Below are 56541 nucleotides of genomic sequence, written 5' to 3' on the forward strand. Positions count from 1 at the left end.
GGATCAGCCGGACCGGCCACGAGTATCCCGTGCAGCCGCCGCCGATCATCGAACCCATGCCCGAGCCGTTCGCCCCCAACGGCTGGACCGGCCCCAACGAGCGCGGAGCGGCCAACACCCACCCGGCGAGCGGGCCCGAGGCGAGCGGTTGCGAGGCGTGTGCCACGGCAAGCGGGGTCGAGACGTGTGGTTTCGAGGCGGGCGGTTCCGAGACAACAGGACCCGAGGCAGATGGGCCCACGGCGGGTGGGTCGCAGGCGGGTGTGTCCACGACGGGTGGCAGCGGTGTGGGGGGACAGGTGATCGGCACGCCGGACCTCTCGGCCGCTGGCCATGACGGGGACAGCGGGATCGGCGGCCAGGTCGGCAGGGGGTTCGGAGGCGGGAGCGGCGGACACGGGCTTGCGGTCAGCGGGTACGGCGCGGGCAGCATCACCGATCCGGCCAACGACGAACTTCCGCACCTGCCGACCTGGAACGACGAACCCGCCTGGTGGGAAGAGCCCGTACAAGATCGAGCAGAACGGGCCGAAGCCGAGACGCCACCTGTTCCGCCATCCGACCCGGCGGACGATATCCCACCCTTCTAGGGCGAAAGTGGATCAAGGGGGCTCGGTGCGCGGCGTCTGGCATGTGTCATGTGATGCTGACGCAATGACTGATCGACGCGAGGTGGTCATCGTCCGCTGGCCAGGTCGGAGCCCTTCGACCGCTGAAGGCGGGCTGGCCGAGTTGCTGGCGGCCTACCATCTGCGGACGGAGGCCGAGAAGGGCGAAGCTGTTACCGATGTGGACGGGTTGCCGGAGCGCTACGAGGCGGAGGTCCTGGACCCACGAGTCGCGTTCGTCGATGATGCGGTGCTGGTGGCGATGAGCGGAGATACCGCCGTGGGCTGCCTGGTGGTGACCGCCCCCGTCGGGAGACGGTCAGAGATCAAGAGGCTTTGGACGGATCCGGCACATCGCGGCCAAGGCATCGGGTCCGGCCTGGTCAGCGCCGCGCTTGCGCATTGCGCGGACAGCGGCGTCCGCACGGTGAGGCTGTCGGTGTGGGAATGGCGGGCAGATGCCGTCACCCTGTACAAGCGGCTCGGTTTCACCGTCACCGAGTCATGGGACGAGCGGGATCAACTGGTGTGCATGGAGCGCACGGTGTGAGTCGTCATGGTTCCTGTGATCAACAGAACGCGGGGGACTCGCGAGTACCGATTCCCTCATAGTGACAACTGGGACCGCCGGTCCGGTTCCGGACGGGCCGCGCCCGCGGTGTCCTGGTGAGCCCGAACGGGACGTACCGGAGGCGGCGTCAGGGCGAGAACCGGTAACGCAGGAGGAGGCCCACACGGCGGATCGGGGGGATCAGTTTCATGATCCGGCAGGCGATCCGATAGTGCGGTGGCAGCCGGTCGATCCAGGGCAGGTCCACGGCGGCCAGTTCGGTGAGCAGGGTGAACCGTGGATCCCAGCTCTCCAGCCGGCGGGGGTCGTCGAGGCCCCAGGTGAGGATGACGCCGGCGGCGCGTAGGGCCCGGTTGAACCGCTGGGCCCGTATGCCGAGCGGGCTCACCGCGTCGAAGAGGAACTGGCCGCGGGGGAAGCGGTCGGCGATCCGATGGACGAGCGCCTCCATGGTGGGGGCCGTCAGGTACATCGTGAGCCCCTCGGCCACGACCAGCGTGGGGCGGTCCCCGGGGATCTCGGCCGTCCATCCCGGGTCGGTCACCGAGGCGCCGATCAGCCGACAGCCGGCGCGTTCGGGATACAGGCGGCGGCGCAGCTCGACGACCTCGGGATAGTCCACATCGAACCACCGGACGTCGGCGGGAGGGGCGACCCGGAAGACCCGGCCGTCGAGGCCGCAGCCCAGATGTACGACGGTGGCGTCGGGGTGGGCGGCGAGGAACTGGGCGGTCCACTCGTCGAGCTGCCTTCCCCGCATGGCGACGCCGGTCGCCTCACCCCGGCTCAGGTGGAAGCGCGTGAAGTCGTACGCGATGCGGCGGACCGTCTCCTCCGCCATCGTGTCCCCGAGGACGGGGTGGTCCGAGCGGCTGTCGAGTGCTCTGCCGTACAGGGTGGCGAGGAGGGTCTGCCGCGCGCCGGTGAAGGCGACCTTCTCGGTGGTCACCCGCGCGTGATACCCGGGACGGGCGCATTGACGCGATCCCGGGCGGGGCGTCCCGGAACCGGTTTCCGAGGGTCGGCGCGACGGGTTGGCGCGACGGGTCCGCGCCCGGGGCCGCGTCCTATTGTTGGCGCATGAGCAAACACTTTGACGTGGTCGTGCTGGGCGCCGGCCCCGGGGGATATGTCGCTGCCATCCGCGCGGCCCAGCTCGGGCTCAAGACGGCTGTGATCGAGGAACGCTACTGGGGCGGCGTCTGCCTCAACGTCGGATGCATCCCGTCCAAGGCGCTGCTGCGCAACGCCGAGCTGGTGCACCTGTTCGCCAACGAGGCGAAGACGTACGGCATCCGCGTGGACGGCCAGGTCGGGTTCGACTACGGGGTGGCCTACGAGCGCAGTCGCAAGGTCGCGGACGGCCGGGTCAAGGGCGTCCACTACCTGATGAAGAAGAACTCGATCACCCAGTTCGAGGGCCGCGGCCACTTCACCGACGCCCACACCCTGCAGGTGGCGTTGAACGACGGCGGTTCGGAGACGGTGACGTTCGGCTCCTGCATCATCGCGGCCGGCGCGACGCCGAGGCTGCTGCCGGGGACGTCCCTGAGCGAGCGGGTCGTGACGTACGAGGAGCAGATCCTCAGCGACAAGCTGCCGGGCAGCATCGTGATCGCCGGAGCGGGGGCGATCGGCGTGGAGTTCGGCTACGTGCTGAACAGCTACGGCGTGGACGTGACGATCGTGGAGTTCTTCGACCGGATGGTCCCGCTCGAGGACGCGGAGGTGTCGGCCGAGCTGGCGCGGCGCTACCGGAGGCTCGGCGTCAACGTCCTCACCTCCACGAGGGTCGAGGGCATCGACGACACCGGCGACAAGGTCCGGGTGACGGTGTCACACGACGGCAGGCAGCAGGTCCTGGAGACCGACAAGGTGCTGCAGGCCATCGGCTTCCAGCCGAACGTCACGGGATACGGCCTGGAGAACACCGGCGTACGGGTGACCGACCGGGGCGCCATCGACGTGGACGGCCGGTGCCGCACCAGCGTCCCGCACATCTTCGCCATCGGCGATGTCACGGCGAAGCTGATGCTGGCGCACGCGGCGGAGGCCATGGGCGTCGTCGCCGCCGAGACGATCGCGAACGCGGAGACCATGGAGCTGGACTACGTCATGATCCCCCGGGCGACGTACTGCCAGCCGCAGATCGCGAGTTTCGGCTGGACCGAGGCGCAGGCGCGCGAGCAGGGCTTCGACGTCAAGGTGGCGAAGTTCCCCTTCAGCGCTAACGGCAAGGCGCACGGCCTCGGTGACACGGTCGGCTTCGTCAAGATCCTCAGTGACGCGCAGTACGGCGAGTTGCTCGGAGCGCACCTGATCGGGCCCGACGTCACGGAGCTCCTGCCGGAGCTGACCCTGGCGCAGCAGTGGGATCTGACCGTCAACGAGGTGGCGCGCAACGTCCACGCGCACCCGACGCTGGGTGAGGCCGTCAAGGAGGCGATCCACGGTCTGGCCGGGCACATGATCAACATGTGAGTCACGGGGCGTCCCGGTCGCGTTCGGCGAGCAGCCGCGCGGTCTCGTCCGACACCTCGGTGGCGAGGACCGCCGACACGACGTCGATCAGGTGGCTGGTGAAGAGCCGGTCGTCCCTTCCCTCGGGGCCGCCCGCGCGCCGGGCCAGCTCGACGTACGCCACCCGGATCGCCATGAAGCGCTGGTGCAGGCGCCGTACGGCGGTCTCGGGGAGCAGCGGGGCGACGAGCCCGCGCCAGCGGTTGACGCTCTGCGCGGGATCGTCCCGGATCCCGCCGAGCGCGGGCAGTTGGGTGCGGTGGACGAGCTGTTCCATGATCCGCAGGTAGGCCCGGCCGCCGTCGGGGTCGGCCAGCTTCGCGGCCAGGGGCCGGACGAGGGCGGCGGCCAACACGCGCCGGGCCGCGCCGTCGGGAAGGTGCTCACCCGACTCGTACGCGTCGAGCAGCCGGTGGCGGTGCGCCTCGATCGCGGGATGGTGCTTGGCGAGGACCGCGCCCAGCAGGCCCTGGCGGTCCCCGAAGTGATACTGCAGGGCCGTCGAGTTGCGCTGCCCGGCGGCGGTGTTGATCTCGCGCAGCGACACGCCCTCGATGCCCCGTTCGGCGAACAGGCGCTCGGCGGCCTCGACCAGGCTCCTGCAGGTGGCCTCCGGGTTGGGCGGCATGGCCCGGTTCCTCCCTTGTCGGCGGATGGATCACTCGTTATCGTAATCAGGCACTTGCCTGAAATGGGGGTCCGATGGCCATCGATTTCACGCTCGCTCCTGAACATGAGGAGATCCGCCGCCGCGTACGGACCTTCGTGCGGGACACGATCGTCCCGGCGACGGAGGGCCTCGACCCGGGCGGGCGGCGCGACGAGTACCTCCGCGTCATCTTCGGGCTGCGCGAGCGGGCGAGAGCCGAGGGGCTGTGGCTGCCGCACATGCCGAAGGAGTGGGGCGGGATGGGGCTCGGCCACGTCGAGCTGGCCATGGTGCAGTCCGAGGCGGCCAAGACCCGGCTCGGGCCGTGGGTGCTCAACTGCGCCGCGCCCGACGAGGGCAACATGCACACCCTGCTGCACTGGGGGAGCGGGGAGCAGAAGGAGCGATATCTGCGGCCGCTGCTCGCCGGCACCGTGATGTCGTGCTTCGCGATGACCGAGCCCGAGGTGGCCGGCTCCGATCCCACGCTCATCCGTACGAACGCCGTCAGGGACGGCGACGAATGGATCATCAACGGGCACAAGTGGTTCATCTCCAACGCGCGCCGGGCGAGCTTCGCCATCCTCATCGCGCGGACCGAGCCCGACGTGCCGGAAGGCGTCCGAGGGGCGACCACGGCCTTCCTCGTGGACCTCCCCCAGGAGGGGTGGCAGGACGTCCGCGAGATCGAGACCATGCACGGCTCGACCGGGCACAGCGAGATCGTCATCACCGACCTGCGGGTGCCCGACGGGCAGATCCTCGGCGGGCGCGGCAACGGCCACAGGCTCGGGCAGTACCGCCTCGGCCCGGCCCGGCTGGCGCACTGCATGCGCTGGATCTCCCAGGCGGAGACGGCGCTGGACATGATGGTGGACCGGGCGGTGAACCGCTACAGCCACGGCTCGACGCTGGCCGAGAAGCAGGGCGTCCAGTGGCTGATCGCCGACTCCGCCATGGAGTTGTACCAGTGCAAGCTCATGGTGCTGCACGCCGCATCGAAGATCGACAAGGGTGAGGACTTCCGCACCGAGGTGTCGATGGCCAAGCACTTCGTGGCGGGCAGTCTGGGCCGCATCATCGACCGGGCGATCCAGGTACACGGCGCGCTCGGCTACTCGACGGACACGCCGCTGGCCCACATGTTCCAGCAGGCGCGCTGGGCCCGCTTCGCGGACGGGGCCGACGAGATCCACCGGATGCGCATCGCCGAGCGGACGATCGCGGCCTACCGCGACACCGGCTCGACCAGCGCCGCGACAGGAGGGCTGCCGCTGTGACGTACCGAACCGAGGGCACGGTCGCTCTGATCACCGGGGGTGCGGGCGGCATCGGCGCCGCGGTGGCCCGCCGGCTGGCGGGGGACGGGGCGAGGCTCGTCCTCGCCGACGTCGACGACGCCGCCGGTACGGCTCTCGCCGCCGAACTCGGCGCGCTGTACACGCACTGCGACGTGTCCCGCCCCGAGGACAACGCGGCCGCGGTGGCGGCCGCGATCGAGCGGTACGGCCGGCTCGACCTCGCCTTCCTCAACGCCGGCGTCGCCTCGGGCTGCGGGCTCGGCGCGGACTTCGACCTGGCGCGCTACCGGAGGGCGATGGGGATCAACCTCGACGGCGTCGTGTTCGGCGTGAACGCCGCGATCCCGGCGCTGGTCGCCTCCGGCGGCGGCACGATCGTGGCGACCGCGAGCATGGCGGGCATCGTGGGCATCCCGCACGACCCCATCTACGCCGCGAACAAGCACGCCGTCGTCGGGTTGGTCCGCTCGCTCGCCGACAACCTCAAGCCGCTCGGCATACGGGTGCAGGCGCTGTGCCCGTCGTTCGCGGACACCGCCATCATCGGGGACAGCCGGTCCATGCTGGAGGAGATGGGATTCCCGATCCTCGACGTGTCCGAGGTCGTGGACACGTTCGTCCGGCTGCTCGACGGCGAGGGGACGGGGGAGTGCTGGTTCGTGATCCCCGGTCGTGAGAGCGAGCCGTTCGGCTTCCGCCGCGCCCCGGGGCCGCGCCTGGCGCGGAAGGACTGATCCCGCCGTGAGTCAGCGCCAGGAGAGCGCGGCCCGGGTGTCCCAGTAGGTCTCCGGGTCCTCGGCCAGCCCGGCGAGCCGCTCGTCGAGCTCCTGGTCCCACTCCACCCCGGTGGCGGTCAGGTTGCTGTGCAGCTGCGCCGTCGAGACCGCACCGCTCAGCACCACCCCTGCCCACGGCCGCGCGAGTACGGCGGCGAGCGCGACCGCGTCCGGCGTGACGCCGCGCTCGCGGGCAGCCTCGGCGAGGGCGGCCGGCGCGGCCCTGGCGGTCAGCCGCCCGTTCGCCACCGCCTCCTTGACGATCACTCCCAGGCCCGCCTCGTGCGCGCGGGCGAGCGCCGCCTCGCAGGAGCGCTCGAACAGGTTCCAGGTGGACTGCACCGTGTCGAAGACCCCGCTCTCGATCGCCCGCGCGATCGTGCCGGCCTGGCGCGGCCCGGTCGTGCTGAGCCCGACCGCGACGTGCTCCGCGCGCAGCGCGTGCAACCGGACGAGCACGTCCTCGTCGTCGAGCACCCCGCTCTCCACGGTCGCGGAGTGGATCTGGTAGAGCGAGAGGTACTCGCCGAGCAGGGCCCGGGTCTGCTCCAGTTGGCGGCGCAGCTGCCCCGCCGACAACTCCTTCACCTCGTGGTACCCGGCGTCCATCCGCCATCCGCCGACGTACGCGTAGCCCCACTTCGAGCCGATGGTCGCGGCTCCCGGGGCGATGCCGCGGTCGCGCAGCCACCCGGCGAGGAACTCCTCGGCCAAGCCGTACGAGCGGGCGGTGTCGAAGTAGCGCACGCCCGCCTCCCAGGCCGCGTCGAGCAGGGCCCAGGCCCGATCCCGCATCGCGGGGACGCTCCGGTCCGCGCCGAGATCCTCGGCCCGGCCGAGCGTGATGTACGCGGGACGGCCGACCGCGGCCAGCCCGAGGCCGAGCGGGGTCACCATCAGGCGGGTACGGCCCAGCGGGCGTAGCGCGCGTGCGTCCATGCGGCACAACATAACGCCGCGCGCAAACGATCACGGCGCGCGGCTCCCTCTGCCGGCGGGCCGTGTCGCCGGTGTTTCGGCAGCGTGGAAGGGGGAAGGAGGCGTCGTCAACCGCAATCCGGATCGGGAGAACGTGGATGGCTCCATGGCACCTTCGTGATTTGAAAGAGGACGACCTGGACCAGGTGGTCAGGGTCTGGGAGGACTCCAAGGACACGTCGGCGGATCCGATAGTGACGCTGTCGGAGGGGATCGGCGCGGTCGGGCGCGGCGCGCCCGGTGTCGTCGCGGTCGTCGGCGCCCAGATCGTCGGGGTGGCCGTCTCCTCGGCGGGCGAGGACCGGGCCTGGGTGCTGAAGCTCGCCATCGCCAGGGAATGGCGGCACCGGGGCATCGGCTCGGCCCTGCTGTCGGCGATCGAGGAACGCCTGGCCCGGCTCGGCGTGCGCCGCATCGGCGCGCTGCTGCCGGAGCACGAGGTGGGGGAGAACGCCTTCATCAACTCCGGGTACGCCCACCGGCCCGACATCAGCTATTTCGAGAAGCAGCTGCCGCTGGCCAGGGCCGAGGTCACGATCCTCGACCAGCTCGGCGGTGCCGTACCGGGGCCGCGCCTGTGGGACCGGATCGCGGGCATGGAGGCGGAGAAGGCGTTGATCGAGCGCCGCCTGGTCATGCCGCTCGAACACCGGGACGTCGCCGCGCACTACGGGCTTGAGCCGCCTCGCGCGGTCATCCTGTTCGGCCCGCCCGGCACCGGCAAGACGACCTTCGCCAGGGCGGTCGCCTCGCGGCTGCGGTGGCCGTTCGTCGAGGTCTTCCCGTACCAGCTGGCCGGGGATCCGCTGGGTGTGGCCGGTGGGCTGCGGCAGCTCTTCTCGCAGGTCGAACATCTGGAGCAGGTGGTCCTGTTCTTCGACGAGGCGGAGGAGATCGCCTCCGAGCGGCGCGATCCGAGCTCGCTCGCCCACCGGGTCACCAACGAGCTGCTCAAGCTCATCCCGGTCTTCCGGCAGCGGGACCGGCGGCTGCTGATCTGCGCGACCAACGCCATCGGCAGCCTCGACTCGGCGTTCCTGCGACCGGGCCGGTTCGACTACCTGATCCCCGTCGGCCCGCCGGACGCGGCCGCGCGCCGGGCCATCTGGGCGCGCTACATCGGCGCGGACCGCCTGGCGCAGGTGGATCTCGACGTGCTGGTGGAGGCGAGCGACCGGTTCACGCCCGCCGACATCGACTACGCGGCGCGTACGGCGGCGCAGACCGCGTTCGAACGGCACCTCGCGCAGGGGTACGACCCGCGGCCCGCCCGGCTCACCGACGACTACCTGGACGCGATCGGGAGCACCCGCGGCACCCTGACGGACGAGGACATCGACGCGTTCGAGCGCGACCTCAGGATCGCGGCTCGGGTATAGCGGCGGGGGCCACCGCAGGGGTCACTGCGGGGAAGAGGCGCGCGGCGTTGTGATGGCAGGCGGCGCGCAGCCAGTCGTCCCCGAGCCCGAGCCCGGCGAGGGCCTCTAGGGCCTCCGCGTACGGATAGGGGATGTTGGGGAAGTCGCTGCCGAACAGGATGCGGTCCTGGAGATCGAGCAGCCGGGGCAGCTCCGCCTTCGGGAACGGCGTGGCCTCCTCGGTGAACCCGGTGAAGGCCATCGTGGTGTCCAGGTGGACGTACGGATGGCGGGCGGCCAGGTCGAGGAACTCGGCGTACTCCGGAAGACCCATGTGAGCGACGATCAGCCGCAGTCGGGGATGCCGGGCGAGCACGGCGCCGATCGGGCCCGGCCCGGTGTGCCGTCCCGGCGCGGGCCCCGAGCCGCAGTGCGCCACGACGGGGACTCCGGACTCCGCGAGCACGCCCCAGACGTCGTCGAGGAGCGGGTCGCGCGGGTCGTACGCCCCCACCTGGAGGTGCGCCTTGAACACCCGGGCGCCCGACTCGATCGCCTCCGTGACGTACCGCGCGGCGCCAGGCTCAGGGAAGAAGGTCGCGGTGCGCAGGCAGTCGGGCGTGCGCCCGGCGAAGCCCGCGGCCCAGCCGTTCAGCCAGGCCGCCATGGACGGCTTGTGCGGATAGAGCATCGAGGTGAAGGCCCGGACGCCGAACGAGCGCAGCCGCTCGACCCGTTCGTCCTCCTCCATCCGGTACGTGATCGGCCAGGGGCGGCCGGTCAGCGGGCCCACGGCGTCGAAGTACGCCCACACCTTGGACAGGACCCGTTCCGGCATGAAGTGCGTGTGCACGTCGATCAGCCCGGGTAGGCCCAGACCCTGCCAGAACGCGGTGACCCGGTGAATCTCCTCCGACTCCGTCATAACGCCTCACGTTAGCTCGAACCGGGACCGGCCCGGTGTCTGCGCACCATGCCCGCCGCGAGGGGAGCCTCGGCGAAGTCCCCGGCGGCGATCCGCGCCGCCACGGTCCGGCGTACGAGCCGGTCGGCCAGGCGCGGCGCGTGCCTGGCCACCATCATCTCGACCCGTCCGCGGGCGGTGGTGGCCACGTCACGGGGCGCGCGGCGCGCCGTCAGCGCGCCGACGACCGCGTCCACCACGCCCTCCACCGGCTCCGGCCTGGACACCGCGTCGAGGGACAGGCCGGCCCGCCGGGTGCTGTCGTGGATCGGGCTGCGCACCATGCTCGGATAGATCGTCGTCACGCCGACGTGCGTTCCGACCTCGAGCCGGAGCGCGTCGGCGTAGGCGGCCAGCGCGCGTTTCGAGACGCCGTACGCGGCGGCGAGCGGCAACGGCAGGACCGCCATCCGGGAGGCGATGAAGACCACCCGCCCCCTCGCGCGTACCAGGTGCGGCATGAGCGCGGCCGTGACCCGCCAGGCGCCGACGAGGTTCAGCCGCAACTGCGCGTCCACTTCCTCGTCGGGAGCGAGTTCGGCCGGCGCCGGGCCGCCGCGGCCGGCGTTGTTGACCAGCGCGTCGACGCCGCCGAGGAGCGCCACGGCCTCCTCCACCGCGGCGTCCACGGACGTCTGGGACGTGATGTCGCAGGTGATGATCGGTACGCCGGAGTCCTCGGGGCGTACGACGTCCAGCCCGACCACGTGCGCGCCCGCGTCGACGAAACGTTCGCTCATGGCCCGGCCGAAGGTGCCGGCCGCCCCGGTGACCAGGATCCTGCGACCGGCCAGGCCACGCCCGGGGGAGGAGCGCCCGGGGGAGGAACGCAGCTCTTTCCTCATGATCCGGAGGTACTCGTCGATGTCGATCCGCATGTGCGGCCTCCGCTCGCCCCATCGGGCCCGGGCGTTGGCGAGTTCGGCGGAGGCGACCTTCGAGGCCGCCTCCGGACCCGGCGGCCGGTACGTCCCGGCGCGGAGGGCGGCCACCAGCCGGCCCTGCGCCTCGACGACCGGCAGCGCCGACCCGGTGGACTGCATCAACCCGACGTAGCTGAGCGACGTGTCGCCGACGGGCAGGACATGGCGGTACAGCAGCAGCCTCGCCGGATCGGCCACCGTGTCCGCGTCGAGGAACGGCACCACCGCGCGGTATCCAGTGCACCAGATGATGTGGTCGACCTCGTCCACCCGGCCGTCGGTGAAGTGGACCCGCGACCCGTCGAGACGGGAGATGCCGTTCCGGGCGAGCACCTTCCCGGCGGCCACGAGCGCGGGTACGGAGTCGCTCAGGGTGGGGTGGTCCTGGAGCAGGCCCTGCCGGGGCGCGGGAAGGCGTGGTCCCGCGGGCTTCCTGTCGGCGACCCTGAGCATCGTCTGCGCGATCACCTGCCGTACCCGCCAGGGCAGCAGGGCGGCCAGGGCGCCGTTGAGCTGGTCGGAGGGGCGGCCGAGCAGCCGCTTGGGCACCACCCAGACCCCTCGCCTGGCCGACAGCAGCACGGCCGAGGCGTGGCCGGTCAGCTCAGCGGTGATGTCCATCGCGGAGTTGCCCGTGCCCACCACGAGCACGCGCTTCCCCGCGAACTCCGCCGGGGTGACATAGCCGTGCGCGTGGGACTGGGTGCCGGTGAACGACCCGTTGTACGGCGGGTCGGGATAGCGCGGCACGTGGTTGTGGCCGTTGGCGACCACGAGATGCTCGACCGTCTCGTGGCCGCGCCCGCCGGGGCCGTCCAGGACCAGCTCCCACCCGTCGCCGGAACGCCGCGCCGACTCGAGCGTCGTACCGAACCGGAACCGGTCGCCCACCCCGAAACGATCGGCGTACGCGAGCAGGTATTCCAGCATCTGGGCCCGGGTCGGATAGTCCGGCCAGTGCGAAGGCATGGGGAAGTCGGAGAACTGCGTGCGCGGCTTGCTCGTGTTGAGGTGGAGCCCTTCGTAGGCGGCGGTGCCGTCGTCCAGCCGCCACAGGCCGCCGAGCGCGTCCGCGCGCTCGATGCCCAGCACGGGGACGCCCGCCTCGATCAGCGCCTTGACCGTGGCTATCCCGGCGGCGCCGCCGCCGACGACGGCGGTCATGCCCGGCTTCCTGGAGTCCATCACGCAGCCTCCGATTAATCCATCGACTGATGGAATATTAGCGGGATGCGGCGTTCGCGCCAGGGGGTGCGTAGAGCAGATCGATCAGCCGATGGGCGTAGGCGCGGAACTCCCGCTTCTCGCGGGCGACGGCCACGGCCCCCGCGCCCGCGGCGGTCAACGCCGCCACGTGTCCGTGCGCCGCCCACACCAGACCGCGCACGGTGACGTGAGGGGTCGGCTCGACGATGAGCCCGCGGGCGGCCGCGTCCAGGAGCGCCTGCTCGATCTCGTGGTAGATCGGCAACGCGTACGCCTCGTCCAGCGGCGCGTGGCGGGTGGGGTCCAGCCAGCGCCGGAGCCACAGGAACGTGGTGTGCGGATGCTCGTCCAGGAAGTCGACGAACGTGTCCACCAGGCCGTGCACGGCGCCGACCAGCTCCGTGGGCGACGCCGAGCGCGAGGCCTCCGCCACCGCGCGGACCGAGGGTTCGAGGGTCGCGCGCTCCAGTTCGAAGACCCGGGCGAAGCACGCCTCGCACAACGACGCCTTGGACGGGAAGTGGTGGTGCACGCTGGAGACGTCGATCCCGACCTGACCGGCGATGTCGCGCATGGAGACGCCGTCGAACCCGCGCACGGCGAAGAGCTCGGTCGCCTTCGACAGGATGCGCTCGGGCGTGGCCGGTGCGGAAAGGTCGCGTGGCGGCCGCCCACGGCGACGCGCGCGGGGCGTGGAGACGTCTTCCTCGCTCGTCTTCATGCCTCAAGTCTGGCCGCGTTCGCGCCGGCCCCGCAATCGATCGCCCGCTGGATTACCGTCGGCCGGTCAGCGGTAGGGCACGGGTCCACAACATCCACCCCAGCACCGCCCAGTACGCGCCGGCGAGCAGACCGCCACCCAGGCTGGACAACGGAATCGTGCACAGCCAGGTCAGCGGCAGCGGTACGGCCAGAGCGAGGGGGAGGCGCCGTCGGCGGCACACGGCCACGGCCACGGCCACGAGACCGGCGAACCACAGCAGGTTCGCCGGGATGGCGACCGCGGCGAAGAAGGAGGCGTCGTGCCCGAGGACGTTGGAGATGGTGCCGACCGCGGCCAGCAGCACCATGCCCGTGACGGCGACCAGCGGCCACCAGCGGGAACCCGCCCATCGGGCGACCGTGAGGACGACGGGGATCTGCAGGATCAGCAGCGCGGCGAGGCAGGCGAGGGTCACGTGCTCGACGCCGACCACCGTCTCCTCACCTGAGGGGGTGTGCACGAGCTGCAGCGTGCCCGCGACGAGGGAGGCGATCGCCGTCCCCACGGCGCACAGGGCGAGCGTCCGGGAGGTCCCCGCCGGATCCTGGGAAGCGGGGGAGTGGGAAGCGGGGGAGCGGGAAGCGGAGGTCGGAGAAGTCATGCCTCCAGCGTGCTCGGACGCGGCGTCGCGCACATCGCCGTCACGGCGCGCGGATCTCATCCTCACGGCGCGAGCCGGCGCGACCTGAGGATGACCCCGGCCACGTCCGGCGGGGGACGTCGCGGGTGACGGCAGCGGCTACGGTGGCCGCGTGGATCCCCTCTCCCGGCTGGCACACGTCCCGGCCCGGCCACCACGGTCGGACTATTGGCTCGCCGCGTTCCTCGGCGTGTGGGCACTGGTGGAGGCGGTCGCTCTGCCCGGCCCCGGCCCTCTCGCGGTACGGGTGCTGTTCGCCCTGGTGGTGTCGGCACCCCTGGTGCTGCGCCGCAGGTTTCCGGTGCCGGTCCTGCTCGCGATCGCGGTCGCGCTGGTGGTCCGGGCGTACTTCGCGACCACGTTCGAGCCCGGGGCCACGCCGTTCCCGGCGCTGCTCGTCGCCACGTTCTCATGCGGCCTGTACGCCCGACCGGCCTGGCTGGCATGGGGCAGTGCCCCGGTCGGGGCGGGCGCGATCGTCGCGGCCACCTATCTCGACTACTACACCGGCGCCCCCGGGCCCGGCGACTACGCCCTGCTGTCGTTCTTCTGCCTCGGGAGCTGGGCCGGGGGGCGGGTCATCCGGATGCGGGTGGCGCAGGCCGAGGAGGCGGCCCGCAGGAAGGACGAGGCCGCCGCCCGGTCCGTCGCCGAGGCCGCCGCCACCGAACGAGCACGCATCGCCAGGGAACTGCACGATGTCGTCGCGCATTCGCTCTCGATCATCGCCATGCAGGCCGGCGCCGCCGAACGCCTCATCCACACCCGTCCCCAGGCCGCCGAGGAGCATGCCCGTACGGTCCGGCGCACGGCCCGCGAAGCATTGATAGAAATGCGTCGTCTGCTCGACGTCCTGCACGAGACGGCCGAGTACCATCCGGTGCCCGGCCTGTCGGATCTCACCACGTTGATCGACGAGGCGCGCGAGTCCGGCACCGGTGTGGAGTTCGTCGAGGTCGGCGAACGCCCCTCGCTCGCACCCGGTTTGGAGCTGTCGATCTACCGCATCGTGCAGGAGGCCCTGACGAACACCCGGCGCCACGGTCGGACGGGACAGGCCCGGGTGACCATCGCCTATTCGGACTCGGACACCACGGTCACCGTGTCCAACCCGGATCCGTCCCGGGGATCGATCCCGTTCCGTGCGGGCAGAGGCCTCACCGGAATGCGCGAGCGCGTCGGGCTGCACGGCGGATCACTCGACATCCTGCGGGACAACGCCGCGTTCACCGTCACCGCGCGGTTCCCTGCCGAGGAGCGCCCGCTGTGACCGGCACGACGATCACCCTGCTGATCGCGGACGATCATCCCCTCGCCAGGAGCGGGCTCGCGGCGATCCTCGCGGAGGAACCGGACATCGAGATCGTCGGGCAGGCGTCCGACGGCGACGAGGCGGTATTCCTCGCCCAGCGGCTCCGCCCGGACGTGGTCTTCATGGACGTGCGCATGCCCGGCGTCAACGGAGTCGAGGCGACCCGGCGCATTCTCGCCACGACCGAACGCACCCGCGTGGTCATGCTGACCACCTTCGACCTCGACGAGCACGTCTACGACGCCCTGCGGGCCGGCGCCGCCGGATTCCTGCTCAAGGACACACCACCAGACCAACTATGCAACGCCGTACGGCGATGCGCGGCGGGCGAGACGATGCTCTCGCCGCCGGTGCTCGCCCGCATGGTCGACAAGCTCGTGGCCCTTCCACCCGCGCGACACGCACCCGACTCCCGTCTGGCCGACCTCACCGAAAGGGAGACCGAGGTGCTCACCCACCTCGCCCGAGGCATGTCGAACGCCGAGGTGGGGCGGGCGCTGTTCCTCAGCGAGGCCACGGTCAAGACCCATGTGGGACGGGTCCTGACCAAGCTGGGCCTGCGGGACCGCGTCCAGGCCGTGGTCTTCGCGTACGAATCCGGACTGGCCACTCCCGGATCGCGCCACTCCGACGCCGATCCGGGATAGCCCGTGTCGGCAGCGGGTACCGCCGTCCGTCACCGAGCGAGGTCGATCTCTGACACGAGGGCGGTGAGGGTGGTGCCGAGAGGGGCGTCGAAGGTCAGGAGGGCGTCGGTGTCGCCTCGGGTCGCACCCCGGTTGATGATCGCGACGGGAATCGCCCGTTTGGCGGCGTGGCGTACGAACCGGTAGCCGGACATAACGGTCAGCGAGGATCCGAGTACCAGCAGCATGCCCGCGCGCTCGACCAGCGCGTAGCAGTCGTCGACGCGAGGTCGCGGCACGTTCTCGCCGAAGAACACCACGTCGGGCTTGAGCACGCCCCCGCAGCCGTGGCAGTCCAGGACACGGAAGGCGTCGATCTCGTCGTCGTCGATCACGGCGTCGCCGTCGGGGTTGATCGCCCCGGCCCGCGCGTGCCATCCGGGATTGGCCTCGCGCAGCCGCTGGTCGAGCGTCTGCCGGGGAGTGCGTCCACCACAGGCGAGACACCGGACGCGGTCGAGGCTGCCGTGGAGTTCGATCACGTGCTCAGCGCCGGAGGACTGGTGCAGGCCGTCGACGTTCTGGGTGATGATCCCGGCGACCAGCCCGCGGCTCTGCAGCCCGGTGATCGCGTGATGGCCGGCATTGGGGGTCGCACGGGCGATGTGCCTCCATCCCACGTGGCTACGCGCCCAATATCGCCTGCGCGCGGCGGCGCTCCCGACGAACGTCTGGTACGTCATCGGCTCGGCTTGCCGCCTGCGGCCGGTTTCTCCGCGGTAGTCCGGGATGCCGGACTCGGTGGACAGGCCGGCTCCGCTCAGGACCACCACGTCCCCGTCCGCGACGAGATCGACCAGCATGCGGAACCGAGGGAAGGCCGACATGCCCGACGAATCGAGCAGCCCACCGGACAGGCCGCCTGAATCTTCGCCTACCGCCCGAGTCATTCGTCCATGGTGCCTGACAGCCGCGCCTGTCCGGGCCCCCGGCCCCCGCCCGTCCGGCGAATTCGGGTGAGGAAGGGGGCGCGGCTTCGGCCATTCCCGATGTCACGCCGGAGGCCGTGATCCCCGTGACTTCTCCCGCCACGGTCACCCCATATCTGATCTCCCTGGGTCACACGGGGGAACAGCAGCCGGACCGGGTACGTACCTACTCGCAGGATCATGCACAATTAGGCACGAGCGCCCTTAGCTCAGCCGGATAGAGCATCGGACTTCTAATCCGACGGTCGGGGGTTCGAATCCCTCAGGGCGCGCTCATCATCCCACCCTTGACCTGCGGAAACGCAGAGTTCAAGGCCCCTCTGGGGCAGGAACCCACCCTCTACGTGCTCGTGGCGTGCTCGCGTGCACCAACCGTGCACACATCATGATCGGGAACCGACAGGTGCCGAGATGCCGGCGGTCGTCGGTTCCTATCGAACTCCTCATTCTTGGCGTGAAGCTATCCCAAGGTCGAGGAGTCCGTTATGCGAGTAGTCCTGTCGCTGAGCAGGCGCGCGGGCACATGTTGAATCCGAGGGTACGAGCAACGGCTATCAGCCTCGATCCATCGCGTGCATTCTGATCACGGATGTTCACGGGTGTCGGGCGGGTTCGGGGTGGTCTTTCAGGTGCGGGCAGCACGGTGCGCCGGGTGGCCGTCCGGTGCGGGTTCTCCGATGTCTTTCGGGTCGTGGGCGGGCAGGGCGGTCGCGCGGGTCAGCTGAGCATGCGCTGCCCGGTCGCTGTCCACAGGTCGGTGAAGTCGTCGGCCCAGCGCCGGCGTTCGGGCAGGTGGAGGGTGCGGCGGCGGGGGCCGGTGGCGATCCGGGCGGGGATGTTGATCAGGTGGCGGCGGATGGTGCCGGTGCGCGCTTTGGCATGGAAGGTGGAGGCGAGGTGGCCGGCGGCGTTCGCGGTGCATGGGTTCGGCCCGGGCCAGGACGAACGGGCTGTCGGTGAAGATGACGTGGTGGCGCCAGACGCTGAACAGTTCGGGCTGCCCCTCGGGCACACTCTTCGGGTTCAGGCGCTTGACCCGGCGCACGACCAGTCGGGCGGTGGCGTGGAATGCGCGCACGCCGCCGAACAGACGCGACAGGCCACCGTGGCGCAGCACGTCCAGGTCGTCGAGGCTGTCCGCCCCGGCCACCATCCCGCCCACGATCGACAGCGCCTTCACGTCGGCGGCCGTCCCGGCGCCGTTGGCCACGCCGACGAGTTTCACCTTCTCTCGGAGCTGCGGGCCTCTTCGTAGTCCGGCTCCGGCATCGGACCCTTCTTCTTTCCGACAGCAGGCAAGGTAATCAGCAGCACAACTGCTCCGAGGAGTGTGATGACCGCGATCCAGCCCGCGCCTACGTGCATGGCATGGATGAACGCATTATCGGCAGCCTGAGCAAGAGCGGGCCGGTGGATAGCGGTGGCGACGTGGCGGGCCTGTTCGGCGGAAACTCGCGCCTGATCCTGCACCGGACCGGGCGCACCCTCCAGCGAAGGTTCGATCGCACGTCGGTACATGATCGACATGATCGTGCCGCCTACTGCGATTCCGATCACACTGCCGGTTTGTCGCACGGTGTTGGTGACGGCCGATCCTGCACCGGCCTGTTCCAACGGCAGGTTGCTGATCAATGCGGCCGTAACGGGGCCGATCACCATGCCGATCGAGAGACCCTGTATCAACAACAGGATCTCGATCCAGACGAGTGGAGTTTGGAGTCCGAGGAACCCGTACCCGCCCATGGTCAGCGCAGCCACGGTCAGCGCCGGCACGGTGACAGGTCGTAGCGACAGGTGGCGAACCAGGCGCGAGGCAAGGGGCGCCCCCGCGAGTGCGCCGAATGCGGTCGGGATATTGGCCAATCCCGCCTTCATCGGCGAAAATCCGAGCGCGCCTTGCAGGTAGAACGCGTTATAGAAGGTGATGGCGGCCACAGCAAAGAGCAGCAATCCGAGCGCCACATTGCCGCCACCGAATGTGCGTTGCGCGAGCAGTCGCGGATCAAAGCTGGGCACCTTGACGCGCAGTTCGACGAGTACGAAAACGGCCAGCAGAACCAGACCGACAACGATCGGCGCCCAGACGTCGGTACGACTCCACACAGCCACCTGCCCCGCCCGGATCAGCCCGTAGGCCAACGCCACGAGCCCACTGATCGACAGCAACATTCCAGCGGGGTCCAGTGGTCGCCGAGTGGGGCTGCGGAAATTCGGAACCAGCATGGCGAGCCCGAGCAACGCCAATGCCGCGACCGGGACATTGATCAGAAAGACCGAGCCCCACCAGAAATGATCGAGCAGGAACCCCGCCAGTACCGGGCCGGCAGCCATTCCTACACCGGCCGACGTCGAGAAAATGCCGATCGCGGCAGCCCGCGCGGGGCCAGTAAAGGTCCACATAAGGATGGCCAAGTTGGCGGGCGTGATCAGCGCGCTGCCCACCCCCATCGCAGCTCGAGCTGCAATCAGCTGGCCCGCATCGCTTGCGTACGCCGCCCACAGCGAGGACCCGGCGAAGATCACCAACCCACTGGAAAACACAGTCCGGTGACCGAACCGATCGCCCAATGCGCCTGCAGTGAACATCAATGTGGCGAAGGCCAGAGTGTACGAACCGGTCGCCCATTGCAGCTGACCGGGATTGGCGCCCAGTCCACGGACCGGGTCTGCAAGGGTCTCCAGCGTAGTACTCAGGACGGTATTGTCCAGCCAAATCAGCAGCGAACACAACATAAGAACGGCAAGAATCAACTGCTGCCTGAACTTCGGCAACATTGGAGGCGCGGTCATGAACACCTTCGGATATCGATCGGCGGGAATCTGAACGACTGGACCATAAGCAAACTCCACGACGCTGTCAAGCTTAGAATTTCTTGCCAAGACTGTTGCGGCCGAACGGACTATATGCCCTCTGCCGGATTTGCGGACTGAACAATTCTGTGCCCTCTGGTGGATTTGCGAGTTGAAGGATTTCATGACTTCTGGAGAGTTGCGACTGAGCGGATTTCGTGCCCTCAAGTGAGCTGTCGCACCGCGTCCTGCGACCCCAGCTCGGTGCCCACGCCAAACCGCAGCTCCTGCCCGCCCAGGACTGCCGGAACACTGGCACTTACCTGACGCTTTACCGAGCACCATTTCTGCGTCACTCACTCGAGAAACTTCCGCGACGGCCCGATGTTTCGTGAGCCTGACCGGCAGATGGTGAGGAACGAAGCGTCAGAGCATGGATTGGGACGTCTCCGTCGTCGTGGTGACGACAAGGCAGATCAGATGTCGAACTCGCCGTCGCGTACGCCGCCGATGAAGGCACTCCACTCGCTCGGGGTGAAGGTCAGGACGGGGCCGTTGCGGTCCTTACTGTCCCGGACCGCGCCTCGTCGGGGTGTTGACGGGCTCGTGGTCGAGGTGCCAGCTCTCGCGGCACTGGGCCATGCGTAGTTGGCGGTTCCGCTTGGCACACGGCGGGCACTTGCTTTCGAGGGTGGCCCCGCACGGCACGTCGATCGTTTCGACCTTGCCCGTGTAGGTGTCGAGCCGCCGGAGGGCGATGGGGCGGATGCAGACGCCGTATTGCTTGGCGATCTCTTCGACGACCTCGCGGGCGAGTGGTTGGGCCATCCGCACTGCCCGAGGTGTCGCCCTGTCCGTCGTGTTGGTCATCGGTCACCGCCGCACGAGTCGAAGTCGTCGAGCGAGCCGAGGGAGTAGGCGGACTTGGAACCGTCGGCCGGGCCAAGAAGGTTGATCGAGTCGGGACCGTCGATCGAGCCGATGGAGTCGAAGCCGTCGAGCAGGATGGACGCCCTTTCGCCGCACTCACGGCACTCGACCACGCCCCGGACTGGGGACAGCCAGAGCGCGTTGGTGGTGCCGCAGGCCGCGCAGGTCAGTTCGTCAAGGCGGCGGCGCAGCGCGCCGCCGCTGTGCGTCCCCGCGCTCGCCCGCCGTCCGGGCATGCGGGCCGCCCGCCGTTACGCCACCGCCGGGCACCAAAACGTTGTGCCGCACAGGGCGCCGGACCGCCATCCGGACCGCAGGTCAGTCCCGGCTCGATTTGAGATAGCCGGTCAGATAGGTCAACGACGCGGCGATGTCCTCACCGAGGCCGTGCGGCCGGCGCAGCTCGTCGACGAAGATGGCGATGTCGGCGAGCCGCCACCAGAGAGGATAGAGAGCGAGGCCGGCCGGTGTGACGGTCCGGCCGGTGGCCCGGCTGTAGCGAGCGAGTACGTCGTCGCCGTCGCCGTCCAAGTCTTCGCCGAGCATGCGGGCGAGGGCGGGGGTGAGCATCCACAGGTCCCGTTCCGGCGGAGCTATCTGTACAGTGCCCCAGTCGATGAGCCGGAGTCCGGCCGGGGTACGCATGACGTTCCCGGGGTGCGGTTCGCCGTGCGTGACCACCCACAGCGCAACGGTGTTTCGTACCTGGTCGACCCGCCGGTCGAAGTCGGCGAGCAATCGTTGGACTTGCCCGGCATGGACGGACAGCAGCTTGCGGGCCGGCTCGGCATAAGGCCCGCGGGTCCACTCCCGATCGAGGTCCTGCAGCGCCTCCTCCAGCTTGTCCCGACCGGGCAGCACCAGGTCAGCCCGTGATGCGGTGTCCGCCACGATCGGGGTTGCCTCGTGCAGCTCGGCCAGAAGGTCGATTACCTCGACGCGGTCCTCGGGCTGGTACGCGCCGAAGTGCCCGGCGGCGCCCGCCACCATTGGAAACACCGACAGGGCGTACCGCGAGGTTAGCCGCCAGACCGCAGCGTCGGTCGCGGTCGGGATCGGCGCGAGGGCGAAGTCGAGCCCCGCGTCCCGGCGCAGTGCCAGGGCGGCACCGAGCGACTGGCCGAGCCGGTCGAACGCGCCATCACGAGCAACATCCTCGACGCCGAGGTCATCGACCTTGATGAACCACGCCGTCCCACGCTGGTCCACCACGGACCAGTGGTAGCTGCCTGCGCCCACTGGGAGGTACTCAACCGAGTGGGGCTCAATGCCCCAGCCCTCGGTCAGTGCCGCCATCAGTTCGGACTCTGCCAGACCCGCCGGTCTGTCCCTCATACGCCGGTATCCTGCCTCACTTGCCGCAGAGCTGCAGATCATTTTTAGGGAGGGCTCCTGAGGCCTTCTGACGGCGATACGGTTGCTCTCTCCTCGTCGCTTATGCCTCCGGCGAGGGCCTCGGCTCCACTCCGATAGGCCGTCCTCCTCGCCGCCCAAGTGTCCTGGCCGTTCCCGCTGAGTCAAGGGCGCCTACGGCGTCGCTTCGCGATCAGCTTCGCTGACCCTTGCCACGGCGGTCCCGTCCTGGGGATCGGCAGCTACGAGGAGGACGGGGGCGGATCAGGGGCCGGAACGCGCGCATGGCCTACCGCCGCAGGTCGTGTGCCTGATCGTCGTGCAATGAGACAGGGTGACGAGGGGTCGACCACGGTCACTGGACGATGTTGACCCGCCGACATGGCAGTCATTCGCTCTCCAGATCCACGCCGCCCATCTGCACGAGTAGGCCGTTCTGGGAGCCACCTTGGGAGCCACCCGAACGAACGATCATGAACTGAGCCGAACGAGCTTGTACCGCCCGAGTCCCGATGAACAGTGGGGCGAACGGCTCTGAACGGCCCTGGAGATCGTTTGGGGACCTACGGATCAGAAGGCTGGGCCGCATGTCCCGGCGCGGGATATATGCGGGATGATCTCCGCCGCTAGAGAGACTCGTATCGCAACGCCGCAGGTCTCGGGCGTTGGCGTCAGGAAAGAGATCATCCACTTCTGATCCGGCGGTCGGGGTTCGAATCCCTCAGGGCGCGCTGTCCACGAGCACCAGTAAATGGCCTCTGGCCAGCGGCGATGCTGGTCAGAGGCTCGTGTCCGGTGGCGTACGGCTGCGCCCGAGCGCTTGCGGGTGATCGTGCCAAATACGTGCGCAACTTTCCGACGCCTCGAGGAGTTCCTCAAGCGCAAGCGCACGGTCGAGGAGTTTCCGGGCCCCGGCTCGTGGCCGCCTCCGGATTGTCGGTGCCCGTTGATAACTATGGCCCGTTACGTTGACCGACTGACGACTATGGAGCTCCCCCATGGCTACGGCCGCCTTGAGAGACGAGAGCGCCACCAGCAGGTGCTCAGTCGAGATCGCCCTTCCCGCTCGGCTCGACGCGAGCCCGGCACGCGAGTTCGTCCGCCTCGTGGCCCGGGCCGGAGGCTGACATGGGCGTCCTCGACAACTTTCCCAAGTCCCAGGGCTACCTGATCAACTACCACATTGAGGGGCTGCCGCGTGAGCTGGTCGCCCTGTACGACGCGGGCAGCCGGCCTGGCGCCGACGAGGCCGGGCGCAGGGCGTTCGGCATGTGGGCGCAACTGCGGCTCAGCCTGGGCGACAAGGGCGGCCACGAGTACCCCGAAGAGGTGCTCCGGCTGGTGCATGAGGTGGCCGATGGCGACATCCCCTGGACGTTCGAGGACACGCGCGTCCTGTGGGAGATCGCCGACGCGCTGTCGAGTTGCGGTCACACCGGGCACGCCGAGCTGTACCGGATTCCGCTGGCCGCCATCGCGGCGCTTGGATACTCCGAGCGCCGTCAGATCCTTGGTGACGCGCCGCCGTGGCACCCCGCCCACCGCAGCCCGGGCCGGGCCGCGTTACGCAAGGACCTGAAGCGCGTCCTGACCGAGCCTCCAGAGCACGGGCCGGCTGGGGTCGTGCGCAGCCTGGTCTGGGACGGCGACCCCATCGCCCGTGCCATGGCAGGGAAGTACGCCGCCCGGCTGGCTGACCCCGCCGTGCTGCCCTTGCTGAAACACTGGACCAAGGCCAAGGCCCACAGGCCCAGCGAACCCTGGCTCGCCAAGGTCCGTACGCTGCTCACTGACGACGGTGTGGCAGTGCTGCGCGAGATCCTCTCCCGCGTGGCCACCCATCGCGAGAGCCGCGAGCCCGGCGGCAGGGTCTTCCTCGCCCGCCATACCACCCTCCCGTTGCGCGGCATGTTGTGGACCTGTGAGGTGATCGACGCGCCCTGGGTGTCTACGCTGCTCGGCGACGTCGCCATCAACTGCGGCATCGGGCGCAACGGCACCGGCGGCGCTGCCGTCTGCCGCAACGAGAGACTGGCTAACGCCGCACTGAACGTGCTGGCCAAGCGGGGCGGCCTCGACACGGTGGGCGTGCTCGCGCGCGTACGAGCCAAGCTGCGCAGACCGGCCCTGCTGGCGAAGGCGTGCGATGCCCTCGACGCGGTGGCCGTACAAGAGGGGCTGAGCCATGAACAGCTCGTCGACCGGACGGTCCCGGCCTTCGGGCTGGGCCCCGACGGGGTCCGGGAGGAGCAGGTCGGCGACTGCGTCGTCCGGCTCGACGTCGACGGGCCGGCGCTGCGGTTCGTCAACGCGTCCGGGCGCGTCGTCAAGTCGGTGCCCCAGTCCATCCGCAAGGATCCCGTGGTCGCCGATCTGAAGGCCACGCTGAAAGACCTCAAACGCACGCAGGCCGCCGAGCGGCTGCGCCTGGAGCAGATGCTCATCGTCGAACGCGAGCTGTCCTGGCAGGAGGCCGAGCAGTACTTCTTCGATCATCCGGTCACCGGCCCCTACACCCGCGCCCTCATCTGGCGGCTCCCCGACGGTTTCGCCGGGCTGCCGGTCAGGAGCGGTGGCGGCTGGGCACTGGCCGGCGCGAGCGGCAGATCCGTGCGTCCGGGCGCCGACACGCCCGTCCGGTTGTGGCACCCAATCCAGGAGAGCGCCGAGGGGGTGCGCGGCTGGCGCGACCACCTACTGCAGCGGGGGATCAGGCAGCCGTTCAAGCAGACGTTCCGCGAGGTCTACCTGCTCACCCCGGCCGAGGAGCGCACCCGCACCCACTCCGACCGTTTCAAGGGCCACTTCGTGCGCTACGGGCAGGCCAAGGCGCTGCTGGAGCAGCGCGGCTGGAGCGGGCTGTCGATCGGTCACTGGGACTACGAATGCGGTGGCGACATCGGGGCGGCCGTCAAGACGCTCGCCGGCTGGCAGGCGAGCTGGAGCATGCGGGTCGCCTCCGACCCCCAGCAGGACGCCTGGGGCACGGCCTCCTGCGCCGCCACCGACGCGATCCGGTTCCGCCACGCGGATCTTCCCGGCGACGCGCCGCTCACCGAAGTGCCGCCGCTGGTGTTGTCGGAACTGCTGCGCGACGCCGACCTCGCCGTGGGGGTCGGGTCCCTGGGGCTCGACCAGCAGGCGGCGGCCGGGCACGACGGCTACTGGCAGTCGTACGGGTTCGGCGAACTGAGCGAGACCGCTCGCACGCGGCATGACGCGCTGGCCCGGCTGCTGCCCCGGCTGAAAATCGCCGACCGAGTGGAGCTGACCGACCGGTTCCTGCGCGTGCGCGGGCAACTGCGCACCTACCGGATTCATCTGGGGTCGGGCAACATCCTTATGGAGCCGAACGACGCCTACCTGTGCATCGTCCCCGGCCGCGACCGCTCCGCCTCATCGGTGTTCCTGCCGTTCGAGGAGGACGGCGGAATGTTGTCGGTCATCGTGTCGAAGGCGTTCCTGCTGGCAGACGACACCAGCATCAGTGATCCCAGCATCACCCGTCAGCTCGTCGCTACCTAAAGCCTGTATGGAGTTGAGATCACAGGGATTGCCTGCGCCGACGGGCGGGCGCGCGACCGGGGTGCACTTGGCCCAGGAGCACAAGTGTCCGGCGGCGGGGGCGACCTTCTTCAACGGCAAGCTCGTCGAACGTCCCGACGATCCAAGGGATGTCCTCCTCACCGCTGTCGGGGTGCAGGCGTGGTACATGTCCAGGTCACTACAGCGGAGCGCGCGCACCTCACCCCATCGCAGGCTCGCGAAAATGGCCGGTAGGACCAGGGCCGACTATCCGAAATATGCTAAGCGCTCCATCTGGAATCGGTTGCCCAGTAAATGCTGATTATGGTTGCCGATCGAATGGGCGGGGTCTATTTTGATCACGATCATGTACCCCCCCACCCAAGGAGCGGTCTCAGCATGTCCGCAAACGAAAAGGACGATCAGAGCAGCACGTTCAACCGCCGCGCGCTGGCGGGAGGCTTAGCCGCCACCGGCATAGGTGCGCTGTCGCTATGGGCTGCCGAACCGGCCGCGGCCAACACCGATCCGTCCGTGTTCAGCGTAGATGTCAAGGACTACGGCGCCAAGGGCGACGGCACCACTGACGACTCCGACGCCATCAAGGCCGCCGTCACCGCCGCGATCGCCGGCCGGACCAACGGCGTGGTGAAGAAGGAGATCTACTTCCCGCCGGGCACGTACAAAGTGACCAAGAAAGACACCCTGATGTGGTCACCCACCAGCGGAAATGCCGACCAGATCTTCGGCCTGCGCTTCCGTGGCGCCGGCCCGCGGGTGACCACCATCAACTTCGCCACCACCTTCACCGCCAACAGCGACCCTCGCGAGAACAACCTGATCACGGCCGCCGTCCGGCTGCGGTACACCTATTTCCAGGACATGGCCTTCCAGTCCAACAACGCCAACAACCGCTTCGCGTATTACTGGTCGGTCGACACCATCGACAGCACCTCTCAGTATCCCGAGTACGGCAACGGCCAGAACCAGTACTTCGTCTACCAGAACGTTGAATGGAAGGGTCCCTGGGACCGGGTCATCGGCATCGACGGCGATCACGAGGCCAACAACAACAGCGAGCACCACTTCATCATGTGCTCGACCGACACCGCCTCCGTCTACACCGACGCCTTCCTGCACTGCGGAATCTCCAGTCCGTCCAGCCGGAACCAGCAGAATCAGTTCCTCAACTACTTCATGCTTTCCTGCAACTTCGCGCTCGCCGGCGGCGACTTCTTCCGCTTTGACCGGGGCGGCTCCATCAACGTGCTCGGCGGCTCCTGGTCGATGGTCGGTTCCAACAACGCCCGGTACTTCTACATGCCGCTCGCTAACGGGGAGATCAGCGCGACCCGGCTGAACGTCAGCGGCGTGCGCTTCGAACCCAAGAGTGCCAACCACAAGATCATCGACTGTAACTGGAACAACGGCTCGGTAACCTTCACCTCCTGCTCCGACATGGCCGCCCTCCAGGTCTCGACAGCCGCCAACTACAACCTGCACCGGTACGCCGCCACCTCCAACCGGCTGCCGATCGCCCGTTACCAGGACTGCACACTGGCCGGCTACCACCTGGTGGACGCCGACGGCTCCTCCCTGACGAACGGCAAGATGATCTACGAGGGTTGCCGTTTCTATCACACGACCACCGCCGTCAGCACCACCTCCGGCTCGGCCTTCCTCCGGTACGCGAGCGCCCCCGCCCGTTACGCCTTCCGCGACTCCTGGGCCACCGCCGACGTCGCCGGCTGACACCCGGGCGGACCAGCAAGGTCCATCTCGCCGCCGACCAGAAGTGCCGTCCGCCGGCGTTCGTCCTGACCGCGGGGCAGGCCGCGGACAGTCCGCAGTTCGTCCCCGTACTGGAGAAAGTACGGGTCGGAGGGCCTGTCGGCCATCCCCGCACCCGGCCCGGCGCGGTTGCCGCCGACAAGGCCTACTCGTCCTGCGGCAATCGCGCCTACCTGCGGCATCGCGGCGCGAAGGCGGAGGCCGGCGAGGTAGCTGTCAGGGGCCTTGCCGTAGCGGGTGGTGATGCCTCGGCCAGGCCTTCAGCTTGTTGATCAGACGCTCGACGGTGTTCCGCTCGTTGTAGAGGTCGGCGGACGGGCCAGTCGCCCTTGCTGCCCTTCTTCCGGCTGGCGGCCTGGTCCTTCTTCTTCGGGATGACCGCCTGAATACGCGCCCTAGTGGAGGCGCAGGGTTGCCGCCTCGATTTCCATGATCTCGGCGAGGCCGGCCATGAAGGCCGCGATGACGGCGAGCTGATCATTAGTGAAGGAGGAGGTCAGGTCGGCAACGCGGTGGTGGATGCCGGTGAACATCTCGCCCAGGTCGCGGTCCCGGTCGGGATCGGAGACAGGGTGGACCAGGGTGCGGCGTCCATCGGAGGGGTCGGGGCGACGGACGACGAGGCCCGCACGCTCCAGTCGTCGCAGGATCTGGGCGATGGCGGCTGAGGACATGCCGGTGTGCTGGGCAAGCCGCGTGGGGTTGGCCGGCCCCGTGCGCAGCAGCAGCTCGAGGCAGCGCCAGTCGGTCACGTTGATGCCGAGCCGCTCGGCGATGGCCGAGTGGAAGAGCACCACGCCCGTGCCGAGCCGGCCGCCCAGCTGGCGTCCGAGCTGTGCGCGTATCTGCTCGGCGTCTTGGCCTGGTCGCACAGCCACGAGCTCCTCCTTCGCCGCATGTGCGCAGATTTTCCCACACTCGAAAGCTTGACTCGGATCGCAAATTACCTATTAATTTTAGCTAAAACTCTTAGGTAAAGGAGCGGTTCATGCCCACCGAACCATTACGGATCTTGATCGCAGGCGGCGGCATCGGCGGGCTCTGCCTCGCCCAGGGCCTGCGCCAGGCAGGCGCCGACGTCGCCGTATTCGAGCGCGCGCCCACTGCCGCCGGCTTCCGGGAAGGCTACCGACTGCACATCAGCCCGGAAGGCAGCCACGCGCTGCACACCTGCCTGCCCGCAGACCTGTTCGCCGCCGTCGCGGCAACCTCGGGCCGACCGCCCCGAGCCATGAGTTTCCTGACCGAACGACTCGGCGAGCTACTTTCGGTCGAAGTCCTCGCCGACGATACCGAGCCCGACCCGGTGGCCGCGCACCGCTCGGTCAACCGCTACACGTTGCGGCGGATCCTGCTCCAGAAACTGGACGACATCGTGCGCTTCGGCAAGGAGTGCATCGGCTACGAGCGGCACGGCGACAACGCCGTCACCGTTCGCTTCGCGGACGGATCCACCGCCGAAGGCAACCTGCTCATCGGCGCGGAAGGCGGCCACTCGGCGATCCGCGCCCAGTTCCTGCCGCACGCCGAACGGGTAGAGACCGGCATGGTCTCCATCGGCGGGCGCCTGCCGCTCACCACCGAGACCCGACGGCTGCTCCCGCGCCATCTCGACCGCGGGCCCATCTCCGTGCTCGCTCCCCGCGGCCTCAGCATGTTCATCGCCACTCACCAGGCCGTCATCGCCGAGGCCTACCGGCATCTGGCACCACCCGACGCAGGCGACTGCGTGGTCTGGGGCTTCACCGGACCGAGTGACCGCATGCCTGTCGCCGGCCGCTCCGGGGAGGAACTGCGCCGTCTGGTTATCGACCACCTCCGCGGATGGGACCCGCGACTGCGCCGCCTGATAGAGCACTCCGACTCCGGCTCCATCAACGCGATCAGCATCCGCACCGCCGTACCCGTCAAGGCCTGGCCGCCGAGCAACGTCACCGTGATGGGAGACGCCATCCACAGCATGCCGCCCTCGCTCGGCGTGGGCGCCAACATCGCTCTTCGTGACGCCGAGATACTCACTCAGAAGCTGTCCGCGGTCTACTGTGGCGAGCTCCCACTCCTCCAAGCCGTCGGCGCATATGAGAACGAGATGCGCCAGTACGGCTTCGCCGCGGTACGGGCCTCCAACCGCGCCCTCAAACAGTCGGCGACCACGGGCGCCTTCTCCTTCGCCGCGACCAAGGCCGCACTGCGGATCCTGAACGCCCTGCCGCCGGTGAAGAAACGGGTATTCCAATAGACGCGAACAACACGATCGAGGCCTTCGTGCCACCGGGCTGTGTCGGCCACGCCGACCAGTGTTCGCTGAACGCGCCGATTGGGAACAAATCCCGATCGGCGCGTCGAGGACTGCGGGCGGCGGTGTCAGCCGAGGTGCCGGGCGAAGAACCGTAGCGTGCTGTCCAGTTCGAATGCCGGGATCTCCCCGTGCCTGCCGGGATTGCCGTGCAGCGTCTTCTCGGTTGAGGCCAAGGCGTCGAACAGCGCCAGGCCCTGAGCCCGCGGCACCCGCTCATCGTCCCACTGCAGCAGGAACTCCACCGATCCCGGCGATGATCCACAGGCGCTCGACCGCATGATGGAAGGCTTGCGCTTTGAAATCCGCGGTCCAGAAGTTCACGAAGATTCCGTGGAGCCGGAGGAGAGCATTAGTCCGGCATTGGCGCTGATCGGACGGGTCACCGGAACGGGCATGGTCGCCGACTGGCTCGAGGCGTTGCACTCTCGTGTCAGATCCTCCTCTTCCCGATGGCTTTAGGATGAGATCCGGAGTCGTCGCAGACGATGCACATGCCAGGTTACAGCTCCGCTTAATCTACTAGAATGGAGCAGCTACATGATCTACGACGTAATTGGCATGCTGTATCAGACCCTGCCTTTGACTCTCGGCGGATTGATATTTGTGGCGCTCCACCTGGTCCTACGCCGCACGCGGGCGGGCTCCCATTGTCTGCTGTTACCGGCCGTGGCTTGGTTCCTGGCCGCGCTTGACGAGTGGTACATGAACACCTACCAACCGCAAATGAATATCCGTATCGATATGCTGCCCTTCCTGGCGCTGATGGCTGTCACTACGCCGGTCGGCATTCTGCTGGCGGCTCTAGGGAAGCGTTCAACGCGTTGATCGACGGATGGTGCGTGCCGTCGCCAGTTGCAGGGACCACGCATGCCTACTGACCTGCATTGAACTATCCTGAAACCGTGATCTGCCGAGCTTTTGGTTCGCGGATTCATGAGTTCATGGGTGGGCTTCGGACTTGCTCCTCTTATGGGACGTCACTCCCAGGAGCCTGGTGCGTTCACGATGAGATCTTCAGGGCGTGGGAGCGTGGCCGGCTCGTCTTCGATGGAGTAGACCTCACGACACGAAAGATGGCCTTCTTCGACGAGGAGCAAGACGCCGTCACCGCGCCCTCGTACGTCGGCGGAGATCAGCAAGCTCTGAGGTCGCGCACCGTGGTTGAAGCATGCGAACGCACCGCAGGTAGTCTCTGAACCGAACAAATCGGCGGAGCGACGTGCGAGCTCAGAGGCCAGTGGTCTCCCCAGGCCAGGCAGCTCTGATCGACATGATCGAAGCTGGGCCTCGAGGCACGCCGTGAGCATCTGCTGGGCTGCCGTTGCCACGTACTTCGGGCCCGAGACGCACGACCCTGTCGTCTACTTCGAGAGCGACTGGGGCGAGCGAGGAGTGGACGCGTACCGGCTGAATAACCCCCGACAGGAGAACGACGATGAGCACCAGTCCCGCCTACCAGGTGACCGACCCGGCGACGGGCGAGGTCGTCGAGACCTTCGAGCCGGCGACCGACGCGGACGTCGAGGCCGCGCTGACGGCCGCCGCCGCGGCGTACGCGACGTGGAAGGACGTCCCGATCACCCGACGCGCCGAGATCGTCAGCAAGGTCGGAGCACTGTTCGCCGAGCGTGCGGATGAGCTTGCCGCGATCGCGGCCCAGGAGATGGGCAAGCCGGTCTCGGAGGGAGTGGGGGAGGTCGAGTTCTGCCAGGCGATCTTCGACTACTTCGCGACCGAGGGCCCGACGCTCGCCGCGGACCAGCCGATCAAGACGTTCTCGGGCGGAAAGGCGGTCGTGCAGAAACTGCCGATCGGTGCCCTGCTCGGGATCATGCCGTGGAACTTCCCGTTCTACCAGATCGCCCGTTTCGCGGCGCCCAACCTGATGTTGGGCAACACGATCATCCTCAAGCACGCCGAGTCGGTGCCGCGGTCGGCGCTCGCAGTCGAGCAGATCATGAAGGATGCCGGCGTGCCGGAGGGCGCGTACGTCAACCTGTTCGCGACCCACGAGCAGATCGAGACGATCATCGCCGACCCGCGGGTGCAGGGCGTCTCGCTGACCGGATCCGAGCGGGCCGGTGCGATCGTCGCGTCGCTCGCGGGGAAGTACCTGAAGAAGTGCGTGCTCGAGCTGGGAGGCTCGGACCCTTACGTGATCCTCGACAGCGACGACGTCGCGGAGGCGGCGGAGACAGCGTGGGGCACCCGCATGTACAACATGGGCCAGGCCTGCAACTCCAACAAGCGCATGATCGTGATGCACGACCTCTTCGATGACTTCGTCTCGGAGCTCACCCGGAAGGCGCTCGCGATCGAGCCGGGGTCATTCGCCCCGATGTCATCTCGGGCGGCTGCGGAGACGCTCGCGGCCCAGGTCGACGACGCGGTCAGCAAGGGAGCGACACTGCATGCAGGCGGTGTGCTCGGTGACGCCCCGGCGGCGTACTACTCGCCTGCCGTCCTCACGGGTGTCACCCCGGACATGCGGGCCTACAGCGAAGAGCTGTTCGGGCCGGTCGCCGTGGTCTACAAGGTCGGCAGCGACGAGGAGGCCCTGGAGCTGGCGAACGACACGCAGTACGGACTGGGTGGCGCGGTGTTCAGCACCGACGTGGATCGAGCCACATCCGTGGCCTCACTGCTCGAGACCGGGATGGCGAACGTGAACACCCCTGCCGGTGAAGGCGCAGAAGTTCCGTTCGGCGGGGTGAAGCGCTCCGGGTTCGGCCGCGAACTCGGTCCCCTCGGCATGGACGAGTTCGTCAACAAGCGGATGTTCTTCGTCGCAGACTGACAGCGCCGCCGCGTGATGAGGCCGACGGCTCCAGGAGCCGTCGGCCTCATCAGGCCCGCTCTCGAAACCGAGCCCTCAGCCGCCTGCCCTATCGCCGATCTTGATCAATGATCTCGGCATCAGCCTCAACTCGACACCTGTGCTCGCTCATGCACGTCCTTGAGGTCCCGGTCATTGCCGTTCCGCGGACGGAGATGCTCCTGGTCCGGCAGTGCACGACCGCATGCCGCTTCGGCTGGTAGACGCAGATCTTCAGGTCGGCCCCCTTGACGTCGCCACCGGCCTCGAAAAGGAAGCCCTTGTAGCGGAGGCGCAGTTCCACCGCGGCGGCGACCAGGAGGATCCGGCAGCGAGATCCACAGCCGTGCCGTTTGCGGGGGAGGGCCGGAAGCCGCATGGGGGACAACTCGTTGGCGACGCCGAGGACGCCTGTGGCACGGTGTGAACGTGTCCGATCAGCTCCCCCTGCCTCACACTGTGGATGAGGCGATCGCCGCCGAGCAGGCGGGCCGGGTCCTGCGCTATCTGTACTTCTGGGGCCACCAGCCCGCGCGTGACGGTGGTGTCGGTCCCGGCTGCCTCAGCCAGTGGTGGCCGGTCGCCTTCACCGAGGACGGCCACACCTTCGCCTCGGCGGAGCATTACATGATGGCCCACAAGGCATGGTTGTTCGGCGACGCCCAGACGGCCGGCAAGATTCTCGCCGCAGACCATCCGGGTGAGGCCAAGACGTTCGGCCGTGCCGTACGAGGCTTCGACGAGCAGCTCTGGAACGCCCGTCGTTTCGACATCGTGGTCCGTGGCAGCATCGCGAAGTTCGGACGGCACCCCGAGCTGAAGCGGTTCCTGCTCGCCACGAGAAAGCGGGTCCTGGTGGAGGCCAGCCCTCGCGACCGGATCTGGGGGATCGGCCTGACGGCCACCGACGAGCGCGCCGCCTCCCCGGCGACCTGGCAGGGCCTGAACCTGCTGGGGTTCGCGCTGATGAAGGCCCGCGAGACTCTTGAGACGACGCCATGAGCTTCGGCACGTATGCGCGCCGCGTGCGCGACCGGAGTCTTCCGTACGGTGTGCGCTATTCCGGCCGTTACCCGGTGAGGCCGAACTCGCCCGCGCGCAGCCCGGCCTGGAACCGGGAATCGGCCTCCAGCGTGGCCATGAGCTCCGCGACCCGTCTCCGGTAGGTGCGCAACGAGAGGCCGAGATGCCGGGCCGCGGTCTCGTCGGTGTATCCCTCGCCGAGAGCGCGGAGCACGGCCCGGCTGCCGGCGTCGAGGTGCGGCGCGTCGCCGCGCAGATAGGCGGCCAGGTCGGTGGCGCTCTCCCAGGCTGCCCGGAACAGGGCGTACACGCCGTCGACCAGGGCGGGCGAGGTGGTCACGGTGAACTCGCGCGGGCCCGGTCCGTCGCGCCCGGCGAGGATCATCACCCGCCGGTCGATGATGATCGTCTCGTGCGGCAGCGGTGCCGAGCTGATCCGCACCCGGGCGCCCCTGGCCGCGACCTGGTGGAGGTGCAGCCGTGCGGCCTCGTCGGCGAGGGCGGCCGGAGTGAGGAGCTTGTCGACCGTGAAGCCGGCCGTGCCGTTCCCATGCATCCGGTCGCTGATCGCCTGCCGAGCCTCAGGCTGGGACCACGTGTCGAGATCACGAGCCGCGCACACGAATTCGCGCTGAGTCCCGGAGAACAGGTGACCGGCCCGGGCGACGAGTTCCGCGTCACCGCGGACGGTGATGACCTGATCGGCTGTCACCCGCTCATTATGACCACCCATGAGGGGGCCCACGCGGTGGCAGCTTGCTGCCATCCCGTTGGCCCGCGCCCTCGTCCGCGCGAGGCTGACGGGCATGACGAAGAACACGAACACGGACTCGACGACCCACGCCGCCCTCACCGGCGAGTTCCTTCTCGGGGGAGACCTTCCGGTCCACCGGCTCGGTTTCGGCGCCATGCGGCTCCCGACCGGCACCTTCCAAGGGCCCGTCCGCGACCCCGAGACGGGTGTCGCGGTACTGCGCCGCGCGGTCGAACTCGGCGTGAACCACATCGACACGGCGTGGTTCTACCGGCGGCAGGGGGTGGTGGCCAACGAGTTGATCCGTACGGCGCTCGCGCCCTACGCGGACGACCTGGTGATCGCGACGAAGGTCGGGCCGTTGCTCGACTCGGACGGCGTTCCGAGTGGCGAGGCGGGCCCGGACGAGTTGCGCGGCCTGGTGGAGGACAACCTGCGCACTCTCGGTGTCGACCGGCTCGACCTCGTGTACCTGCGGGTGGGCGGCATGAACGCCCCGGGCGGCGTGTCGATCGCCGACCGCTTCGCGGCCCTCGCCGAGCTGCGCGAGGAGGGGCTGATCCGGCATCTGGGCGTCAGCAACGTCGACGCCGCGCAGCTGGCGGAAGCGCGGGCGATCGCCCCGGTGGCGGCCGTGCAGAACAGCTTCCACGTGCACGACCGGGGCGACGCCGAGCTCCTGGCGCGGTGTGAGAAGGACGGGATCGCCTTCGTGCCCTTCTTCCCGCTCGGCGGCGGGTACCGTCCGATCGACGCGGCGGCGACGGCGGCGGTCACGGCCCGCCACCGGGCCACGACCGCGCAGGTCGCGCTGGCGTGGCTGCTGGCGAGCTCACCCGCATCGCTCGCGATCCCCGGCACGGGCTCCCTCGACCACCTGGAGGAGAACATGGCGGCGGCACGGATCCTCCTGACAACCGAGGACCTGGCGGCGCTCGGGGACTGAGCGTCCAGCCGCCCGAGGCCGTCCACGAGATCGAATGCGGGAACAGGATGTCATGATCGACATAAAGTCTGGATATGGCGCTTCCTCGCGCCCCGGACTTCCGCTGACCAGGGGGAACCTGACGGTCGTTCGCAACGGACGTGCAGCGCGATTGCGGCTGCGATCCGTACGAACTCGGCCAAGTTGCACATACATTCCATCTCGCCTATAGGTTTAGGGCTTCGTCCTAATTCTGATAGGGGGAGAATTATGTACACGACCGTCGCAAGCCTCCCGGCGGGTACGCCCGGCCGGGAGCACCTGGCGGCTCTGCCGGCCATGGGCCGGTGGGCCGGGCAGGTGGACGGCACGGTGCGGGCGAGCGTCCGGTGAACATCTTCGACGAGACCGGACAGGCCGACGGCTGGGACGGGCGTGGCGCGGGTGAGGCCAAGGCCAGGAAGTCGATCGGGAAGAACGTCGTACGTCTGGTCGGAGCGGGTGCGGTAGCGGGGCTGCTGGCCGCCGCTCTGGCGCTTCCTGCCGTCGGCGGTACGGGCGCGGTGATCCTCTCGGCGTCGGACGGGCTGAACCTCAAGGCGGAGGACCTCAAGGAGCCACCGCTGGCCGAGAAGACGACGGTCCTGGACGCCAGGGGCAACCAGATCGCGCAGTTCTACGAGGAGTACCGCGAGGTCGTCCCGCTCAGCAAGGTCGCCGAGGTGATGAGGACGGCGATCGTCTCGATCGAGGACTACCGGTTCTACGAGCACGGCGCGATCGACCTCGAAGGAACCTCCCGGGCCCTCGTGAAGAACCTCGCCTCGGGCGGGGTCAGCCAGGGTGGTTCGAGCATCACCCAGCAGTACGTCAAGCAGGTGCTCCTCAACACCGCGGTCACCACGAAGGACAAGAACAAGGCGCTCGAGGCCAGCTACGGGCGCAAGCTGAACGAGCTGCGCTACGCGATGGCGGTCGAGCAGAAGTACTCCAAGGACCAGATCCTGGAGAAGTACCTGAACATCGCCTACTTCGGCGCCGGCGCCAACGGTGTGCAGGCCGCGGCCAAGCGGTTCTTCGGGGTGAACGCGTCCGAGCTGGACCTGGCGCAGGCGGCGACCCTGGCGGGGGCCGTGCAGTTGCCGAACAGCACCGACCCCGAGGCCGGCAGGAAGGCCCAGAAGCGGCTGCTCGAACGGCGCAACGTGGTCCTGGACCGGATGGCCGAGCTGAAGAAGATCACGCCGGAGCAGGCCCAGGAGGCCAAGGCCAAGAAGCTGGGCTACAAGGGCACGCCGCTGCCCGGCGGGTGCGGCGCCAGCCCCTATCCGTATTTCTGCATGTATGTGCGGAACGAGATTCTCAAGAATCCGAGTTTCGGCAAGACGGAGAAGAGCCGTACGCAGTTCCTCAACCGGGGCGGCCTGACCATCAAGACGACGATCGACCCCAAGATGCAGGCCGCGGCCGAGCGGGCGATCCGCAAGCGGGTCCACGCGTCGGACAACGCGGTCGCCTCCGAGGCGCTGATCCAGCCGGGCACCGGCATGATCAAGGCGATGGCGGCCAGCCGGAAGTACGGCCAGAACGCGCGCAGGAACGAGATGTCGTACAACGTCGTGGCCGACGCGGCCCACGGCGGCGGCGTCGGTTTCCAGGCGGGTTCGACGTTCAAGACCTTCACGCTGCTCACGGCCCTGAAGAAGGGCATGAAGATCAGCGACGGGTTCAGCGTCGGCGCCGGATACCGTGCGCCCGGGTACTACACCTTCAAGAACTGCAAGGGTGAGAACATCGGGGACCCGACGCACACCGTCACCAACGACGAGGGATCCGGCGGCTTCAAGACGCTGCAGACGGGCACCTGGGGGTCGGTCAACACCTTCTTCATGGAGCTGGAGCAGCGCGTCGGCCTGTGCGACACGGTGCAGACCGCCAAGTCGCTGGGCATCAAGCGCTCCGACGGCCTGAAGCTGCAGGAGTACGAGACCTTCACCCTCGGCATCAACGAGATGGACCCGGTGACCGTCGCCAACGCGTACGCCGCGATCGGCGCGCGTGGCAAGTACTGCGCGCCCATGGCCATCTCGCAGATCACCGACAGGAACGGCAAGGTGACCGACTACCAGCCGCAGTGCCGCCAGGCGCTGGACCCGGAGGTGGCGGACGCCGCGGCGAACATCCTGTCGGGAGTGTTCACCAAGGGCACGATGCGCGGCGTGGGCGGCATCGGCCGTGACGCGGCGGGCAAGACCGGTACCACCGACAACCAGGCCACCGCGTGGTTCGCCGGGTTCACCCCGGACCTGGCCGCCGCGGTGAGCATCGGCGACCCGCGCGGCTCGACCACGCACAAGCTGAACGGCGTCACCATCGGCGGTACGTATTACGGCGCGGTCTTCGGGGCCACCATCCCCGGCCCGATCTGGAAGGACACCATGCTGAGCGCGTTGAGGGGTGTGAAGGCCACGTCCTTCCACCCGATCAACACGTCGCGCTTCGGCGGGTGCGGCTCGCACTGCGGCGGGTCGGTCATCGGCGGCAACGGCCGCGGCGGAGGCGGCGGGGACCCCGTGACCGTGGTCCCGGCCGATATGTGACCGGCACGCCCCGCTGAACGACACAGGGCGAGGAGGACATCCGCCTCCTCGCCCTTGTCATGCGCGGCTTCCGCTACTCAGGCGCGGTGCATGACGCTCATATCTGACCCGAAGGAGCCGGTGTGCCCGCCGGTGATTCGAGCAGGGGATCAGGGTCGAGTGGTGGCACCGGTAGATTTGCCGCGGACCTGACCGGTGACATATTCACGCTCCGCCGCCTCTGGGCGGCCTTGCCATCTTTGTCCCGCCGAGGACCAGGACAGTCGAACCGTGATCACGCTGACGCAGGGAGGCTGTTCCTCAGATCCGCAGAAGTGCGTCGGCGATCAGCGCCACGAGACTGAGGACGAGCCCGCCGAGCAGCAGCCAGAATCCCCAGCGGATGAGCCGGTACTTGCGTCCCACGATCACGCTGATGCGGAGAAGCTGTTCTGAGGTCTTCCGTAGGTCCGGTTCGTGTGACCGAATGAGCGCCCTCGTGATCTCCTCGGCGGTGCCGTACTTCACGACGTCGCCGAAGTAGGCCAGGGACCCGTCCCGCCGCGGGCGGGTGAGCCGGGGATAGACGGCGCCGGCGAGGGACCCGACGGCGGCCAGTGACGCCCCCACGCCCAGCCACCACAACCACTCGACGCCGTCGTGGAGGGTGAACGGTGACCAGGTCCCGGCAAGCAGCCCGGCCGCGACGGCGCCGAGCCCGATCCCGGCGGTGCCGAGCAGCACCTGCGCCTTCGCGTCCGCCCGGTCGAGCTCCTCGCGGGCCTCGCTCAGGAGCCGTTCGCCGTGGACGCGAGCGACGTCGGTCTCCGTGGAGACGATCCGAGCGCGGCCCGTCGATCGGCCGGGTGGGCGGTCCGACAGGCAGCTCAGCAAACGTCGCAGCATGGTGGCCTCCGCGTCGGGGGTCGCGACGATCAAGCTTGACCCGTCCGCGTCGTTCTGCCAACCCGTTCGGGTCAGGTCCCTCCTCCGAAGCGGCGGCCGAGCAGCCGTCCGAACGTGATCGCGGGCGTGACCAGCATGCCGGAGCAGAAGCTCTGGCCGCAGGTGGCCGCCGCGCCGATCACCTCTCCGATGGCGTACAGGTTCGGCACCGAGGTGCCGTCGGTACGCCGTACCCGGAGGTCGGAGTCGATGTCGAGCCCGGCGAACGTGACGAGCGAGATGCCGTGGTTGCGTATCGCGTAGTACGGCGCACGCTCCAGCGGAAGCGGCAGATGGGTGCGGCCGAAGTCGGGGTCGGCGCCCGCGGCGACGGCCTCGTTGTACCGGGCCGCCGACGCGACCAGACCGGCCGGATCGATGCCCGCGATCACGGCCAGCTCCTCCAGCGTTCCGGCGGAGTGCACCCCGGCCCGCTGGTTGGCACGGGCGCGCAGGTCGTCGGGCGTCCACCCGACCACGAGCGGGCGGCCCGACCGCGTCGACTCCAGCATCGCGTCGTCGAAGACGGTCCAGAAGGTCATGTCCTCGATGCGGGTGAGCGCGCGTTCCTTGACGTCGATCGAGAGCTCGTCCTCGGCGACCCAGCGCCGCCCTCCCTTGTCGACGTAGATCTCCACGGGAGGACGCTCGGCCGCGATGAGGAGCTGCCGGTCCGACCAGTTGGCCTTCCCCGGCGTGGTCGGGTCGGGCAGCCCGCCGAACGTGGGCAGGTACGAACCCGTTCCCGCCACGGCGGCCCCCAGCTCCTGGGCGAGCAGGATCCCGTCGCCGGTCGAGGTCGGGTACGCCGCCGAGACGAGCGGCGCGCCCTCCAGCTCCAGGAACAGCTCGGGCTCCGCGGCGAAGCCGCCCGTGGCCAGCACCACGTCCCGCGCCCGCACCCGCACGTCCTGGCCGCCACGCAGCACGGTCACCCCGGTGACCGCGCCGTCGTCATCGGTGTCGAGGCCGATGACGGGGGCGTTCTTCCACAGCTCCAGCCGGCCCGTGGCGATCGCCTCGTCCAGCAGGCGCTCGAACACCTCCAGGATCGACAACGCCTCGTCGGCCCCGTAGTAGGTGCGCGCGGTCGCGTACGGCTCGTGCCCGTAGATGATCCGCGGCGTCTCGGGAGCGAACCGGAAGCCGCGGTCGTCCAGCCAGTCGATGGTCTCCGCGGCGTTCTCGGCGACGACGCGGACCAGGTCGGCGCGTGCGGTGCCCTCGCTGATCCGGTGGATGTCGGCCAGGTGGGCCTCGACGGAGTCGGTGATCCCGCGCTCGGCCTGCCGCCGTGTCCCGGCCGCCGCCATGTGGCCGCCGGAGATGTGCATGGTGCCGCCGATCCGCTGGTCCTTCTCGACCAGCAGGACCCTGGCGCCGCCGAGGGCCGCCTCGGCCGCGCAGGGAATGCCGGCGGTGCCCGCGCCGACGACCACGAGGTCGTAACTGAGTTCCACCAGTGGATCTCCTGTAGTGATGTGCGTGTTCGGTCAGGCGTTCGTGGCAGGGACGTACCAGCGCTCGGGCTCGACACCCGGCAGGCGGCGTTCCTCGATCACCGTGAGCCGGCTGAGCCGTCCGTCCTCGAAGTGCTGCCACAACCGGGTGCGGTAGTCCTCGGTCGGCATCGACATCTCGACGATGCGCTCACCCGGCCGCGTGTTCCAGCCGAAGGTGAACAGGATGGCCTGGTCACCGGCGCGGCTGGTCGTCCCCCACATCTCCTCGTCGACGAACGTGACGTCGTCGCCGTCCACGATCGCGCGGTAGTGGCGCACCGCCGGTTCTGTGCCGTCCCGCAGGTAGACGACCTTCTCCGTCCAGTCGGTGCCCTCCATCCGGCCCTCCTGCCGGCTGGCGAAGCGCTCCAGAAGGGTGCCGTCGGCGCCGAGCACGGTGTACGTGCCCTCCCATACGCCCGACATGTCGGTCAGGATGTCGGCGATCGTCATCATTCCTCCGTCTCGCTGGTGGCGGCGTCGTAGTACCAGGGCCGGGGGCCGGCCGTTTCGCGGACGAGCAGGGCGCGCCTGCGCAGGAACCGCCGGACAGAGGGCGGTCCCATCCGCGACGCGCCGAGCCCGGACATCTTGAAGGAGTTCTTCTCGGCCTCGGGGACCATGCCGGTGAGGCAGACGTCGTTGACGCTTACCCCTCCCGCGTCGATCCGGTGCCCGATCGCCATCGCCTCCTCCGCCGTACCGGCGAAGACGGCGGCGCTGAGCCCGAACTCCGTGTCGTTCGCGAGCGCGACCGCCTCGTCCTCGCCGTCGAACGTCATGACCGGGATGATCGGCCCGAAGGTCTCCTCCCGCATCAGCCGCATGGAGTGGTCGACACCGGTGACCACCGTCGGCCGCAGATAGCAGCCGCCGTCGAGGACCTCGATCGAGCCGCCGGTCCGGATCGTGGCGCCCTTCGCGACGGCGTCGTCCAGGTGCTCCCGGATGGTCGTCACCTGGGCGCCGGTGATGATCGGGCCGATCTGCCCGTCGGCGGGTTCGGGGTGGGCCAGCCGTACCCGCTCGGCCTTGGCGACCAGCGTCTCCACGAACGCGTCGGCGACGCGGTGGTCCACGTACACGCGCTCGATCGACATGCAGGCGTGCCCGGAGTTGATGGTCGAGCCCCACAGGAGGGCGGACGCGGCGCTGTCGAGGTCGGCGGAGGCGGTGACGACCGCCGGGTCCTTCCCGCCGAGTTCCAGGAACGCCGGGATGAACCGCTCGGCCGCCGCGCGCGCGACCGCGCGCCCGGTGGGCACGCTGCCGGTGAAGCACACGGCGTCCGCCGCGTCGATCATCGCCGCGCCGGTGGTGCCGTCGCCCTCGACCACTGTGAAGACGTCGGCGAGGCCGGCGGCCTCCGCGACGCACTCGCGCAGCGTCGGGATGAAGCGCGGAGTCATCTCGCTCGGCTTCAGCATCACGGCCGATCCGGCGAGGAGGGCGGGAATCACGTCGATGAGCGCGAGCTGGAACGGGAAGTTCCACGGGGAGATCGCGGCGACGACCGGGTAGGCCACCAGGTCGCCCGTCGTCCGTACCGTCGGGTCCCCCGTGGGGGAGAGGTCCGCGGGCGCGAAGGTCTCCTCGGCGAAGCGGGACGCCCGGTCGATCCCGGCCAGGACGGCGTCCACCTCGAGCACCGAGACCTGCAGGCGGCCGGTGTCGGTCACCAGTACGCGGATGAGGTCGTCGCGCCGTCGCGCGACGGCGTCGCGGAACTCCCGCAGGACGGCGATCCTCCGCTGGACGGGCCACGCCGCCCAGGCGCGCTGGCCGACGCGCAGCCGGTCCGCCTCCGCCGCGATCCTGGCGGCGTCCATCGCGGTGATCTCGTAGTCCGTCTCGCCGGTGCGCGGGTTGCGGACGGGAATCTGCTTGGTCACGTGGGGGGCTCCTCAGATCAGGCCGTCGGCGGCCAGCCGGTCGATCACGGCACGCTGCGTCGTCGCGAAGTGCGCGCGCGTGGTCTCGCCCGCCCGCACTGTGTTCGGCGGATAGAACGAGGTGCCCGCGTAGCTCGGCGCGTACAGCTCGAACCGCTGACGGGGAAGGAGGTTCATCATCTCGGGGGCCCGGCGCGCGCGGCGCAGGGCGGCCAGGTCGATCTCGGCGTTGGCCGCCATCGACTCACCCTGGCCGGCCTTGGCCAGGACGGTGCCGCGGTAGTCGACGATCTGGCTGCCGCCGTCGGCCGACTCCGCCGGCAGGCCCATGCCGTACACGCCCGAGGTGTTGGCGGACACGACGTACGCCCCGTTCTCCGCGGCGCGCGCGAGCTTGGCCACGTTCTTCGGGGACAGCAGCGCGCTGCACACCTCGGAGGAGCCGTGCAGGAACACCTCCGCGCCGCGCATGGCGAGGCAGCGGGCGACCTCGGGGAAGAGGATCTCCTCGGAGGCGATGGCGGCGAGGTTGCCGATCTCGGTCCGCGCGACGGGGAAGAGCGCGTCGTCGCCGTAGATCGACAGGTAGCGGTCGAGGACGTCGTGCGGGGTCACGGCGAACATCGAGTTGAGCCGCCGGTATCGAAGGACGGTCTCGCCGCGCGGGTCGAGGACGACCGACGCCTGGAAGTAGAGGCCGGGGAAGTGCTCGTCCAGCTCGTACGCGTTGACGCAGACGAAGAGGCCGGTGTCCCGGCTGATGTCGGCCAGCCGCGCGTACTCCTCGCCGTCGGGGGCGAGGGCCGCCCGCTCGCACCACTCGGGGAGCGGCTCGCCGATCGGATGCCCGGTGAGGAGATACTCGGGGAGCACCACGAGCTTGAGTCCTCCGACGAACCGCTGGGTCGCCGAGATCTGGTCGTGCACCCGGTCGATCGCGGCCCGGATCAGGTCGCGGCTCGCCCCGGGGCTCTCGGCCCGGTTGACGGCATGGCACGCGCTCTGGAGCGCGACCGCCCGGAAGGCGGTCACCGGCTCACCCGCAAGATCTTGACTCACGCCCCACCTCTGTTCCGCATATCGAAACACTGTTTCTGGTTGGGACTATAGGGAGAGTGTCCCGCTTTGGGAAGTCTCGCGCACCTCATTGACACGAGACTTCCGGCGCCCCTAGCGTGAAACGGCGTTCCGTAGATCGGAACATCGCGAGGACGGAGGCGTGATCTTGTCGCTTGGAGCGGTCGTCGAGGCGGTCATCGTGTGCCGGGACGTCGAGGCGTCGGCCGGTTTTCACACCCGCGCCTTCGACCTCGACGTGATCGAGCGGGACGGCGCGGAGGTGCTTCTCGGCGTCAAGGGCGTCGAAACGGGCCGGATCCGGCTCGTGCCCGCGCCCGCGGGAGCGGAGACGGCCGAGACCGCCGAGGACCCCCGGGTCTGGGACATCGGCCCCCGGTTGCTCGGCATGTACTCGCGTGACCTCGACCGGTCCGTCCGGTCGATCGACGACGCGGGCGGCCGGTCCAGGGAGCCGGTGACCTACCCGTACGGCTCCGCCTCGCTGAGCGAGTGCGTGGCGCTCGGCAGCGACGGAGTGTGGTGGACGCTGCCGAAGGCGGGCGCCGGCCACCGGCCGAGCCCCGCGCTGGAGGGCGACCCGGACCGCCTGCACGGCGAGCTGCACACGGCCGTCATCGTGCCCGCCGACCACGAGGAGGCGCTGCGCTTCTTCACCGAGGGCGGCGGGCTGACCGTCGTGTTCGACGGGGAGATGAGCGGCGAGCCGTTCGAGCGGATGATCGGCATGCCGTCCGGCGCGAGCCTGCGGCTGTCCTTCCTGGTGTCCGCCGACCAGGCCCCCGCCCGTCTGGAGATCATGTCGTTCACCGGCGTCGACGCGGCCGACCTGTCGGACCGGCCGCTCGGGCTGCGCAGGGTCGTGTTCGCCGCCGAGGACCCGGTCTCCCTGATCACCGCGCTGGAGGCGTGCGGCGGTGACCGCGTCGGCGAGCACGTCGTACGCGGACCCGGGGGCATTGAGGTGGAGCTGCGGGCCACGCCCGGAGCGGCGTCGTGACGGTGGGCCAGACGGCGGAGCGGACGGTGGAGCACCTCGGGCGCTACGACGTCGTGGTGGTCGGCGCGGGCGCGGGCGGGTTGTGCGTCGCCATCGAGGCGGCCGAAGGAGGCGCCCGCGTCCTCGTGATCGACAAGCTGCCCGACGTGGGCGGCATGCTCCACATCGCCAACGGCGAGTTCAGCGGAGCGGGCAGCCGCCGCCAGGCCGCGCACGGCATCGAGGACACCCCCGAGAGCCACTTCGCCGACGTGATGCGGCTGTCCCACGGCAAGGCGGACGAGGACCTCGTCTGGCGCACGGTGCGCGCGCAGGGAGAAACGGTCGACTGGCTGGAGAGCCTCGGCTTCGACTTCGACCCCGCCACCCCCGGACTGGTGCACGGGCACGAGGTCTACTCGGTGCCCCGGACCTACTGGGGTGTGGACCTCGGCAGGTCGCTGCTGCGGTTGCTGCGCGCGCGGCTGGAGGAGGTCGTCCGTACGGGCGCGGTGCGCCTGCTGCTGGGCACCCGGGTCGGGAGCGCCGTCGTGTCGGACGGGCGGGTGGTCGGCGTGACCGGGACGCGCGCCGACGGCGCCGAGGTGGTCGCGCACGGCGACGCCGTCGTCCTGGCCACCGGCGGGTACGACGCCAACCCCGAGGTGCGCAACCGCTTCCTGCCGCCCGGCTGCGAGGACGCGCTGATCGCCTGCCTCGACCACGCGACCGGTGACGGCCTGACGCTGGCCGCCGGGCTCGGCGCCGACGTCAGCGGAGACGGGTACTTCATCCCGGTGATGGGGCTCATCCCCGACCCCGGCAGGCCCGGGTTCGCGGTGGACTACCGGGAGGCGTTCGTCGAGGTCGCCCCGGCCTACCGGACCCCGCACGAGATCTGGGTCAACCGCGACGGCGAGCGCTTCGTGGCGGAGGACACCACGAGCCCCGAACACCGGGAGCGGGCGCTGCTGCGCCAGCCGGGGATCGCGATGCACGTCATCTGGGACCGCGCCGTCGCCGAGACCGCCGAGCCGCTGATCAGGAACGGCACGGGCGACTGGACCCGCGAGCGCATGCTGGCCGAGTGCGACGGCGGCCGGTGGATCGTCGCCGCCGACACCCTTCAGGAACTCGCCGAGCGGCTCGGCGTGGACGCCGACGGCCTGGCCGAGACCGTACGGCGTTACAACGAGTCGGTCAGGGACGGGACCGACCCCGACCACGGGCGGGCGGTCATGCCCATGCCCATCGAGGCTCCTCCGTTCTACGGGCTGACCTCCGTCGCGGCCTCCCTGCTCAGCCGGGACGGCCTGCGGGTGAACGGCGACCTCGCGGTGCTCGACCGCGCGGGCACCCCGATCCCCGGCCTGTACGCGGTGGGCGAGGTGCTCGGCAACAACGTCTTCGCCGGAGACAACTACGTCGGCGGCATGAGCGTGACGCCCGCGATGACGCTCGGGCGCGGGCTCGGAGCGACCCTCGCGCGGGCCGGACGGGACGCGGGGTGAGGGAGATCCCATGAACGAGGAACCGCTGATGGAGAGCGTCACGTCGGCGGTGCTCGGCGTGACCGACTTCGGACCCCACATCGACCTCTTCTGCGGTGAGCTCGGATTCGAGGTCGCGAACGAGGGGATCGTCCGGGCGGCCGACGCGGCCCGGTTGTGGGGCGCCGGCGTCGGCGACGTCGAGACCCGGCTCCTCACCGCCGCGGGCGCCCGTACCGGCCGGATCCACCTGCTGAAGGTGGCCGACCCGGTGGCGCCGGCGGAGCATCCGCACACGCTGGACCTGGGCCTCGCCGGCCTCAATCTCTACACCCGGGACATCGAGGCGTCCCATGACCGCCTGGTGGCCGTGGGGCATCCCTGGACCACCGCTCCGTCGACGTACGAGGTGCCGCTGGGCGACACGGTCGTGTCGGTCACGGAGGGCTTCTGCTTCGGGCCGGACGGGGTCGACGTCGTCTTCGTACAGCCGGCCAACGCCCGTGGCACGGAGGCGTGGAGCGCCGATCCGCTACGGCCCTACACGGAACTGACGTCCGTCGTGTGCCACGTCCCCGACTTCGAGGCGGAGCTGCGCTTCTGGGGGCCGGAGGGGCTCGGCCTGTCCGCCAGGTACGACGTGACGTTCAGCTCTCCGGGGCTGGAGGCGATGGCGGAACTACCCGAGGGAACCGTGCTGCGGCTCGCCTTCGTCACGGGCGCGGGGGGCGGCACCACGCGCATCGAGATGATCCAAGTCGTGGACGACGTCCGCGGGGTGGACCGGCGCCCGGCGCAGCGGCCCGCACGTGGTCTCGGGCACACCGGCTGGTCCGTACGGACCCGGGACGTCGAGGCGGCCGTGGCGCGCGCCGAGGAGACCGGGGGCCGGGTGTCGTGCCGCCCGTTCGACGCCGTCACCCCGCTGCACGGGGCGGCGCGGCTCGCCGTCGTGGACACGCCGAACGGGATCTCCGTCGAGCTCTGGCAGCCGAGCTGACAGTCCGCCAACTGGCGGATTAAACATCAGACCAATTCTTGACGCAGAGGTGGCCGGTTTCTAGGCTCCTCGTAACGCTGTTCCGCATAACGGAATTCATCCATTCGGGGGCCAGGAAACAGGAGGTGGCACGTGCGCAGGTCCACGGTTAAATGGACGGTCGCCGCGGCCGTGAGCGCGTTGGTGCTCTCCGGCTGCGCGAGCAAGGAAGAGCGCGCGGGCGCGTCGGCCCAGGCGGGCGGCGCCGGGTGGAGCGCGGGAAGCGACACCATCAAGATCGGGCTCATCGCGCCGATGACCGGTCCCTACTCGGTCCTGGGAATCCTCCAGGAGAACTCGATCCGGGTGGAGATGGACCGGATCAACCAGGCGGGCGGTGTCGGAGGGGCCAAGCTGGAGCTGGTCATCCGGGACTCCGCGCTCGACCCCGGCAAGGCCGTGCAGGCGGCCAACGAACTGGTCGGAGACGGCCAGGTGCGTATGGTCGTCGGCCCGTCGCTGTCGGCGTTCTACAACGCCGCGAAGGCCATCTACGAGCAGAACCGCAAGATCAACTGCCAGCCGGGCGTCGGCACGGGCGACTTCAGCGTGCTGAAGTACGGATTCCGCTCCCAGGACCCGAACGACATCGGCGTCAAGAAGATGATGCACTACCTCCACGGGCAGGGTGTGAAGTCCATCGGGCTCGTCTACGAGGCCGACGACACCGGCAAGGCGATCGACGGCTACATCACCGCGTCCGCCAAGGAGTACGGGATCACCTATCTCGGCTACCAGCAGACCCGCCCCGACGACCAGTCGCACCGGCCGTACGTCGACAAGCTCAAGGACGCCGGAGCCATCCTGGTCTCCAGCAACGCCAGCGGCGCGAAGACGATGGCGGCCGCGGACGAGGCGGGCTACAAGGGCGTGATGGCCGGCACCTCGGGCCTGCAGAACGTCACCTTCCTCGACGCCGCCGGGGACCTCGCGATCGGCTCGGTCTTCTCGGCCGGTAACGTCCAGTTCAACATCAGGGACCATTCCACGTGGAAGCCGGGCTACAAGGCCCACGTGGAGACGATCGTGAGCAAGTACGGAGTGGTCGAGGGGCCGAAGTCCGGCGCGAAGATGCCGAAGGGTACCGCTATCGCGGCCGACTGCGTCACCGCGTTCGCGGCCGCGGCGGAGAACGCGAAGTCGATCGACCCGGACAAGCTCGCGGGAGCGATGACGGCGCTCGACATCCCCGACTCCGCGACCCCCTCCGGCAACGCGATCAAGCCGGCGGACCACGAGTTCTACCACGTCGACGACATTCACATCTACCGCTGGGACAAGGACGCCGAAGGCTGGTTCATCACGGACGTCACGCCGAAGTCCTGACCCGCCGGCGCCCCGGAGCCGGCCTTCCGCCATCTCATTCCCCCGAGAGGAACACCCGCATGACCGTCAACGCCGGACGTAAGATCACGGCGCTCCTCGGCGCCGCACTGCTGCTCACCGCCTGCGCGAGCAAGGAAGAACGAGCCGGAGTGGCCCAGGCGTCATCCGGCGACGGATGGAGCGCCGGCCGTCCCGTCGTGAAGGTCGGCCTGATCGGCCCGATGACGGGCGCGCTCGCCGTGGTGGGCATCGCTCAGGAGAACTCGGTGAAGGTCGAGATCGACCGGCTCAACGCGGCGGGCGGTGTCGGCGGCGCCAAGTACGAGCTGGTGGTCCGCGACACCGCCCTCGACCCGGCGAAGGCCGTCCAGGCCGCCAACGAGTTCGCCGGCGACGAGAGCGTCGGGCTGGTGATCGGGCCCGCGCTGTCGGCGTTCTACAACGCCGCCAAGGGCACCCTGGAGAGCAGCAAGAAGGTCAACTGCCAGCCGCTCGTCGCCACCGGCGACTTCAGCGGCCTCGCGTACGGCTTCCGCGCCCAGGACCCGGTCAGCCTCGACGTGGCCAAGATGGTGGCCCACCTCAAGGCCGAGGGGGTCACCTCGATCGGTGTCGTCTACGAGGGAGACGACGCGGGCAAGGGCACCGCGGACGAGGTGAAGAAGCAGGCCGAGGCGGCGGGCCTCACCTGGAAGGGCTTCGAGGCCACCCGGGCCGACGACCAGTCGCACCGGCCGTACATCGACAAGCTCAAGGACGCCGGGGCGATCTGGATCTCCAACTCCTCCGGCGGCGCCAAGACCATGGCCGCGGCGAGCGAGGCCGGCTACAAGGGCCTCATCGTCGGCGGTTCGGGCGCGCGCAACATCTCGTTCGTCGAGGCGGCCGGTGACGCCGCCGACGGCACCCTCTTCAGCGCGACCTACTACCCCTATCCGAGCCGCGACAGCCGGGACACCTGGAAGCCGGGCTTCCGGCAGCACATCGAGGAGACCGAGAAGCGGTTCGGCAAGAACGCCGGACCGAAGACCGGCGCCGAGTCGCCCAAGGCCGCCGAGATCGCGGCCGACTGCGTGCTCGCCTACACGCGAGCCGCCGAGAAGGCCAAGTCGCTCGATCCCGACGCCGTCGCCGCCGCGCTCGACACGATCGAGATCTCGGACCAGGAGACCCCGTCCGGCAACTCGATCTCGCCGGACAAGCACGAGTTCTTCGGCCTGGACGACATCCACATCTACCAGTGGAAGAAGGACGACAAGGGCTGGAGCACCGTCGAGATCACCCGCTGACCGGGGGCCGTACGTGGAACGGCACCTCGTCACGGTCGGCGACCGGCAGGTCCACTACGCGCGGGCGGGGCGCGGCCGGCCGGTCGTGCTCCTCCACGCCTCGCCCGGCACGTGGCGTCCGCTGCGCGCCCTCGCGGAGGAGCTCGCCCGCCGGTTCACGGTGTACGCGCTCGACACGCCGGGACACGGCGGGTCGGACCCGCTGCCGGTCGCGGAACCCGCCATGGCCGACTACGCGGACGCCCTGGACGAGACGCTGGCCGCGCTCGGGCTCGACCGGGTCCACCTGTACGGCACGCACACCGGCGCGAAGATCGCGCTCACGCTCGCCGTCACCCGGCCGGACCGGGTCGCCTCGCTCGTGCTGGACGGGCTGGGGGTGTCCACCCCCGAGGAGCGGGCCGACCAGCTCGCGAACTACCTGCCTCCCGTCGTGCCGCGCGGGGACGGCACCCACCTCGTCGCGGCGTGGCATCAGGTACGCAACATGTTCCTGTTCTGGCCCTGGTACGACGAACGGGCCGGGGCGCGGTTGCCGGGGACGGTGCCGCCGCCGCATCACCTGCACGACGTGACGGCCGGGCTGCTCGACGCCGGCGACGCCTACCCGCTCGCCTACCGTGCGGCGTTCACCTGTGATCCGGTGCCGCTGCTCGGGCGGCTCACCGTACCGTCGCTCGTCCTGGCCGCGTCCGATGACCCGCTGCACGCGCATCTGGACCGGATCCCCGAGCCGGCCGCCCGGATCCGGATCGAGGGCCGTGTCGCCGGGGACGGTTCGCCGCGCGCGTTGGCGGCGCGCGTGTGCGCCCACGCCGCGGAGCATCCGGACGGCGTGACCGACGCGCCCGCGCCGCCACCCGTACACGTCGCCGGGGCGCTGACCCGCCGCTACGTCCCGACCCGGCTGGGCCAGGTCCTGGTCAGGTGGACGGGGCGGGAGGGGACGGGCCGGCCGCTGCTTGTCCTTCCGCCCGCTCCCGCGTCGGGCCGGGCAGCCGAGGAGGTGCTCCGCCAGGTCGGGGGGGTCACGGACAGGAGGCTCAGGCCCGCCTTCGCGGTGGATCTCCCCGGGACCGGCGACTCGGATCTGCGCGCCGACGGTGGCAGCGACCTCGGCGTGGATCTCGCGGACGTGGCCGGCGCGGTCGAGGACGTGCTGGACGCCCTCGGCCTGGACTCGGCCGACCTGTACGGCACCGGCGCGGGCGGCACGATCGCCGCGGCCGTCGCCGCGCGTGACCGGGCCCGCGTGCACGCGCTCGCGCTGGCCGCGCCGTACGCCGGAGGGACACCGGGGGATCGGCTCGCGGCACGCACGCCGTCGTTGGCGCCCGACGACCACGGCACCCACCTGCTCCGGGCGTGGCACCTGCTCCGGGACGGCGCGCTGCGCGCGGGCGGCCGGGAGAGGTTCCCGGACCCGGGGCTCCTGCACGACAGGGTGCTCGACATCGTGAAGGCGTGGCCGACGTACGGCGCCGCCTTCCGGGCCGCCGTGCTCGGCGCCGCCACCCCGCGGACCGACGGCCCGCACACGCCGGTCGTCGTGGACCCGATCTGGGACCCGTTCGCGTCCGGTGCGGAGGCCGCGCCTCCGTCCCCGTACGGCGACGGCCGGGGCGGCGTGCTCAGAATGCTCGAAGCTCTGGACGAGGTGAGAACGTGAGCCGGTACCGCTACGGAGTCATCGACTACGTGGGCGACGACGTCGGCGTACGCGGACGCGAGGAGTGGACCCTCAGCGTCGCCGAGGACGGCACCCGCACGCTACGCGCGCACTGCCGCATGTGGGACACCGAGATCGAACGCGACGTGGTGCACACGGCATCGGCCGAATTCCGTCCGCTGCGGTCCTTCATCAGCCACCGGGTGGGCGGAGAGTTCCTCGGCGAGGGCTGGTTCGTGTTCGGGGCGGAGACGCTGGAGTCGGAGTTGCTGCTGGGCGGGACCCGGCGATCGCAGCGGGTCGCCCTGACGACGCCGCCGCCCTTCTTCGTCCCGCACGCCGTGTGCTGCGACGCCTGGATCGTCCCGTCCTACGACGTGGCCGCCGGAGGCTCGCAGCGGCTCAGCGGAGGCTTCCGGTCCTCGCCCCGGCCCAACGGCGCCACCGGCCCGTACGCGGAGGAGATGAGCGACATCACCGCGACCCTCCTCGGCGAGGAGACGATCACCGTGCCCGCGGGGACGTTCCTCACCTGGCACTTCCTGCTGACCAGCGACGGCGGCGCGAGGGAAGACCTGTGGACGAGCCGGGACGGGGACTGGCTCATGGTGCGGCTGCGCTCCGACCGGCTCTCCTCGACCTACGAGCTCACGGAGCTGCGGGAGGAAGCTGACCGAGGTCGAGGCGAGTGACCACGGCGGGACCTTCGAGCGCGACCAGGCTCCGCACCAGCTCCCCGACCACGGAGGCGGGCAGCCGGTCGGCGACGATCCGGCTCGACAGCTCGCTCTCCACCATGGCCGCGACCACGAGGTCGGTCACCTTCACCAGGTGGTCGGCGACCTCCTGGCGGAGCGTGTCGGACAGGCCGAGCAGCCCGAACTTCGACGCGGAGTACGCCGCCCCGGTGGGGTAGCCGCGCAGCCCGGCGCCGGAGTTCACGTTGACGATGTGACCGCGCTTGCCCGCGACGGGCTCCTGCCCGGCCATCAGCCGGGCCGCGGCGCGGGCGCAGTTGAAGGCTCCGGTGAGGTTCGCGTCCAGGGTCTCCCGCCACGCCTCGTCGGACAGGGTCAGGATCTCGCCCTTGCGGAACACCCCGGCGTTGTTGACCAGCACGTCGAGCCGGCCGTACTCCTCGGCGACGGCCGCGACCACGGCGTCCACCTGGTCGGACGCCCTGACGTCGAGCGGTACGGCGGACGCGGTGCCTCCGGCGGCGCGGATCGCACCGGCCACCTCGGCCACCCGGTCCGCGCGCCGCCCGGCGCAGACGACCGTGTACCCGGCCTTCGCCAGGGACGCGGCGACGGCCGCCCCGATGCCGCTCCCCGCGCCGGTCACCAGGGCGACGCCCGGACTCACGGGCACCGGGGTCACAGGCACTGGTAGAACTCCAGGACTTCGCCGTCCAGCCCGAAGAAGGTCTGGACGAGCGCCGGGCCGTACGGCGGCAGGTCCAGCTCGACCGGCGCGCACACCGGCTCGGCGCCCAGCCCCGTGACCAGGGCGGCGGTGGCCGCGAGGTCGTCGGTGGCGAGGGAGACGGAGAGGATCCCGATGTTCGGCGGGACGGCGCGGTCGTGCTGCCGCGAACCGGGGAAGCCGACGTACTGGGCGATCTCCACCCGGCCGTTCAGGGTGTCGCCGGGGACGTACATGTTGATGTTGTGCAGCGCGGTCCCCGGCGGCAGCCGGAAGAACGACTCCATACCCTCGATCAGCTTGTCGTACAGCTCCACGTAACCGAGCGCGCCGTAGAAGTCCGCGGACGCGCGGGCGTCGCCGACGTGGATGGCGACCGTCTGGAGCTCGCTCGGCCGCCCGTCGTACCCCGCGAGGGCCGACCCTTCGGCGGGTTCGAGCTGGAAGACGTCCAGCACGACGCCGTCGGGGTCGTACGACAACGAGTCCCACGCGGACAGATCCGGCATCACCGTCCAGTGGGTGGGCTCCGACTTGGCGCGGCCCCCGGCGGCGCGCAGCCGGCCGATCGCCGCGTGGATGTCGTTCACCCGGATGTTGAGCGCGTAGTGCCCGTAGTCCTGGGCCCGCGAGTAGTCGCCCCAGTAGGGCTCACCCGGTGCGTCGAACTCCACCAGGCGCAGCAGCCCGGTGGTGGCGCCCGCCGGCCCCAGGACGGCCACGCGCCCGGTGAGGCCGGCCGGCATCTGCCAGGCGAGTTCCGCGGCCGGGCCGCCGACCGTGGCCTCGGCCAGCCGGTCGTATCCGAACGTGTCCATATAGAACGAACACGAACGCTCCAGATCCGAGACGGCCACCGTGGTCACGCGCAGCTCGCTGATCATGGGCTTGCCTTTCTCCGTTCAGGACAGTGGAGTCGCGCCCTCGGGCCACCAGTCCCCGGCGCCGTACGGGTCGGCCAGCGGCTGGGAGCCGTGCTCGTGGACGATGCGCCACTCGTCGTTCTCGCGGCGGACCAGCCAGGTCATCCGCATGCGCAGCCGCCCGACCTTGCCGTCGCCCACGATGTCGTAGTCGACGACGCCGCAGACCTGGGCGAGGGTGTCGCTCTCGAAGGTGAACGGCCCCTCGACCCAGCGGAACGCGGTGATGCTGATCGGCGCCTCGAAGTAGGCCCGCCAGCCGGCCGCGATCCGGTCGCCGCCGCGGGTGGTCCAGCGCGGACCCTCGACGAAGACGTACGCGTCGGCCTCCGGGGAGAACGTCTCCAGCACGCCGTCCAGGCTCCGGTTCATTACTGCGGTGAGCATGGCCTCCGCCGTGCCGAGCGGTGTCCTCATCAGTAGCGCCTTTCCCCGAACTCAATAGATTCCACTATGTGGAACGATGTTTCGAGGAGACTAATTGTCTGAGGTATCAGGGGTCAAGGGTGCGGGCTCCGTGCGGGCTCCATGCGGGCTCATTCGGGGGCGACCCGGACGATCGCCTTGCCGACGTTGCGACCGGCCATGAGCCGGCAGAACGCCGCGGGCGCCGCGTCGAGGCCCTCGTGGAGGTCCTCCAGCAGGCGGAGCCGCCCGTCCGCGACGAGCGCGCCGACCCTGCGGGTGAACTGGGGCCGCAGGTCCTCGTGGTCGTAGACGACGAACCCGTGCACGACGGCCCGCGTCCGCATCAGCAGTCCGGCGGGCAGGACGGTCTGGCCGCCCACCTCGTTGGCGTGCTCCGGAAGCCCGCACAACACCACCCGGGCGCCGACGGCCAGCCGGTCGAGCACGCCGTCAAGGACCGCGCGCCCCGCCATGTGGAGGTATCCGTCCACGCCGTCCGGGCAGGCCGCGGCCAGGGCCTCCGTCCAGGACGGATCGTGGCGGTCCACGGCCGCCGCGTAGCCGAACCGCTCGACCGCGATCCGGCACTTCTCCGGGCCGCCGGCGATCGCGACCGTACGGGCTCCCGCGAGCGCGGCGAGTTGTCCGGCCACGCCGCCGACGCCGCCGGTCGCCGAGGACACCACGACGGTGTCGCCCACGGTGGGGCGCAGCAGCCGGGTGACCGTCGCGTACGCGGTCAGGCCGGGCGAGCCGAGAGCGCCGAGTATGGCGGTGCGCGGCACGCCGGGAGGCGTGGTCGCCGGGCGCAGCGACGCGGCGGGGACGGTGGCGTACTCCTGCCAGCCGGTCTCGGCCACGACCCACTCGCCCGTGTCCACGACCCGGGCGATGGCCCGTCCGGGTACGAGGTCGCCGGGAAGCACGGGCGGATGGCCGAGGTCCCTGCCGGTCAGCGTGCCCCTGACGTACGGGTCCAGAGAGAGGTCGACGGTGCGGACCAGCACCTCTCCCGGGCCCGGCGGCACGAGCCCGACCGTCTCCACGCGGAAGTCGGCCGGGGCGGGCACGCCTTCCGGGCGCCGGGCGAGGACGATCCTGCGCTGGGTGGCAGGGAGGGTCATGCGATCCGCTTCTCGTTGATCAGAGTGCGCTTCACGCAGACGCCGTTCTCCAGCCACTGCCAGACGCGGGTCCTGTTGTCGCCGTCGTCGCTGAGGACGATCATCTCGAACAGCCGCTGGTCCAACTCGTCGTCGGCGGCCTTGAACCGCCAGGTGAGGTACGCGGTGTTGTCGTCGAGGCACCAGGTCACGCCCTTGATGCGCTCGGTGTCGAAGTACAGGCGGCCGCCGCCGTCATAGGTGCCGGGGAAGGTGTACTCCTCAGTCCGGCCGTCCTCCCAGCGGTACCGGTTGACCTGCACGTACTGATCCGGGCGCTCCGGCGGGAACACGCAGCTCAGGTGAGACGCGTGCTGGTCGACGATCGTTCCCGAGCGGTCCACGTGGGTGTAGGTGCCCTCCCACTCACCCTCGTGCCTGGCGAGCAGCGGCATGCCTTCGCGAATGTTCACGCGTCACTCTTTCTCTCTGGTCACGCTTGCCGAGCCCAGGGTTACACGATGAAACGCCGTTCCGCTAGAGGGAACATGGGGCTGAGTTTCGCGCCCACAGTGGTTAGGCTGGGGGCGTGTCCACCGATCGTGTTTTGGCACCCGCGTACCAGGACCTGGCCGACCGACTGCGTGAGCAGATCCTCGCCGGGGAGCTCCAGCCGGGGGACCGGCTTCCCGTGGAGCCCGAGTTGTGCGCGATCTACGGCGTGAGCCGGAGCACCGTGCGCGAGGCGCTGCGGGTCCTTTCCAGTGAGCGCCTGCTCGTCACCCGACGAGGGGTGGCCGGGGGGAGCTTCGTCGTCCACCCCGAGCCCGAGCACATCAGCAGCTATCTGCGCTCCAGCCTCGCGCTGTTCACCGACTCGGGTTCGGTCGCCAACCTGCTGGAGGTGCGCGGCCTGCTGGAGGTGCCCGCGGCGGGGCTGGCGGCCGCGCGCCGGACCCCGGAGCAGCTCGACGCCCTGCGGCGCACGCTGTTCGATCCGGGGCGGCTTTCCGGCGAGCACACCTACGCGGCGAACCGGCAGTTCCACAAGGTGCTGCTGGAGGCGGCGGGCAACCCGCTGCTCGACGCGGTGGCCGCGCCCGTGTTCGGCGTGCTGGAGGGCCGGTTCGCCAGGAACGAGGCGGACGACGGCTTCTGGGACCGGGTCGACAAGGACCACCGGGAGATCTACGCGTGCGTCGAGGCCGGGGACTCCCGCGGAGCGGAGCGGGCCCAGAGCGAGCACTTGGAGCATCTGCGCGCCACGTACTCCCGCATCGACCGCGAGCGGCGGGGCGAACCCGGAGAACCCACATCGCAAAACTGAAACGCTGTTAACGTCAGCGGAACAAGCCCTTGACCCTCAAACATCAGACCTTTAGGCTCTGCCGCGTAAGGACAGGTCTGGGTAAGGGGCGTCAATGGGTGTCAAGCCAGGGTGGCAAGGTCGGTTCTTCGAGGACTTCGAGATCGGCGACGTCTATCAGCATCCGCTCGGCAGAACGGTGTCCGAGGCGGACAACACCTGGTTCACGTTGCTGACGATGAACACCAACCAGATGCACTTCAACTCCGAGTACGCGGCGCGTTCGGAGTTCGGCCGGCCGCTCGTCGTCTCCACCTTCACGGTGGCGATCGCGGTCGGCCAGAGCGTCACCGACCTCACCCAGAACGCGTTCGCCAACCTCGGCTGGGGCGACATCCGGATGACCCATCCGGTGTTCGCGGGCGACACGCTCTGGAGCGAGTCGATCGTGCTGGAGAAGCGCGAGTCGGCCAGCCGCCCGCACGCCGGCATCGTCACCGTGCGCACCCGCACCATCAACCAGGACGGCAAGGAGGTCTGCTCGTTCAAGCGGACCTTCTACGTCTACCGGCGCGGCGCCGAGCAGATCGAGGGCGTGTTCCCGACGGCCGAGCAGCCGCTCACGCTGGAGGACTGATGCGCATCACGTACGGACCCTGGGGCGAGACGCTGGAGGAGCTCGCGGACGCGGCGCGCGCGGCCGAGCGGGCCGGCGCCGAGATCGTGTGGGTTCCCGAGATGCACCGCAGCGCGATCGGCTCGGCCGCGGCGCTGGCCCAGGCCACCCGCACCGCCGGCATCGGCACGGCCATCGCGCTCGCCTTCACGCGCAGCCCCATGGTGACCGCGCTCGAGGCGCTCGACATCGACGAGCTGTGCGGCGGCAGGTTCGTCCTCGGCCTGGGCACGGGCGTGCAGCGGCTCAACGAGGACTGGCACAACGTCCCGTGGGGCAAGCCGGTCGGACGGCTCCGCGAGACCGTCCGCGACATCCGGCACTTCTGGGCCAACTGCACCACCGGCGAGCCGATGCTCCTGGACGGCGAGCACGCCCCGATGCGGATCCGCGGCTACCGCCGCCCGTTTCCGGTCACGCGCACCGACATCCCGATCTACCTCGCGGCGGTCGGCCCCGCCATGACCAGGCTCGCCGCCGAGATCGGTGACGGCTGGATCTCGCACGAGCTGTGCTCCCCGGCG

55 protein-coding genes, 1 tRNA gene and 2 pseudogenes (1 of these 58 only partly in view) are annotated in these 56541 nt (G+C 69.8%); 31 read left to right on the forward strand and 27 right to left on the reverse strand.

Features of this window, described 5'->3' with window-relative positions:
* Both IMZ11_RS16745 and IMZ11_RS16750 read left to right on the forward strand, forming a co-directional pair.
* Positions 1 to 590, forward strand: a pseudogene (locus IMZ11_RS16745) (hypothetical protein); the annotation flags it as partial.
* A 64-nt stretch (positions 591 to 654) separates the two neighbouring features.
* Positions 655 to 1158, forward strand: coding sequence for an N-acetyltransferase (locus IMZ11_RS16750; protein WP_228642420.1), 504 nt, complete (start codon positions 655 to 657; stop codon positions 1156 to 1158).
* 148 nt (positions 1159 to 1306) lie between these two features.
* Here the strand turns inward: IMZ11_RS16750 and IMZ11_RS16755 are convergent, their stop codons facing one another.
* Complete coding sequence (locus IMZ11_RS16755; RefSeq protein ID WP_228642422.1) at positions 1307 to 2128, reverse strand: class I SAM-dependent methyltransferase; 822 nt, start codon at positions 2126 to 2128, stop codon at positions 1307 to 1309.
* 131 nt (positions 2129 to 2259) lie between these two features.
* Here IMZ11_RS16755 and lpdA point away from each other — a divergent pair, with 131 nt between their 5' ends.
* Positions 2260 to 3660 (forward strand): dihydrolipoyl dehydrogenase, encoded by a 1401-nt coding sequence (gene lpdA, locus IMZ11_RS16760; RefSeq protein WP_228642424.1) that lies wholly within the window; start codon positions 2260 to 2262, stop codon positions 3658 to 3660.
* Between the two features lies 1 nt (position 3661).
* Here lpdA and IMZ11_RS16765 read toward each other — a convergent pair whose 3' ends face one another.
* Positions 3662 to 4327, reverse strand: coding sequence for a helix-turn-helix domain-containing protein (locus tag IMZ11_RS16765; protein WP_228642426.1), 666 nt, complete (start codon positions 4325 to 4327; stop codon positions 3662 to 3664).
* Positions 4328 to 4401: 74 nt separating this feature from the next.
* Between IMZ11_RS16765 and IMZ11_RS16770 the strand changes: the two genes are divergently transcribed.
* Both IMZ11_RS16770 and IMZ11_RS16775 read left to right on the forward strand, forming a co-directional pair.
* Entirely contained in the window at positions 4402 to 5628 is a 1227-nt protein-coding gene (locus tag IMZ11_RS16770; protein ID WP_228642428.1) for an acyl-CoA dehydrogenase family protein, read from the forward strand.
* Positions 5625 to 6383, forward strand: coding sequence for an SDR family oxidoreductase (locus IMZ11_RS16775; RefSeq protein ID WP_228642430.1), 759 nt, complete (start codon positions 5625 to 5627; stop codon positions 6381 to 6383). The genes IMZ11_RS16770 and IMZ11_RS16775 overlap by 4 nt, the downstream gene beginning before the upstream one ends.
* A gap of 12 nt (positions 6384 to 6395) precedes the next feature.
* Here the strand turns inward: IMZ11_RS16775 and IMZ11_RS16780 are convergent, their stop codons facing one another.
* Positions 6396 to 7364 carry an aldo/keto reductase gene (locus tag IMZ11_RS16780; RefSeq protein ID WP_228642432.1) on the reverse strand — a complete coding sequence of 323 codons (969 nt, stop codon included), beginning with the start codon at positions 7362 to 7364 and terminating at the stop codon, positions 6396 to 6398.
* A gap of 161 nt (positions 7365 to 7525) precedes the next feature.
* On the opposite strand from IMZ11_RS16780, the gene IMZ11_RS16785 reads away from it, so the two are divergent.
* Entirely contained in the window at positions 7526 to 8782 is a 1257-nt protein-coding gene (locus IMZ11_RS16785; RefSeq protein ID WP_228642434.1) for an ATP-binding protein, read from the forward strand.
* On the opposite strand, the gene IMZ11_RS16790 is transcribed toward IMZ11_RS16785, so the two are convergent.
* Genes IMZ11_RS16790 through IMZ11_RS16805 form a run of 4 tightly spaced genes read right to left on the reverse strand, consistent with a single transcriptional unit; the run spans position 8760 to position 13218 of the window.
* A complete protein-coding gene (locus IMZ11_RS16790; protein WP_228642436.1) occupies positions 8760 to 9686 on the reverse strand; it encodes an amidohydrolase family protein in 927 nt (308 codons plus the stop codon). The two genes, IMZ11_RS16785 and IMZ11_RS16790, sit on opposite strands and share 23 nt — an antisense overlap.
* Positions 9687 to 9697: 11 nt before the next feature.
* Positions 9698 to 11833, reverse strand: coding sequence for an SDR family NAD(P)-dependent oxidoreductase (locus IMZ11_RS16795; RefSeq protein ID WP_228642604.1), 2136 nt, complete (start codon positions 11831 to 11833; stop codon positions 9698 to 9700).
* Between the two features lie 37 nt (positions 11834 to 11870).
* Positions 11871 to 12575: a TetR/AcrR family transcriptional regulator gene (locus tag IMZ11_RS16800; protein ID WP_228642438.1), complete on the reverse strand. Its 705-nt coding sequence runs from the start codon at positions 12573 to 12575 to the stop codon at positions 11871 to 11873.
* A 52-nt stretch (positions 12576 to 12627) separates the two neighbouring features.
* Positions 12628 to 13218, reverse strand: a complete 591-nt coding sequence (locus IMZ11_RS16805; RefSeq protein WP_228642440.1) for a hypothetical protein — start codon at positions 13216 to 13218, stop codon at positions 12628 to 12630.
* Positions 13219 to 13369: 151 nt separating this feature from the next.
* Here IMZ11_RS16805 and IMZ11_RS46225 point away from each other — a divergent pair, with 151 nt between their 5' ends.
* Both IMZ11_RS46225 and IMZ11_RS16815 read left to right on the forward strand, forming a co-directional pair.
* Positions 13370 to 14527, forward strand: a complete 1158-nt coding sequence (locus tag IMZ11_RS46225) for a histidine kinase (protein WP_228642442.1) — start codon at positions 13370 to 13372, stop codon at positions 14525 to 14527.
* Positions 14524 to 15216 carry a response regulator transcription factor gene (locus IMZ11_RS16815; RefSeq protein ID WP_228642444.1) on the forward strand — a complete coding sequence of 231 codons (693 nt, stop codon included), beginning with the start codon at positions 14524 to 14526 and terminating at the stop codon, positions 15214 to 15216. The genes IMZ11_RS46225 and IMZ11_RS16815 overlap by 4 nt, the downstream gene beginning before the upstream one ends.
* Before the next feature lie 29 nt (positions 15217 to 15245).
* Here the strand turns inward: IMZ11_RS16815 and IMZ11_RS16820 are convergent, their stop codons facing one another.
* Positions 15246 to 16145, reverse strand: coding sequence for an NAD-dependent protein deacetylase (locus IMZ11_RS16820; RefSeq protein ID WP_308066800.1), 900 nt, complete (start codon positions 16143 to 16145; stop codon positions 15246 to 15248).
* Between the two features lie 237 nt (positions 16146 to 16382).
* Between IMZ11_RS16820 and IMZ11_RS16825 the strand changes: the two genes are divergently transcribed.
* Positions 16383 to 16456: transfer RNA gene (locus tag IMZ11_RS16825), tRNA-Arg, on the forward strand.
* A 353-nt stretch (positions 16457 to 16809) separates the two neighbouring features.
* Here the strand turns inward: IMZ11_RS16825 and IMZ11_RS16830 are convergent.
* From IMZ11_RS16830 to IMZ11_RS16855, 6 genes are all read right to left on the reverse strand, one after another.
* On the reverse strand, positions 16810 to 17394 hold the full coding sequence (locus tag IMZ11_RS16830) for a hypothetical protein (protein ID WP_228642616.1): 585 nt from the start codon (positions 17392 to 17394) through the stop codon (positions 16810 to 16812).
* 11 nt (positions 17395 to 17405) lie between these two features.
* Positions 17406 to 19034: an MFS transporter gene (locus tag IMZ11_RS16835; protein ID WP_228642446.1), complete on the reverse strand. Its 1629-nt coding sequence runs from the start codon at positions 19032 to 19034 to the stop codon at positions 17406 to 17408.
* 416 nt (positions 19035 to 19450) lie between these two features.
* A complete protein-coding gene (locus IMZ11_RS16840) occupies positions 19451 to 19519 on the reverse strand; it encodes a DUF397 domain-containing protein (RefSeq protein ID WP_374462279.1) in 69 nt (22 codons plus the stop codon).
* A 19-nt stretch (positions 19520 to 19538) separates the two neighbouring features.
* On the reverse strand, positions 19539 to 19844 hold the full coding sequence (locus IMZ11_RS16845) for a replication initiator (protein WP_308066801.1): 306 nt from the start codon (positions 19842 to 19844) through the stop codon (positions 19539 to 19541).
* The gene (locus IMZ11_RS16850; protein ID WP_228642448.1) at positions 19841 to 20140 is read right to left on the reverse strand and encodes a hypothetical protein; all 300 of its coding nucleotides are present in this window, start codon (positions 20138 to 20140) and stop codon (positions 19841 to 19843) included. The genes IMZ11_RS16845 and IMZ11_RS16850 overlap by 4 nt, the downstream gene beginning before the upstream one ends.
* Positions 20141 to 20222: 82 nt before the next feature.
* Entirely contained in the window at positions 20223 to 21239 is a 1017-nt protein-coding gene (locus tag IMZ11_RS16855; protein WP_228642450.1) for a phosphotransferase, read from the reverse strand.
* Between the two features lie 1016 nt (positions 21240 to 22255).
* Here IMZ11_RS16855 and IMZ11_RS45270 point away from each other — a divergent pair.
* The 4 genes and pseudogenes from IMZ11_RS45270 to IMZ11_RS16870 all read left to right on the forward strand — a co-directional run.
* The gene (locus IMZ11_RS45270; RefSeq protein ID WP_255706591.1) at positions 22256 to 22384 is read left to right on the forward strand and encodes a hypothetical protein; all 129 of its coding nucleotides are present in this window, start codon (positions 22256 to 22258) and stop codon (positions 22382 to 22384) included.
* A 1-nt stretch (position 22385) separates the two neighbouring features.
* A complete protein-coding gene (locus tag IMZ11_RS16860; RefSeq protein ID WP_228642452.1) occupies positions 22386 to 24782 on the forward strand; it encodes a DUF4132 domain-containing protein in 2397 nt (798 codons plus the stop codon).
* Positions 24783 to 25181: 399 nt separating this feature from the next.
* Positions 25182 to 26534, forward strand: coding sequence for a glycoside hydrolase family 55 protein (locus tag IMZ11_RS16865; RefSeq protein ID WP_228642455.1), 1353 nt, complete (start codon positions 25182 to 25184; stop codon positions 26532 to 26534).
* Positions 26468 to 26770 (forward strand): annotated as a pseudogene (locus IMZ11_RS16870) (transposase); the annotation flags it as partial. The gene IMZ11_RS16865 and the pseudogene IMZ11_RS16870, both read left to right, overlap by 67 nt.
* Before the next feature lie 198 nt (positions 26771 to 26968).
* Here IMZ11_RS16870 and IMZ11_RS16880 read toward each other — a convergent pair.
* Positions 26969 to 27451: a MarR family transcriptional regulator gene (locus IMZ11_RS16880; RefSeq protein WP_308066802.1), complete on the reverse strand. Its 483-nt coding sequence runs from the start codon at positions 27449 to 27451 to the stop codon at positions 26969 to 26971.
* 110 nt (positions 27452 to 27561) lie between these two features.
* Between IMZ11_RS16880 and IMZ11_RS16885 the strand changes: the two genes are divergently transcribed.
* A complete protein-coding gene (locus tag IMZ11_RS16885) occupies positions 27562 to 28812 on the forward strand; it encodes an NAD(P)/FAD-dependent oxidoreductase (protein WP_228642457.1) in 1251 nt (416 codons plus the stop codon).
* A gap of 125 nt (positions 28813 to 28937) precedes the next feature.
* Here IMZ11_RS16885 and IMZ11_RS16890 read toward each other — a convergent pair whose 3' ends face one another.
* The gene (locus IMZ11_RS16890) at positions 28938 to 29150 is read right to left on the reverse strand and encodes a hypothetical protein (protein ID WP_228642459.1); all 213 of its coding nucleotides are present in this window, start codon (positions 29148 to 29150) and stop codon (positions 28938 to 28940) included.
* Between the two features lie 259 nt (positions 29151 to 29409).
* On the opposite strand from IMZ11_RS16890, the gene IMZ11_RS16895 reads away from it, so the two are divergent.
* From IMZ11_RS16895 to IMZ11_RS16910, 4 genes are all read left to right on the forward strand, one after another.
* A complete protein-coding gene (locus tag IMZ11_RS16895; RefSeq protein WP_228642461.1) occupies positions 29410 to 29697 on the forward strand; it encodes a hypothetical protein in 288 nt (95 codons plus the stop codon).
* 610 nt (positions 29698 to 30307) lie between these two features.
* Positions 30308 to 31669, forward strand: a complete 1362-nt coding sequence (locus IMZ11_RS16900) for an NAD-dependent succinate-semialdehyde dehydrogenase (protein WP_228642463.1) — start codon at positions 30308 to 30310, stop codon at positions 31667 to 31669.
* Positions 31670 to 31880: 211 nt separating this feature from the next.
* Positions 31881 to 32114 (forward strand): hypothetical protein, encoded by a 234-nt coding sequence (locus IMZ11_RS16905; protein ID WP_228642465.1) that lies wholly within the window; start codon positions 31881 to 31883, stop codon positions 32112 to 32114.
* A complete protein-coding gene (locus tag IMZ11_RS16910; RefSeq protein WP_228642467.1) occupies positions 32111 to 32689 on the forward strand; it encodes an NADAR family protein in 579 nt (192 codons plus the stop codon). Before IMZ11_RS16905 ends, IMZ11_RS16910 begins: the two co-directional genes overlap by 4 nt.
* 67 nt (positions 32690 to 32756) lie before the next feature.
* Here the strand turns inward: IMZ11_RS16910 and IMZ11_RS16915 are convergent, their stop codons facing one another.
* A complete protein-coding gene (locus IMZ11_RS16915) occupies positions 32757 to 33422 on the reverse strand; it encodes a DNA-binding response regulator (RefSeq protein ID WP_228642469.1) in 666 nt (221 codons plus the stop codon).
* A gap of 94 nt (positions 33423 to 33516) precedes the next feature.
* On the opposite strand from IMZ11_RS16915, the gene IMZ11_RS16920 reads away from it, so the two are divergent.
* The 3 genes from IMZ11_RS16920 to IMZ11_RS16925 all read left to right on the forward strand — a co-directional run bounded on the left by IMZ11_RS16920 (position 33517) and on the right by IMZ11_RS16925 (position 36989).
* Positions 33517 to 34410 carry an oxidoreductase gene (locus IMZ11_RS16920; RefSeq protein WP_228642471.1) on the forward strand — a complete coding sequence of 298 codons (894 nt, stop codon included), beginning with the start codon at positions 33517 to 33519 and terminating at the stop codon, positions 34408 to 34410.
* Positions 34411 to 34659: 249 nt separating this feature from the next.
* Positions 34660 to 34782 carry a hypothetical protein gene (locus IMZ11_RS45275; RefSeq protein ID WP_255706592.1) on the forward strand — a complete coding sequence of 41 codons (123 nt, stop codon included), beginning with the start codon at positions 34660 to 34662 and terminating at the stop codon, positions 34780 to 34782.
* Entirely contained in the window at positions 34779 to 36989 is a 2211-nt protein-coding gene (locus IMZ11_RS16925; RefSeq protein ID WP_308066803.1) for a transglycosylase domain-containing protein, read from the forward strand. Before IMZ11_RS45275 ends, IMZ11_RS16925 begins: the two co-directional genes overlap by 4 nt.
* Before the next feature lie 300 nt (positions 36990 to 37289).
* Here the strand turns inward: IMZ11_RS16925 and IMZ11_RS16930 are convergent, their stop codons facing one another.
* The 5 genes from IMZ11_RS16930 to IMZ11_RS16950 all read right to left on the reverse strand — a co-directional run bounded on the left by IMZ11_RS16930 (position 37290) and on the right by IMZ11_RS16950 (position 42366).
* Positions 37290 to 37874: a Pycsar system effector family protein gene (locus IMZ11_RS16930; protein WP_228642473.1), complete on the reverse strand. Its 585-nt coding sequence runs from the start codon at positions 37872 to 37874 to the stop codon at positions 37290 to 37292.
* Positions 37875 to 37945: 71 nt separating this feature from the next.
* Positions 37946 to 39373: an FAD-dependent oxidoreductase gene (locus IMZ11_RS16935; RefSeq protein WP_228642475.1), complete on the reverse strand. Its 1428-nt coding sequence runs from the start codon at positions 39371 to 39373 to the stop codon at positions 37946 to 37948.
* 33 nt (positions 39374 to 39406) lie between these two features.
* Positions 39407 to 39868 (reverse strand): DUF3598 family protein, encoded by a 462-nt coding sequence (locus IMZ11_RS16940; RefSeq protein ID WP_228642477.1) that lies wholly within the window; start codon positions 39866 to 39868, stop codon positions 39407 to 39409.
* Positions 39868 to 41307, reverse strand: a complete 1440-nt coding sequence (locus IMZ11_RS16945) for an aldehyde dehydrogenase family protein (protein ID WP_228642479.1) — start codon at positions 41305 to 41307, stop codon at positions 39868 to 39870. The genes IMZ11_RS16940 and IMZ11_RS16945 overlap by 1 nt, the downstream gene beginning before the upstream one ends.
* Positions 41308 to 41319: 12 nt before the next feature.
* Positions 41320 to 42366, reverse strand: coding sequence for a nitrilase-related carbon-nitrogen hydrolase (locus IMZ11_RS16950; RefSeq protein WP_228642481.1), 1047 nt, complete (start codon positions 42364 to 42366; stop codon positions 41320 to 41322).
* 160 nt (positions 42367 to 42526) lie between these two features.
* On the opposite strand from IMZ11_RS16950, the gene IMZ11_RS16955 reads away from it, so the two are divergent.
* The 7 genes from IMZ11_RS16955 to IMZ11_RS16985 all read left to right on the forward strand — a co-directional run bounded on the left by IMZ11_RS16955 (position 42527) and on the right by IMZ11_RS16985 (position 50868).
* Complete coding sequence (locus tag IMZ11_RS16955; RefSeq protein WP_228642483.1) at positions 42527 to 43384, forward strand: hypothetical protein; 858 nt, start codon at positions 42527 to 42529, stop codon at positions 43382 to 43384.
* Positions 43381 to 44874, forward strand: a complete 1494-nt coding sequence (locus IMZ11_RS16960) for an FAD-dependent oxidoreductase (protein WP_228642485.1) — start codon at positions 43381 to 43383, stop codon at positions 44872 to 44874. Before IMZ11_RS16955 ends, IMZ11_RS16960 begins: the two co-directional genes overlap by 4 nt.
* A gap of 10 nt (positions 44875 to 44884) precedes the next feature.
* Complete coding sequence (locus IMZ11_RS16965; protein WP_228642487.1) at positions 44885 to 45853, forward strand: VOC family protein; 969 nt, start codon at positions 44885 to 44887, stop codon at positions 45851 to 45853.
* Positions 45854 to 45985: 132 nt separating this feature from the next.
* The gene (locus IMZ11_RS16970; protein WP_228642489.1) at positions 45986 to 47218 is read left to right on the forward strand and encodes an ABC transporter substrate-binding protein; all 1233 of its coding nucleotides are present in this window, start codon (positions 45986 to 45988) and stop codon (positions 47216 to 47218) included.
* Between the two features lie 59 nt (positions 47219 to 47277).
* Positions 47278 to 48507: an ABC transporter substrate-binding protein gene (locus IMZ11_RS16975; RefSeq protein ID WP_228642491.1), complete on the forward strand. Its 1230-nt coding sequence runs from the start codon at positions 47278 to 47280 to the stop codon at positions 48505 to 48507.
* 13 nt (positions 48508 to 48520) lie between these two features.
* Entirely contained in the window at positions 48521 to 50176 is a 1656-nt protein-coding gene (locus IMZ11_RS16980) for an alpha/beta fold hydrolase (RefSeq protein ID WP_228642493.1), read from the forward strand.
* On the forward strand, positions 50173 to 50868 hold the full coding sequence (locus IMZ11_RS16985; RefSeq protein ID WP_228642495.1) for a DUF3108 domain-containing protein: 696 nt from the start codon (positions 50173 to 50175) through the stop codon (positions 50866 to 50868). The genes IMZ11_RS16980 and IMZ11_RS16985 overlap by 4 nt, the downstream gene beginning before the upstream one ends.
* On the opposite strand, the gene IMZ11_RS16990 is transcribed toward IMZ11_RS16985, so the two are convergent.
* From IMZ11_RS16990 to IMZ11_RS17010, 5 genes are all read right to left on the reverse strand, one after another.
* The gene (locus IMZ11_RS16990; RefSeq protein WP_228642497.1) at positions 50825 to 51562 is read right to left on the reverse strand and encodes an SDR family oxidoreductase; all 738 of its coding nucleotides are present in this window, start codon (positions 51560 to 51562) and stop codon (positions 50825 to 50827) included. The genes IMZ11_RS16985 and IMZ11_RS16990 overlap by 44 nt on opposite strands.
* Complete coding sequence (locus tag IMZ11_RS16995; RefSeq protein WP_228642499.1) at positions 51553 to 52485, reverse strand: VOC family protein; 933 nt, start codon at positions 52483 to 52485, stop codon at positions 51553 to 51555. Before IMZ11_RS16995 ends, IMZ11_RS16990 begins: the two co-directional genes overlap by 10 nt.
* Positions 52486 to 52503: 18 nt before the next feature.
* Entirely contained in the window at positions 52504 to 52941 is a 438-nt protein-coding gene (locus IMZ11_RS17000; protein WP_061259178.1) for a nuclear transport factor 2 family protein, read from the reverse strand.
* Between the two features lie 119 nt (positions 52942 to 53060).
* On the reverse strand, positions 53061 to 54056 hold the full coding sequence (locus IMZ11_RS17005) for an NADP-dependent oxidoreductase (protein ID WP_228642501.1): 996 nt from the start codon (positions 54054 to 54056) through the stop codon (positions 53061 to 53063).
* Entirely contained in the window at positions 54053 to 54508 is a 456-nt protein-coding gene (locus IMZ11_RS17010; protein WP_228642503.1) for a DUF3598 family protein, read from the reverse strand. The genes IMZ11_RS17005 and IMZ11_RS17010 overlap by 4 nt, the downstream gene beginning before the upstream one ends.
* Before the next feature lie 116 nt (positions 54509 to 54624).
* Here IMZ11_RS17010 and IMZ11_RS17015 point away from each other — a divergent pair, with 116 nt between their 5' ends.
* The 3 genes from IMZ11_RS17015 to IMZ11_RS17025 form a co-directional block, all read left to right on the forward strand.
* Positions 54625 to 55362, forward strand: a complete 738-nt coding sequence (locus IMZ11_RS17015) for a FadR/GntR family transcriptional regulator (RefSeq protein ID WP_228642506.1) — start codon at positions 54625 to 54627, stop codon at positions 55360 to 55362.
* 94 nt (positions 55363 to 55456) lie between these two features.
* Complete coding sequence (locus IMZ11_RS17020) at positions 55457 to 55978, forward strand: MaoC family dehydratase (RefSeq protein WP_061259182.1); 522 nt, start codon at positions 55457 to 55459, stop codon at positions 55976 to 55978.
* Positions 55978 to 56541, forward strand: partial view of an LLM class flavin-dependent oxidoreductase gene (locus IMZ11_RS17025; RefSeq protein WP_228642507.1) — the 5' portion only. The gene runs 471 nt beyond the window's last position; 564 of the gene's 1035 nt are visible here — the first part of the coding sequence; its start codon is at positions 55978 to 55980; its stop codon lies beyond the right edge, outside the window. The genes IMZ11_RS17020 and IMZ11_RS17025 overlap by 1 nt, the downstream gene beginning before the upstream one ends.

This window comes from Microtetraspora sp. AC03309 (assembly GCF_020826795.1).
GTDB lineage: Bacteria > Actinomycetota > Actinomycetes > Streptosporangiales > Streptosporangiaceae > Microtetraspora > Microtetraspora glauca.

Coding starts and splice junctions, on each gene's coding strand:
- IMZ11_RS16750 (WP_228642420.1), top strand. CDS start 655: ATGACTGATCGACGCGAGGTGGTCATCGTCCGCTGGCCAGGTCGGAGC.
- lpdA (WP_228642424.1), top strand. CDS start 2,260: ATGAGCAAACACTTTGACGTGGTCGTGCTGGGCGCCGGCCCCGGGGGA.
- IMZ11_RS16765 (WP_228642426.1), bottom strand. CDS start 4,327: ATGCCGCCCAACCCGGAGGCCACCTGCAGGAGCCTGGTCGAGGCCGCC.
- IMZ11_RS16770 (WP_228642428.1), top strand. CDS start 4,402: ATGGCCATCGATTTCACGCTCGCTCCTGAACATGAGGAGATCCGCCGC.
- IMZ11_RS16780 (WP_228642432.1), bottom strand. CDS start 7,364: ATGGACGCACGCGCGCTACGCCCGCTGGGCCGTACCCGCCTGATGGTG.
- IMZ11_RS16790 (WP_228642436.1), bottom strand. CDS start 9,686: ATGACGGAGTCGGAGGAGATTCACCGGGTCACCGCGTTCTGGCAGGGT.
- IMZ11_RS16795 (WP_228642604.1), bottom strand. CDS start 11,833: ATGGACTCCAGGAAGCCGGGCATGACCGCCGTCGTCGGCGGCGGCGCC.
- IMZ11_RS16800 (WP_228642438.1), bottom strand. CDS start 12,575: ATGAAGACGAGCGAGGAAGACGTCTCCACGCCCCGCGCGCGTCGCCGT.
- IMZ11_RS16805 (WP_228642440.1), bottom strand. CDS start 13,218: ATGACTTCTCCGACCTCCGCTTCCCGCTCCCCCGCTTCCCACTCCCCC.
- IMZ11_RS16820 (WP_308066800.1), bottom strand. CDS start 16,145: ATGACTCGGGCGGTAGGCGAAGATTCAGGCGGCCTGTCCGGTGGGCTG.
- IMZ11_RS16845 (WP_308066801.1), bottom strand. CDS start 19,844: ATGACCAACACGACGGACAGGGCGACACCTCGGGCAGTGCGGATGGCC.
- IMZ11_RS16850 (WP_228642448.1), bottom strand. CDS start 20,140: ATGCCCGGACGGCGGGCGAGCGCGGGGACGCACAGCGGCGGCGCGCTG.
- IMZ11_RS16855 (WP_228642450.1), bottom strand. CDS start 21,239: ATGAGGGACAGACCGGCGGGTCTGGCAGAGTCCGAACTGATGGCGGCA.
- IMZ11_RS45270 (WP_255706591.1), top strand. CDS start 22,256: ATGGCTACGGCCGCCTTGAGAGACGAGAGCGCCACCAGCAGGTGCTCA.
- IMZ11_RS16860 (WP_228642452.1), top strand. CDS start 22,386: ATGGGCGTCCTCGACAACTTTCCCAAGTCCCAGGGCTACCTGATCAAC.
- IMZ11_RS16865 (WP_228642455.1), top strand. CDS start 25,182: ATGTCCGCAAACGAAAAGGACGATCAGAGCAGCACGTTCAACCGCCGC.
- IMZ11_RS16885 (WP_228642457.1), top strand. CDS start 27,562: ATGCCCACCGAACCATTACGGATCTTGATCGCAGGCGGCGGCATCGGC.
- IMZ11_RS16890 (WP_228642459.1), bottom strand. CDS start 29,150: ATGCGGTCGAGCGCCTGTGGATCATCGCCGGGATCGGTGGAGTTCCTG.
- IMZ11_RS16895 (WP_228642461.1), top strand. CDS start 29,410: ATGATCTACGACGTAATTGGCATGCTGTATCAGACCCTGCCTTTGACT.
- IMZ11_RS16900 (WP_228642463.1), top strand. CDS start 30,308: ATGAGCACCAGTCCCGCCTACCAGGTGACCGACCCGGCGACGGGCGAG.
- IMZ11_RS16920 (WP_228642471.1), top strand. CDS start 33,517: ATGACGAAGAACACGAACACGGACTCGACGACCCACGCCGCCCTCACC.
- IMZ11_RS45275 (WP_255706592.1), top strand. CDS start 34,660: ATGTACACGACCGTCGCAAGCCTCCCGGCGGGTACGCCCGGCCGGGAG.
- IMZ11_RS16930 (WP_228642473.1), bottom strand. CDS start 37,874: ATGCTGCGACGTTTGCTGAGCTGCCTGTCGGACCGCCCACCCGGCCGA.
- IMZ11_RS16940 (WP_228642477.1), bottom strand. CDS start 39,868: ATGACGATCGCCGACATCCTGACCGACATGTCGGGCGTATGGGAGGGC.
- IMZ11_RS16965 (WP_228642487.1), top strand. CDS start 44,885: ATGAACGAGGAACCGCTGATGGAGAGCGTCACGTCGGCGGTGCTCGGC.
- IMZ11_RS16975 (WP_228642491.1), top strand. CDS start 47,278: ATGACCGTCAACGCCGGACGTAAGATCACGGCGCTCCTCGGCGCCGCA.
- IMZ11_RS16995 (WP_228642499.1), bottom strand. CDS start 52,485: ATGATCAGCGAGCTGCGCGTGACCACGGTGGCCGTCTCGGATCTGGAG.
- IMZ11_RS17000 (WP_061259178.1), bottom strand. CDS start 52,941: ATGAGGACACCGCTCGGCACGGCGGAGGCCATGCTCACCGCAGTAATG.
- IMZ11_RS17005 (WP_228642501.1), bottom strand. CDS start 54,056: ATGACCCTCCCTGCCACCCAGCGCAGGATCGTCCTCGCCCGGCGCCCG.
- IMZ11_RS17020 (WP_061259182.1), top strand. CDS start 55,457: ATGGGTGTCAAGCCAGGGTGGCAAGGTCGGTTCTTCGAGGACTTCGAG.